This window comes from Alicyclobacillus hesperidum (genome assembly GCF_900107035.1).
In the GTDB taxonomy this organism is placed as follows: Bacteria; Bacillota; Bacilli; order Alicyclobacillales; family Alicyclobacillaceae; genus Alicyclobacillus; species Alicyclobacillus hesperidum.
The window spans coordinates 1-57,671 of record NZ_FNOJ01000016.1 but is presented as its reverse complement, the minus strand read 5'-3'; the positions used below and the strand labels follow the sequence as shown (position 1 = coordinate 57,671).

Sequence of the window (57,671 nt, the reverse complement as noted above, 5' to 3'; positions counted from 1 at the left end):
ATACGTTCTTGTTCGGCCAGAATATGCCGCACTTCTTTCTCCAGGATTTGCTCTGGCAGGTGCTCCTCGTCGACAATACCCAACCGCGACAAACCACAACGTACCATCGTGCGTGCGAGTGAAGACGCCTGCACGAAGTCGTTTTGAGCACCGGTGCTGCGATTGCCATAATGGAGTTCTTCCGCCAAACAGCCAGCCAGCGCCACGTTAATCTGCTGAGCCAACTGTTCTTTGGTATAGAGATACTGGTCGTCTTCCGGGATTTGCCGGACAAAGCCCAAAGCATTGCCACGCGGCGCGATCGTGATGTGAGAAACCGTTCCTGGCCGCATCAACTCACTGACGATGGCGTGACCGAGTTCGTGCACAGCAACCCGCCGCAACTCCTCGTCGGTCGGACGACGCCCCGTCTTCTCACCCATCAACACCTTGTCGACGGCGTCGCGGAACATCTCCTGTGTCACCTGTTGCTCGTTTCGCCGCAAGGCAATAATGGCCGCCTCATTGACCAAGGCCTCAAGTTGTGCTCCTGAAAAACCGTACGTTTCGCGCGCAATATGCTCTAAGTCGACATCCTTGGCGAGTGGTTTATTCCTCGTCAAAATGCGCAAAATATGCAAACGTCCTTCTTTGTCGGGGAGATCCACTTTGATTTGGCGATCAAAGCGGCCGGGGCGCAACAAAGCCGAGTCCAGGATATCGGGTCGGTTCGTCGCAGCCATCACCAATACGAACGGACTTTGGGTCGTACTCATACCGTCCATCTCCGTCAGCAACTGGTTAAGGGTCTGATCGTATTCCTGATGGCTGTGCTGGCCTCGTTTTCCGCCGACGACATCGATCTCGTCGACAAAAATAATGGCACTGTCCTTGTTTTCCCGTTTTGCCAACGCCCGTGCACGCCGGAACAGGTCGCGCACGCGCTGAGCACCGACGCCGACGTACATCTCGACAAACTCGGAACCTGAAGCAGATAAAAAGACAGAATCGGTATACGTCGCTGCTGCCTTTGCCATCAACGTTTTACCTGTTCCCGGAGGGCCCGTTAACAGAATACCCTTAATAGGGCGAATGCCCAGCGATTGGATGCGATCCCGATATCGCAAAAAGTCGAGTGCCTCTCTCAACTCATGCTTCGCCGACTCCTGCCCACCAATCTCGTCGAATGAAATGTTGGGTCGAGCGGTTGTCTCACGAGCGGTGGGTGCTGCGGCATTACGACGATCCATCACGACCCACAAGAGAACGCCTAATCCAATGAGAAAGAGAATGGGCAAAATTTGCACGACGTGCAACATGCCGAGAAACGCGAGAACGGCGATCCCAGCGCCAATCAACCACTCCTTAATCATCACGATGAAGCACCCCCTTGATGTATGGTATATGGGATAACGCGATATAGATAATGGTTTCCTTTGGCCAATTGTACGTAAATATATTGGTTATCCATCGTAATACGTGCCTCAATGCCGTCTTTGGCAGCGAGTTGATTGACCTGAGAAACCATTTGCGTGTAATTTTCTTTCGCAATGCCCTCTTGGATGTAAAATTCGAACGAGCTTTCGAATATCTGTGTCAGTGAGCCCTCACGTCCGTCCGTAAGGCGAACCGTCACATTGCTTCCGAGCCGATTTTCGATCTCGTTTGAAATGTCGTGATAGGTCTCCTGTAAATCGCCATTCTTGAGCTTTTGAAATGGGCCGAGTTGAACTTGCACGATATCGGGGCTTCCGGTTGAAATGTCTACCGTCTGAACGCCGGCGACAGACTGCAGGCTGCGCTTGAGAGGATTCAACAGATTATAGTGTTGGTATGCCTGCCATCCGCCGAATAATATCGCAAGGACGACGACGGCGACGACAAAAATCGGCAACAGTCGAACACGGGACAAGTGCCTCGCCCCTTTCTACATGGTTTGTGGCCGAAATCAGTATACCATGCACGCGAACGTGTGTTCAGGCGTACATTCTTCCCGCACTTCCATATGTCATTGCGATTGCAGTTGATATTTCCATAATACGCGGCCAGTCACGGCATCGAGATACAGAAACGTCAACTTTGAGCCAGTCGTCCCTTTGATCTCATAGACAAGATGTTGGCTCGCAGGCAACGTGTCAGCTGCCTCAGCCGTTACATAGCCAAGCGACGTCGCTTGGAGTTTTAGACCCAACGACTTGGCCGTGGATGCTACTTCGCTTGGTGAAAGGATATTCGCGGCAGGAACTGCATACGACTCGTGCACCGTGGGCAGATAAAACGCATACCATTCCCGATGAAAGGCGTCTGTTCCCTGAAATACGTCCTCCAGTCCTGACGCAGTGAACACGTGGTACGCTTGCAAGTGATCAATGGGCGTATGGTTCAACACGAACTGCGCCGCCGTCTGTTCCGCAGCCCAATTTGTAGACAAGTTGCGCCATAGCCAGGCGACTACCGCAGCGCACATCATGATCAGAATGGCAGGTACGGTAACCGCCCAAACCTTCCAGTTCTTCATTCGAGGTCAGTCCGATACAGCGTAATCTGCATTTTATCTGGCGATCCTTCCGATTTCGACAGTCCAAAAATGACGTCTTTGTCCTTTAAATTTCGATTCAAAAAATCAATCAGCAGGTAGAGATCCTCCGACTTGTCACATACATGGGTCGCGTAAACATGCAGTTTTGACTCCAAACGTTCCACCATCCGTGTTGATCAAATTTCATTCGTCCATTCCGCCAAAAACGACTCGTCCGTAAATCGATAGCGGAGCGGGGTCAGGCTAATACGACCGGATCGCACGACGCCAAGGTCGACCAACCCTTTGCCAATTTCATCGATAATATCTCCACCATAACGATAAACTTGCTCGCCGTCGGCGTCCAGTTCCGGCGTGAAGACATCGTGGTACCGCCGCACGCCAAGCTTCGTCCAAATGACATCCTCTTGGCGCCAAACCTTGCCCTCTCCGGCATATGGGATGTTGACACTGATGAACGTATCCGCAGGAAAGACAACAGGCATGAGCATGCGCACAACTTCGGCACTGGCCTGTGCTGCAGCTGCAAAATCGAACGGCGGCCCGACGTGCGAGAGCGCAATGGCCTTGACACCTTGCAAGGCCGCCTCGCCTGCAATGGCGACCGTACCCGAATACAATACGTCCGTCGCCAAATTGGCCCCGGCATTGATCCCGGAAAGAACCAAATCGAACGGCGTTTCCGGGTGGATGGTCGCGAGCGCCCACTTGCAGCAGTCGACGGGCGTCCCCGACACGGCGTAAGCGGCCTTAGCACCCGCGACCTGCGCCTTTTCGACGCGCAACCTGCGGTGCAGGCTGATCCCGTGGCTCGACGCGCTGCGCTGTCGATCCGGCGCTACTACAAACACTTCGCCAAATTGCGCCGCGACTTGGGTCAAGGCCGCAAGCCCCTGCGCTTCTACGCCATCGTCATTACTGATCAGTATGCGCATGCAATGTCTCCTCTCCTGCCATGAATCATGCAACATACGGCCCGATGCCGTGCCCATACTACAAGTACTTCAGCGGGAGGTGGTGTTATGACAACCGGCAACTACCCGCGCGAGGCCGAGCCAGCGCGGACAAGGCAGGCAATCGCCGAATGGGAACTATCCTTCTGGACGTACGCTCTGGTCGAACACGCCGTCTCCCGCTGTTGTGATGACCTTCGCCTGCGCAATGGCGAACCGAATGAGCCATGGCCGCGGGCCGACACATGATATTCTGTCGGCCAGGCTTTTATGGTTGCAGTCGATCGCGCAGTCGTTTTACTTCGTAAGCCACGCGCTCTGTATCGATGGCGAGCGGCTCGCCGTTTTGCACAACCATTTCACCTGCTACAAAGACGTCGCGCACATCCTCGGCTCCCACCGCATACACGACGTCAGACAGCAAGTTGTGTTGCGGTAGCATGCGCGGAGATTTACCGTCGAGCAGCACCATATCGCATGGCGAGCCGACCCGCAAGGCGCCGGCGCCTTGGGCTTGAAAACAAGCGGCTGCTCCCATTTCCGAAGCCATCCGGAAGGCCGTCGCCGCGTTAACGCACTGTGCATCTTCGTGGATGCCCTTGTGAAGTGTCGCGGCAAGGCGCATTTCTTCAAACATATCCAGGTTATTGTTGCTCGCTGCCCCATCCGTACCAAGTCCCACAATCAAACCTCGCTCGAGCATTCTTGGCAATGGTGCCACGCCAGAACCAAGCTTTAAGTTGCTCTGCGGATTATGTGCGACGTGTACGGCGTTTGCTCGCATAATCTCAATATCGTCGTCAGTCACGTGAACGCAATGCGCGGCGAGCGTAGGTACCCGAAACAATCCTGCACGCTCGGCGAGCGCAATCGGGGTTAAGCCTGTTTTTCCTAAGCAATCGTCGACTTCAACCCGCGTCTCGGACAGGTGGATCTGCAGTCCCACACCTAGTTCCGACGCAAGCTCGGCAATCTCGTGCAAATAGTCTTCCGGACAGGTGTATGGCGCGTGCGGGCCTAGCGTAACCTGAATGCGACCATCACAAGCCCCATGCCAATTCGCGACGAAATCGCGACTACGCCGAATGCCGTTTTCGCGATCCGCTTCATCGAGGCCAACGACACCAACTGACAGTACGCCGCGCATGCCAGATTCGGCCACAGCCTGCGCCGCTCGATCCATCATCATATACATGTCCGTGTAAGTCGTCGTACCCGAGGTCAGCATTTCCCAACTCGCAAGCAACGTTCCCCAGTAGATGCACTCCTCCGTTAAGCGCGCCTCGATCGGGAAAATCCGATCGTGTAACCAGGACATCAGCGGCATGTCGTCGCCAGCCCCGCGCAACAGGGTCATCGCCGCGTGACCGTGCGTATTGACCAGCCCCGGAATCGCCACGCGATCACCTTTGCGTACATAGCGATCTACGCGCTCGCCTGTCTTTGGCACATATGGACCGACCCCGATTTCGCGTATGATGCCATCTTCGACAACAAAGTGTACCGGTTCGGTATACACCGTATCGGCGTCTATGACAGCCTTGCCCACTTCGATCACGGTGACGATTGGTCGTGTCATATTCTATAGCTCCCTTGTGACTCGCTCCTCTTATCTTATCTACAATCGCGTTTGGCGATTTCGGTGAGCGACTCTATGTATGGTGGTTTGGCCACACCCCACTCAGTGATGATGCCTGTGATCAGTTCCCCGGGGGTGACGTCAAAAGCCAAGTGCCGCGCAGAAGCACCATTGGGTGCAATTGGGCGACCGAATATATGCGTCACTTCGTTTGCGTGCCGCTCTTCAATCGGAATGTCCCGACCGGTCGAGGTTGCAAGATCGAGCGTCGTGGTCGGAGCCGCGACGTAGAATGGAATGCCATGGTACTGTGCGAGGACGGCAAGCGTATAGGTGCCAATCTTATTGGCCGTATCGCCGTTGCGTGCAATTCTATCCGCCCCGACCACCACCGCGTCGACCCATCCTTGTGCCATCGCGTATCCTGCTGTGGAATCGGTGATGATATCGAACGGAATTCCTTCTTCTGCGAGTTCGTACGCCGTCAACCGAGCCCCCTGCAGGTATGGGCGCGTTTCATCGACATAGACGTGGTCCAAGATGCCCCGCTCGTGTAACGCTCGGATCACGCCGAGTGCGGTTCCATACTCGACAGTGGCCAACGATCCCGTATTACAGTGTGTGAGAATGCGCCCCCCATGTTGCGCGATCACGTCTGCACCGAACGCACCAATGCGGCGATTGGTCGCTACGTCGGCGTCGGCAATTGCCACCGCCTTGGCATACAACGCATCAGCTATTGCATCATCCGCGGTCTGTTCGAGAACGGCCAGCATCGCGTCGAGCGCCTGAGCCAAATTCACAGCCGTCGGCCGCGCCGAGCGCAACCGTGTCGCCGCGGCATGCAATTTTTCGCGCAACTGCGGATCTCCTTGCAGACGGCATGCTTCTGCGGCCAATCCAAACGCCGCAGCGGCGCCGATGGCTGGCGCACCGCGCACCTTCATGTCGCGAATGGCGGCCGCGACCTCGTCCGCAGATGTGAACGTCTCCCAAACTGATTCGTGGGGCAGTTTGGTTTGATCAAGCAGTTCGACCTGCCCCTGAGCCCAACGAATTGCTCTCATTGGCCGTCCTCCCCGACGAGCGGGAGCTGACCGCCGACGGCGTGCTGACAAGTACACGTTCGGTTTCCTGTGTCATTTGCAATCCAAGTCAGGAACAACTGCCGAATCTGATCGACATTCGCTCGCATCGAGGCTACCACTTCTTCGTGCGTCAACGGCTGTCCTGCAAATCCGGCAGCCCAATTTGTCACCATGCATACTGTGGCATAGCACAACTCGGCTTCCTTTGCGAGCACCGCTTCCGGCATGCTCGTCATGCCCACGAGGTCTCCGCCAAAGCGCGCATACATGCCGATTTCCGCTTTCGTTTCAAAACGCGGTCCTTCGGAGCACACGTAAACGCCACCGTGATGCACGGCGATACCGAGCTGCCCCGCTACATCTCGTAGACCATGGCGCAAACGTGCGCAGTATGGATCCGACACGTCGACGTGAACGACCGGCCCTTCGTCAAAAAACGTCGAAATTCTTCCCTTCGTCATGTCGATCGCATCGTCGACAATGACCAAATCTCCCGGGCGAAAGCGGCGATTCAAAGAACCGACAGCTGCCGTCGCCAAGACCTGCTCGACGCCAAGTTGTTTTAAGGCCATGATGTTGGCTCTGTAGTTCACGCGGTGGGGCGGCGTATTGTGTTTCGTGCCATGGCGGGCCAAAAACGCAATCTGTTTGCCTTGGTATTCTCCGATGGTCGCAAGCGCGTCGCCGTAAGGCGTATGTATCGTCGTTTGTTCGGCGTTTGCCAAATCGCCAGCCTGGTAGACGCCGGTGCCGCCGATGATGGCGTATTGAATAGACATGTAGGGTCACTCCTCACATTTCCTGTCCACGATTATACTTGAGCAAAGTCATCTTGTCGTCATCGTTGACTGTTTAACATCTTAGCGATCGTCGCGGCGCTGGCTGGTGCGACCGATTCGGTCATCAAATCGCCGAACTGTGCAACACGCGCAGGCACATTGCGAATGGTGAAATCCTGAGGTCGACAACCGCCCTCCAACTCGCTCCAATGAATAGGTGTCGATACCGTTGCCAAAGGTGTCGCCCGGACGCTGTATGGAGCAATGAGCGTGCGCGTGGGACCATGCTGAGGGGCGTCGACATACACCTTGTCCCCCCTTTCTTTGATCAGTCTCGCCGTTGTCGCGATATGTGGCCAACGCCCCTCGACGTACCGCGCGATAAATCGGACGATGCGCCGCGAATCCTCATAAGCTATCGGTTCCAAAAGTGGCACAAATACCTGCAAACCAGATGCGCCAGAAGTTTTGACCACGCTTGGCAAATCGAGTTCCGACAAGGTGTCGCGCACGTAGAACGCCGTTTTTCGCACCTTCTCAAAATCCGACGTATCGCTCGGGTCGAGATCGAAGGACAAAACGCGGGGCCGAGGATCGGATAAGCGATGCAATTCGGCGTGGAATTCGATGGTGCCCAGATTGGCATAAAACAGCAATGTAGCGACATCTTCGATCACGATTTCTCGCTTACCACCCTCCACTTCGCGATACGGAATGTACGAGGGTGCCCCCGAAGGCACGTGTCGCTGGTAAAAACGGTGCCCGGCAATGCCGTGGGGACAGCGGACGAGTGTAATCCTGCGATCCCGCAAGTGACTGAGCAGATACGGCGCCATTTGGACAAGATATTCGAGATTAGCCAGCTTTGTGACAGGCGGATCGACGAATAAAAGTTTGTCGGGATGTGTGATACGCACCGGCGCTTCGGCCTCTAAAATCAGCGGTTGCACGTTCTTCTTCCTCCTCGCACGCCATAGCGTGCCCCCCATCTTTCTCTCCAAACAGTCGCGAAAGGGGTCAACGTTTATGGAACTTTTTCGGCCGTTTGAGCCTGTGCAGACCGATACGCTACCAACCGGGAGCAACTGGATTGGTCAAGTCAAATGGGATGGAGTGCGCATCGTCGCCCATGCCCGGGAGGGACAAGTGAACTTGGTGAACCGCCACGGTCGAGACCGCACCAAGGCGTATCCGGAACTCGTCGAGTCCCTGGCGCCACTTGCTCGCCAAGGCTGTATCCTCGACGGCGAGGTGGTCGCCTTCGCCCACGGCAAGCCGTCGTTTTACCGCGTTTTGCAGCGCGATCGGGCGCGCCATCCTGCTAATGTACAGTTACTGTGCAGTCAGTTGCCCGTCGTCTACATGGTCTTTGACATCGTTTGGGCCAGAGGACGTCCCTTGCACGGCTTGCCTTTTGCAGACAGACAGGAGCATTTGACCACCATCCTTAAGGAGAACGAGTTTGTCCGCCTTGTCGCAAGCGAGCCCGACATCGAAAGTCTGTGGCGTGCCGTTTGTGATATCGGCATGGAAGGGATTGTTGTCAAGGACGTAACGAGCACATATGCGTTTGGTGGGAAGGACAGGCGTTGGCAGAAACGCAAACACCGCCGCAATGCGGCGGCCGTCATCGGTGGCGTGGCAGTTAAAGATGGACAATACAGCGCCCTACTGCTCGGCGTTTACGATGGACGTGGACAGTTGCAATATATTGGTCGCACAGGTGCGGGCACTTTGGGCACTCGGCAATGGGTCGAGCTGATGCAACAAGCTCTTGCTTATTCCTCGACAAGCTGTCCATTTGCACATTTGCCGGCGCGCATGCCACGCGAGGTCATCTGGACGATGCCCATCATCTCTGTAAAGGTTTCGTTTCTCGAATGGACCCCAGATGGCACACTGCGCCATCCTTTGCTTGAGGGCGTACTCGAAATCTCTCCGCAGATGTGCACGATGGATGGCGCAGACGCATAGTGATGCCGATTTTCGGGGTCCTGCAAACAATCAACCGACATGCTGTACTGCATGCCGGTCGTTGCAACACTGGCGTTAGGAAGTCTTGCGCTTCTTGCGCTTTGTGTCAGAAGCAGATTTTTGCGCCATCTTGATGCTTTTTTGCAGGGCTTCCATAAGGCTGATGACATCTGCTGACGCGGGTGCCGCTGCAGGTGCCTGCACGACGGTATCCTCTTGGGCGCGCTTTTGCTCGACGAGTTGCTCGATGGCGAGTCTGCGCTCGTCGATGAACTGCGCCGGATCGAACGGCTTGACGAGTTGATCGATGAGCTGGACGGCAACTTTAAGCTCTTCCTCGCCGACCGGCACGGGATCGCCCGCATAGGGCAGTTCCGCCCGCGAGCGGATATCCTGTGGCCAAACGAGCGAGTGTGCAACAAGCGTGTCGTCGACAACGCGAATGCATGCCATAGCTTCAGTTGCGCGCAATACCATCTTGGCAATGGCCACTTTGCTCGTGTCGCGCAGGGCCGCGACGAGCAGTGCGTACGCTTTGCGACCGTTGGCCTCAGGCGCCAAATAGTAGGATGCATCGAAATATAGTGGATCGATTTCTGTTGCACTCGCGAATTGCACGATATCAATGGTTTGTGATCGCGCCTTTTCTAGTGCAGCCAGTTCTTCTTCTTCGACCACGACGAACTGACCTTTGGCATACTCAAAACCCTTGACGATATCGGTAGCCTCGACGTCTACCTGGCAAACTGGGCAGCGCTTTTGGTACGCAATCGGCGATTTACACGCTTTGTGCAACTGCCGAAAGTGAATGCTCTGCGACTCGGTGGCCTTGTACATGCGCACAGGCACATTGACGAGGCCAAAGCTGATGGAGCCGCGCCACATCGTATGCATGCCATCACCTCCGGACAAACCGTACCCACCTGTCCCTAGCTTGATTGACGGGCGGATCGAATATGCTTGTCCGTCGCTGAAGATGATCCCAAAAACGCCTCAATCTGCGTTAGAATGTCCCGTTCCGGTGCGACGATGGGCCTGATCCCGGGCAGTGACTGGACAAAAGCCGAACCATAGCGCTGCGTGACCAAGCGCTTGTCATAGACCACGACGACGCCCTTATCCTGACGCGTCCGGATGAGGCGGCCAAAGCCCTGGCGAAAGCGCACGACGGCTTCCGGCAAGCTCGACGCCCAAAATGGACTGCCTCCTGTTTGCTCGATCTTTTCGTGGCGCGCCTGTGTAACCGGATGGGTCGGCGGTGCAAACGGCAGGCGAACGATGACCAACGTCGTCAACTGGTCGCCCGGCAGGTCGATACCTTCCCAAAATGACTGGGCACCAAACATGACACTCTCCGGTTGATTGCGAAAAGCCTCCAGGATGGATGCCCGACTTCCATCGACATCCTGTGCAAACAGCTGCATGCCGGCCTGACGCAAGGGATGCCGCAATACATGGGCGGTCTCCTTCAACATTTGATGACTTGTAAACAAGGCGAGGAGTCTACCGCGGCTGACGCGCGCCAGTTGCAAAAGCGAGTCGCCCAGCCACAAAGCCGCTTCTTCCGCAGCCATCTTTGCGAGTTCAGGGACGTCGCTTGGCACGCACAAGCGAGCCTGTGTGCCATAATGAAATGGAGACGCCACTGATGCACTAAGCAGGTTGCCAGCGCTAGCTGCCGCAGTCAGTCCGAGTTGCCGCGTCACGTAGTCGAAACTGCCGCGTACCGACAAAGTGGCCGACGTCAAAATGACGCGATCGAGCGGATCAAACAAGGCTTTTTGCAACGTTTCGGCGACATCGATGGGGGCTTTATGAACGCTCCAACGCGGGCGCATTGTGCCCCGCCGCTCGACCCATGTCACCATACCAGCCAACTCTTCCACGGTGCTCGCAAGCAGCCGTACACTGTCCAGCCAAGTGCCAAGAAATCCTGCGGCGTCGACGATGCGCCCTGCCTCGTCGTCGGTCGCCGCACCCTTGGCAAGCTCCTGCAAGGTCTGGCGCAGACGCTCGAGGCCGACAAGAGGAACCTCAGCCTCCTCCAGGGCTCGCACAAATCCTCGGTAGGCGTCTGTCTCCAGCCATTCCGCTGTCAAGCGAAACTCCGATTTGCCCTCAGGCACGAGCGATCCGACCTGCGCAAACGCTGCATCGACCGCCTGCTGCACGACCTCGACCCATTCACTGGCGAGCTGTAATTTTTCGACGATACCCAAAGGCGTCGTGTGCGACTCAGCCAGGCGGTTCGCCAACTCCGGAAGTAGCCCATGTTTACCGCGATCGCGCGTGAGCCGGTGCGCAAAAGCCGCTAGCTGCGCACTGTGCACCTCACTGCCAAGGTGCGATGTCGCCTGTTCCTCGAGATGGTGGGCCTCGTCGACGACCAACGCGCTATATTTCGGCAACACCCGGTGGTCGGCTTTTAGGTCGGACATCAACAGCGAGTGATTCGTCACGACCACATGTGCATCCTGAGCGGCTGTCTTGGCACGAAAATAATAGCAAGGGTGGAAAAAGGGGCACCGTTTGTTGATACACGACTCCGTCTCGCTTTGTACGCGTGACCAAATGTTGCTCGGCACCGAACTTGCGGAAAGGTTTTCGCGAGTGCCGTCCTTGGTTTCGGTGAGCCACACAAGCAACGACATCAGGCTCTCGATTTCGTTTTGCGGACTGACAAATGTCACTAAAGATGACTCTGTCCGCACCTTGCGCAGGCACACGTAGTTGCGCCTGCCCTTTTGCACCGCGAGGCGGAGCGTGCCGCCAAATAAGCGTTGCAGCGTCGGGAAATCGCGCCGCTCAATCTGATCCTGCAAGGCGATTGTATGTGTGCTGACGACGACAGGTTCACCACGGGTCACCGCATACATGGCCGCAGGTACGAGGTACGCCATCGACTTGCCGGTGCCAGTTCCGGCTTCGACCAACGCATGTTTGCCCTCGGCGAGGGCCTGGCTGACCTTCTCCAACATCTCAAGCTGTCCCTTGCGCGGTTCGTAGCCGTCGAGAATTTGACTCAGCAAACCGCCCGGCCCGAGCAATGCCCGCGCGCGGTCCGCTATCTCTTCCACGCGCAATGCTTCAAGGGGGGAGCTTGGTACCCGCAGATTCGCGTTGCCTTCCGCACTCGGTCGCGTAAAGGCGAGACCGTCGCGCTCGACAATGTTGTCGTGCTCAGAGACCGCGTTCGTTTTCACGCTTTGCATGACGGCCTGGAACCATTCTGCAGTAGCAGGCGAGTACAGCGCGGCCATCTGAGTTAACCGCTCGAGCACCGAAATGGGCAATTTCTGCGCCTTCTCGGCCATACGCACGAACAATTTGGCCGTAGCTTCTGCGTCTGCCAAAGCCCTGTGCGCAGATGTTTGAGCAATCGCTAAGCGGCGTGTTAAATATTCCAGGCGGTGACTGTGCAGGCGTGGGGCCAAAACGCGTCCTAGGTTTAGGGTGCAAATCCCATCTCCAGAAGCCAACGAATATCCGGCCTGTTCGCACTTGCGTTGTAAAAAAGCTCGGTCAAACGCCAGGTTATGTGCGACCATAGGCATTTCGCCCATAAACGCCAACAGCGCCGGGATGACATCCGTCAACCCCGGCGCCTGCTCGACCATAGCCATCGAAATTCCCGTCAATTCCTCGATGTCAGGCGGTATCGGCCGCGATGGGCGAACAAACGTCTGGTACCTGTCGACGATCTCGCCATCCACGAGCCGCACAGCGCCAATTTCAACAATGTCGTCGACGACCGGATCGAGTCCAGTCGTTTCGATGTCGACCACTACATAATCCACGTTGGGCCTTCACCCCAAATCCGTGAGTTCAAGTTCCTCACTCCATTGTAGCAAACGGACCTGGGCTTTAACACAACATTTAAAGGCTTGGCACTGATTGCTGTTTTGTGGAAATCTCGCCAATGAAGAGCTCCTTTTCACGTGCCAACATCTGTTGATAGCGGCGAGCGAGCATCCGTGACGCGGCGTGTGATGAAGCCGCAGCCTGTCCGAGAAACCCTTCGGCTTCTTCGAACCGCCCCCGACGCATCGCGAGTCGCCCTGCAAGCAGGGCAACCACCGGCGGCACATCATGGCTCTGAGCGAGTTGTCTTTGCACGATGACTTCTGCCCGCACTTCATTTCCTTGCAAGTACAAACACACGGCGAGCAGTGTCGCAGCGTCGGCGCGGTTTTGTTCAAGTGTCAAACACTGTTTACATAGGGTAGTAGCGCGCCCAATATTGCCTGCGGCAAAGGCGCACAGAGCCAGTATATAATAACCAGTGGAAAAAACAGCCGGATTGTGTAAACATCGCTGTGCCAAGTTGGCGGCATCTTGGCTTCGCCCCGCGGCAATCAGCAACGAGGCGGCCAATTGTACATGGTGCGCAGACTCTGTAGGCGCCATGGCGACGCTCGAACAAAGGTCTCCGGCGCCTTCGCGATCGCCAGCCATCCATGTCGCGAGGGCGAGGCCAAGCAACGCCTCGGTCTCTTTCCGGCGTTGATACGCGCGGAGAAAACAACGCTGAGCCATCGCCCACTGGCGAAGCCGCAGGTGGCAAACGCCGAGGTTGTACCACACATCCACCCTGTCGGCATCGGTGTCTAGAAGATCGAATAACCGATCGATGGCCGTATGCCAATCTCGTTTGGCCGCGGCCAATTGCACGCCAACCTCCAGCACCGCTTGCTGTTCAATGGCATCGGATGCCCGTTGCGAAGCCTCCGCCAGCATCCTCTCCGCTTCCTGCAAGCGACCGTTTGCCAGATGGCTCAGCGCAAGATAGATGCGCGTGCCTGCAGATTCGTCACCCTCTTGTGTAACCGCTTTGCCGAACGCCAGCGCAGCCTGTTCGTACATGTGCAGGTCGTAGTAGGCGAGGCCCTTGCGCAGTTCACACGCGTTTGCGAATTGCCACACGGCGAGATCGTCCGCTATGGCCATGCCATCGAACCAACTACCGCTATCTGTGGTCGGCTCCTGTAGGCTCAAGTCGACATACGTTTGTTCAATCAATTCGTCTAATTCCATCCACGCGTCAAGCGCCTGATTGGCCAACTCGCGCAAAGACCCTAAAGTATCGACCAATTGCTCGCGCTGTTGCCCCGTCGCCGTCGGCAGCAAAGCCCGCAGCTCCCCGACCGCCTGAACAATCGCATCAAACTCCACATATTGCACAGATCTTCCCCCTTGTTCCGCTCTGCCTAGCGTCTGTCAAGGGGCACCAATTATGCATAAACCCTGCTTCGGAATCACCGTAGATTCTCGCTACCCGAGAACAACACCTCGCCACTATGAAGTTGCCGCACATTCCCATCGGCGAGCTCGACGAGCAGGCTTCCCTGGTCATCGACATCGACGGCTTTGCCACGTACGATTTCGTTGCCAATCGCCACCTCGACGTCGCGACCGATGGTTTGGCAGTGTGCGAGCCACTCGCGGCGGACGCTTGCAAACCCTTCACCCGTCGCAAGCCCCCGATACAATCTGTCTAGCTCCGTCAAAATCGCGGCCAGCACGCGCGGCCGCTCAAGGGCAAAGCCGCAAGCACTCAAGATAGTCGTCGCGCGGTGGCGAATCTCCTCGGGCAGCTGTTCTGCCGGAAAGTTGGCGTTGATGCCGATGCCAATCACAGCGTGATCGACCCATTCGCCATCCGCTCGCATCTGCGCAAGAATGCCACAAACCTTTTGCCCGGCCACCAATATGTCGTTGGGCCATTTGATCTCCGCAGAAACGCCGCTTTCGGCCAGTGCGCGCCACACCGCGAGACTGGCGAGCAACGTGAGATCGGGTGCATGATGGAGCGCACACGGTTGGCGAACGAGCACGCTAAACCACATGCCACCCTGCGGCGAAACCCAGGCGCGCTCGCGCCTTCCCTTGCCCCCGGTCTGCACGGCGGCCGTGACAACGGAACCGTGGGGCAGGCCCTGCGCAGCCCACTCCAGTGCAGTGACGTTTGTCGACGCACGTTCAGCCGCCCAGAACAACGGTCGCCCTAATGAAGCTGTGAGCGGTAAGTGGGGCTCGACGAGCGGAGCCATCAGTTCGTCCGGAATGGTGACCGCACGATAGCCCACGCGTGGCGAAGCTGCAAAGGCAAACCCCACCTGCTCAAGGGCTTTGATCTGTTTCCAGATAGCCGTGCGCGAAAGCCCAAGGGCATGACTCAATTCCTCCCCCGAGACGGGGCCCGCGGCTTCAGCAAACAGCGCAATCAGGCGATCTCGTACGGGATTTTCGTCGAAGTTCATGATTCCTCCCCCTTTTCCGCATGCAGCCGCACTCGTTCGCGAGCCGCCAGCGCCATGAGCGCTTCGCGTGTATTGGCGACCTCACGAGCGAGCACTGCATCGCGCAGAATCGTCAACAGACGCCCAATGTCTTTGCCATTGGCACCAAGCGCCTGCAGTTCTCGGCCACTCACGGCGAGATCGGCCAGGGTCCACAGCGGCTGCTGTTCGATGGCACGCCATGCACCGCGGACGACTTCGGGCGTATCGGCAAACAACCAGGCGCATGCGTAGGCAGCCTCTTGAGCAACTTCGCGATTGGTGGCAAACAGATCGGCGGCAGACCAACTGTGCGTGGAATCACACACGAGTCGTTGGATCAGTGTCGTAGCCGCGCGCAACCACAGCGCCTGCCGTCGCCCTAGCGCAAACTGCAACGCCAATTGGTACGCGTGTTGGGGGCCGCCGTCGACCATGGCGTACCAGAGCGCGATCGCGGGCAGACCCGTCGGTGGCGGGGCATCCACCTGCATCGGGCGATATCGTTGGCGAATCGCTGCGACGGCTATTGGCAACAGAGCAAGCGGGCCGCCAATCGTTTGCCAAAGCGGACAACCTGCCAAAAGCTCGATTCGCCGATACCAATGCCCTTCGCTGAGCCGCAATAGCTCCTGGCCAATCCGCTCTTTGGCCACCGGGCGAATGGCATCGCATACCTCCCAGAGAGCAGCTTTCGTCGCAGGGGCGAGCTCGAGATCATAGGTCACCGCAAAACGCAATGCGCGCATCAGACGTAGCCCATCTTCGCGAAAGCGCCGCTGCGGATCTCCGACACAGGCCAAGCGGCCGAGTTGCAAGTCGCTGCGCCCGCCAAACGGATCGACCAACTCGCCATCCATGGTGAGCGCCATTGCGTTCATGGTAAAGTCTCGCCGAGCGAGATCCGATTCCAAGCGGCTTTCGAACACGACATATTGCGGATGCCTGCCGTCCAGGTAGGGTCCATCGGAGCGAAAGGTCGTCACTTCAATCCAACCGTCTTCGGTGCCAACTGCCACCGTGCCATGGCGAATCCCCGTGTCAATCGTGCGGGCAAAGAGACGTTTGATCTCCTCCGGCCGGGCACTCGTCGCGACATCGAGATCATGCGGGGAGCGTCCCAACACGATGTCGCGCACTGCCCCTCCTACCAGATAACTGTCGTGTCCGGCGGCGGCAAGTGCCTTTAGGACCGGTCGTACGGCGGGGGGGACGAGCCATCGCCCCTCTTTCATTGGCTACATACCTCGCGATAGAGTTGTTCGTACTCCGCAACCTTGTCCGCGATGTGAAAATGTTCTACAGCGCGCCTGCGTGAAGCCTCGGCGAACCGCCGATAGAGCGCGCCGTCCGTCAACAGTCGGACAGCGTGGGCGGCCATTTCCTCGACATCCCCAATCGGCGATAGGAATCCAGTTTGCCCGTGCAATACGACCTCCGGGATGCCGCCTGCAAACGTGCCGATCACGGGGATCTGGCATGCCATGGCTTCGAGCGCCACGAGCCCGAAACTTTCCTTCGAGGACGGCAACAGAAGCAAATCTGCCGCCGCGACAAGCGGCGCGACCTCGTCTTGTCTACCGAGAAAGTCCACCTTGTCGCCTAGGCGCAGACGTTCAACTTGGTTGCGCGCTTCGTTGTACTCCGGGCCTTCGCCGACCATCACGAGGCGAGCGGCTACCTGTGTCTGCACACGCGCAAAGACGTCGATCACGTCTTGAATTCGCTTGACAGGCCGGAAGTTCGAAATATGTAAGAGCACACGCTCCCCGGGTCGCGCCAGTGATTTCCGGACCGATTGCCCACACTGGGGCTGAAAGACATCGGGATCGATAAAGTTGTACACACAACGGATAGGCTTATTGGTCTCAAACAGCTCGCGCGTCTGCCCAATCAAACTCTCACTGACGGCGGTCACCGCGTCACTTCGCTCGATGCCGAGCTTAATGACCTGTTTAAGGCTCGTGTCCTGAGCCAGAACCGTCACATCGGTGCCGTGTAACGTCGTGACAACCTTAGCCGGGTGGTGGGCCATTTCCTGTGCAAGGTGCGCACACACGGCAAACGGGAGAGCGTAGTGCGCATGCAGTACATCCAATTGATGCTCGTCAATAACCTTCGCCATCAAAGCGGCCAGGGAGAAATCGTATGGTGGTGTACGCAAAACGGGATATGTGACGGTGTCCATCTGGTGTATGTAGACGTGCTCCACGAATGTGCCGAGCCGGAACGGCACATCGGTGACGATAAAATGAACCTCATGCCCGCGCTTGGCGAGAGCCTTACCCAACTCCGTCGCAACGGCGCCGGATCCACCCACCGTCGGATAACAACTGATTCCGATCCGCACAAGTCTCCCCCCTTTTTGTTCGATCGCGATACATCTCTCGTTCTCGACCTACCAAAGCAGGTGTTCGAGGCCATAAAGAACCTGGTTCAGTTCGACCACCCTGCGGCACGCAAGCAATACGCCAGGCATAAAGCTTTCACGGCTTAACGAGTCGTGGCGAATCGTCAAGGTTTCCCCGACACCCCCGAAAATGACTTCCTGATGGGCAACGAGGCCTGGTAGGCGCACGCTATGAATCGGCACGTCGTAGTCGACACCCATCGCGTCGCGCGTGCGCAGCGACGTACCAGAGGGCATGTCCAGTTTTTGCGCGTGGTGAAGCTCAATGATTTCCGCCCGCTCCATCCAGCGTGCGGCCTCTTTTGCGAAGCGCATCATCAACAGTGCGCCGATGGCGAAGTTCGGGCAAATGAGCCCGCCTAGCGATGCCTTGGCCGCCTCCGCCTGCCAACGTGCGATATCGGCGTCGCTGTAGCCAGTCGCACCGACCACAGGCCGGATATTCGCAGCGATGGCGAGATCGATGTGTCGCACGACGGACTTCGGTGTCGTCAGATCCAGCCACACGTCTGGATGCTCCGTGTCGATGAGCGTTTGCGGATCGACATAGACCTGTCCGAATCTATCAAGGCTCTCCAGTACGCCCTCGTTTGCACGATGTACAAGCAAACCGGCGATGCTAAGCCCCTGTGCATTGGCAATCGCCTGCACCGCAGTGCTACCCATGCGCCCCGTCGCACCAGCGATGGCGACGCGTATTGGATGTTCTGTCACCGTTCGATTCCTCGCTCTCTAGTACGTAGCTTTTCGCGACAAGTCTTTCATCAGCCCCAACGGTGGCCAACAATTGACTCGCTTCTGGATTGAGCGGATCGAGCACGGCAGCCTGTGCGAGTAAGCGCGTAGCCAAGGCTTTTCGTCCCCGCACGATAGCCCGGCGAGCGACGGCGACCAACCGCGACGCATGCACAGATTGCCAGTGTTCGGCATACAATCGATTGCCTGGCGCAATCAGCGCCGCCTGTTTGGCCCAGTGGTCAGCCAAGCGTAAGCGATCATTGCGACGCGCCGTGATCGATCCGCGATAGTACAGTTCCGGATTGTCAGGGTTCGTCAAAATGGCGCGTGCGAACGCTTCGAGGGCAGCGTCGTACAACCCCAGGTAAATGTACGCATACGCCGATTGAACAAACCGCTTCTCGTCCATGGAAATCACCTCCGTCCATCTTACGGAGGCGTACCGGACAAGGTGTGTACCAAAGCCTAAGTCGCAATTAGGGTTGTTGCGGTTCCCCAATTCGCGTCCAGCGATCCTTATCGCGCGTTTCAAACTTCTCCATGACTGCTAAAAAGGCCTTCTCCATGTCAATGTCGAGCCGATTCGCAAGGCAGGTAAGGACGAACAATAAGTCCCCCAATTCAAGGGCGATGTCGCCTTCGGGTTCGTCTTTCTTCTTTGGCTTCTCGCCATAGTGATGGTTGATCTCCCGTGCCAATTCTCCCAGTTCCTCGGCTAAGCGAACAACCAAGGTCATCGGCTGAAAGTAACCTTCGCGAAATTGGCTGATGTACGCGTCAACGCGACCTTGTACTTCCCGCAAGTGCATCGTCCCGTCCCCCTTGACTCTTCATTATAGCGGACAAGCTTGCACAAACATAAAAGCGCCTGCTTGTCATAAGCATGTAAGGACGATTTTGGACCAGCCCGGCATGCCGACTGGTTGCCAAGAAGGAGTGAATCGTTTGGGCAAAGAAAAAAAGGGGCGAGTTTTCACGGTCATCCTGGCGACCATGGCTGTAATCTTCACACTCGCCCTCGTCGTGTACCCAAAAGCGGGCTATGAAGCGGGTATGGAAGGGTTGAAAGTCTGTTGGGAGATCATCATCCCATCGCTACTCCCATTTTTTATTGTTTCCGAATTATTGCTCGGATTGGGAGTTGTACGCGGCTTTGGGGTGTTGCTCGAACCACTGATGCGCCCACTATTTAGCGTTCCTGGTGTTGGTGCGTTTGCTCTGTCGATGGGATTGGCCGCAGGCTACCCTATGGACGCTGTGATCACCGCCCGTTTCCGCGAAACCAATCAATGTACGAGGATTGAAGGAGAGCGGTTGCTTGCCTTCACGAACACAGCCGATCCGCTATTTATGTTTGGCGCAGTCGCCGTCGGCATGTTCAAGTCGCCAGCCTTAGGCGGTCTACTCGCTCTCGCACACTACATTTCATCGTTCCTCGTCGGTGTGGCTTTTAAGTTTTGGGGGCGCAAAGATCCCACGCACCTAAAAGAAATGCAGGAGCGTGAAGAAATCCGTACCCAAGGCAACATTCTCGTTCGTGCATTCCAAGAAATGTTGGCCGCACGGGAACAAGATGGTCGTCCCTTCGGCAAACTTCTTGGTAATGCCGTAAGTGAGTCGGTTCAGACCATTCTCATGATCTCTGGGTTTATCGTGTTTTTCGCAGTGCTCATCGAAATTCTTCACATCAGCGGCATTATGGCCGTGATTGGTTGGCCAGTCGCTCTCATTTACCATCTGTTTCATATCCACGGCGGGCTTGTCGGTCCAACGTTGGCGGGCGCGCTTGAATTGGACATCGGCAGCGCCCAGGCTGCAGCGGTCCACGCGCCACTGTTACAGCGGCTCGCCCTGGTCAGCGGGATCATCGCATGGAGCGGGCTGAGCGTACATGCACAGGTGGCAAGCGTATTGACAAACACAGATATTCGTATGAAACCGTATTTTATCGCGCGCTTTTTGCACGCATTTCTCGCTGCGCTCATTACCGTCGTTCTCTACCTGTCTGGCATGGGCCGCGAAGCCGCACGAGCGATGGCGCCACTCACAGAGCACACAGCAGTGTTGACAGCGGAAGGAACGCATTCGTTTTGGCAAATCGCTTCATCGGGGTTGTCTCTATGGTTAATGGGGTTGGTCGTCTTGCTCGCTTGTTCGTTTGTCTTTGCCATGGCCAAGCGCCTGCGCATCATCCGCTTTTACGCCCGCATCAAGTAAGCTCCTCGTATAAGAAAACAGCACACGGTAACCTAGCCGGCTGCTCATGCCACGAGCCGCCGGTTTTCGTATGGGTCTACAGAACAACGGAACGGACAGTAAAGCTATGGCCTTACCTGTCCCCCAGTCCTTATTCGCCAACGAAGAAGGCGAACCCAGGGAAATCTGCCCCAGGTTCGCCCTTCGTCGTGCGCTTGCTCCGCGCTCAGTGTACAAGAGGTGGAAACCAGCGGTGAGCGAACAGTTGATCGTACAGGATGAAAGCGGCAATCGCGAAGGTATACACAGCGAACACACGCATTTTGCAACGCGCCACCAGCCACGTCGTCCAGCGAACGGAGAAGTACCCTGCAACCGCCGCCGCCAGTGCGCCCAACAGCATCTCTCCCCATGGTAACATCAACGCCTTTGCCGGTGCCTCGACGATGTCGTCGAGCTTAACCAGCGTGCCGCCGAGAATCGCCGGGATCGATAACAAAAACGAAAACCGCGTCGCCGCCATGCGATCCATACCGCGCCATAAGCCGCCGGCGATCGTCAACCCGGAACGGGACAGTGCTGGCAGGATGGCGATGCCTTGCAATGTGCCAATCCACAGGCTATCGGCTAGCGCCATGGACGATTCTGTCTTTGGTCCGGCCTCAATGGAGTCGATCCACCACAAGATGATACCGGTCACGACGAACTCGAGGCCAATCGTCACGCCCGACTCAAACAGGTTATCAAACCATTCCTCGCACAAGGCACCAATCACTGCGGTGGGCAGCAACGCCACCAGGACCATCCACGTTACGCGAGACCTCGGGTGTTTCCACAGCCAAACCACTTCTTTGCGCATCGCATATGCGACTGCCATCAGCGTTCCGATGTGTAGGAGCAAGATGAACAAGGTATCCTGTTCCACTTGCACGTGCATCAGTTTTTCGAATAACACGATATGGCCGGAACTGCTGATGGGCAAAAACTCTGTGATCCCTTGGACAATTCCCATGATCACTGCTTGAAGTGCGGTCATCCCAACATCCTCCTTGCGCGCCGCCGCAGCGCGAATGTACGGTTGTCTTCGGTCCCGCCCGGCCAGGCTTGGACACGCAGTAGATGTATATTGGCGACGCGCTAGGAACATGTCCACGTCGTCATGATTCGGCGAGAGTGTCCATATAAATTCAGAAGGATTTGGGAGGGATGGACAATGCGATCGCGATGGCTGACCCTGCAAGTTGCATGTGTATACATTGGCACGGTCGTTGGCGCGGGCTTTGCTTCAGGTCGGGAAATCTATCAATTCTTCGCACAGTACGGCATGGTCGCCTACGCATCCATTGGACTTGTCACCCTCGTCTTCGCCTGGCTAGGTTATCGGCTAATGGCCCTAGGCGCGAAACTAGGCGCCAAGTCGTTTCGCGATCTGACCACCTACGTGTTCCCGCCGCGGCTCGCGCAGGCGATGGACGGCGTGGTTTTGGTCATGTTGTTTGGTACGACGGTAGCGATGCTGGCGGGTACAGGAGAACTGTTTCGCGAGCGCCTCGGGTTGCCATTCTCGCTTGGTGTGGTCATTGGTATTGCGGTAACGATGTGGACGATGATGTTTGGCATGAACGGGTTGCTCAAGGTCAATACCTTGATTGTCCCATCGTTGACGGCGTTTGTGCTATTCGTTACAGCACACACTGCACTTTTCAGAAACGGCTTCGAACACGCGTTTCACCCGCTTGGTATTACCAATCAATTTGGATTGCCGGTGTGGTTGAACGCCTTGCTGTACGCCTCATTGAACATCGGTTTATCCATTGGTGTGCTCGTGCCGTTAGGTGGGCAAATCCGCTCCCGCAAAGTGCTCTCGCAAGGAGCACTGCTTGGCGCCCTAGGACTAGGCGGGCTCCTCGCCTGTGTCGCGTTCAGCTTATTCGCCTACATGCCCCAGATTGGCGAATATGCCATCCCAATGGGCTATATTGCGGCGCAGTTTCCGAGATGGCTGACCGCCTTGTTTATCGCCGTTCTCTTTGGCGAAATCTATTCGACGCTCGTCGGCAACATCTACAGCATGGCGGCCACCGTTGCGCGATCGCGACGTCACGTGTTGCTTGCAAGCCTAATCGCGCTCGTGGCAGCAGGGCTGTTAAGCCACTTTGGCTTTCGCGCCATCGTGGCGTATGCATACACCGCCTTCGGGTGGGTATCGCTTTGGTTCTTAAGCATGCTCGTGATGGCACGAGCAAGATTGCGGTAATTTGGCCTAAGCCCGTATAATACCATGGAACTCAGGTGACATTGACTCGGTGATGAGCGATGTTTCAAAGGGGTCCAGAGGATGGTTCAAAAATCGGTCCAATGGTTCATGATTGTCCTTGGCGCATTCATTTATTCGCTTGGCCTCAACGGCTTTCTTGTCGCCAACCACCTCGCGGAAGGTGGCTTTGTCGGCGTCTCACTGCTACTCTTGTACAAGTTGCATATTCAGGTTGGCGTGTCATTTTTTATCTTGAACATCCCGTTGCTTATCGTCGCCTGGCGGCTGTTTGGACATGAATTTGTCCTCAAAACGGCGGTTGGCGTCATCGGCGTGTCCGTGTTCACGGAAGCGACGAGGCATCTACAAGTGCCGACGCACGATCCGCTGCTCGCCGCGCTCTATGCCGGCGTGATCACAGGTATTGGCCTTGGCCTCATCTTTCGTACAGGGGGAACAACCGGGGGTTCGGACATCATCGCTCGCATTCTGCGCCACTACCGAGGGCTCGGCATGGGCAAAACGCTGTTCGCCATCGACTTCATCGTCATCCTGCTCGTCATGGTGATCATCGGTAAGGAAGTCGCGATGTACTCACTCGTCGCACTGTTTGTGTCGAGCCGCGTGATCGACTTTGTGATTGAAGGGGCATCGAGTGGACGAGCGGTCATGATTGTTTCGGACAAACACGAAGAAATTGCGGCCGAAATTCACAAGCAATTAGACCGCGGTACGACCTTGCTACAAGCGCGTGGGGGCTACACAGGCACAGCTCGCCAGGTCATCTATTGTGTCGTGTCGCGGGAGGAAGTCATGCGCGTCCAGCGAATCATCTCGGAGGTCGATCCGACCGCATTCGTTACCGTCAACCCTGTACACGAAGTGCTGGGAGAAGGCTTTACATACGACGGAGAACCCTCATCCGTTGCACGCCGCCGCCGTAAACTCTTTTCGTGATTAAGGGAGAGCCAGTGCGCAGGCCCGCGTGGATCGCGCGCGACATCGACAAAAGGTGTCCAGCCGCAGCCGGACACCTGATGGTTACAGACTGCGATTTGCCACAGCGGTTTACAGAGATGAGGCGGCTGTCAATTCACCTTGATCAAACGCGATGAGCCGCTGGCTCGCGATGAGAAACGCCGCCCTATCCCCCGAATCCAATGCATCGTCGACTGCTCGCATCAATTCCTCGCGGCGGTGGGCGCGCAAGGCCTGATCAATGACCCACTCGGCCTGCAAGGATAGCATTTCGCGCATCGCCGGATCCATGTCCGTGCGCACGGGCTCTTCGAGAACAGACGCAAATTCAGGGCAAGATGAACGGTCTTTGAAGAATAGTCCTACATAGATGTCCTCATCTGGATGCTGATACAGATCCATAAACGCCTGTTCCACATCGGTAGTCACCGGCTTATTGCGGCGATAGTAGCGGAAAGGAGCGACATGCACACAGGTTGTCGAGACGACGATGACGCGCGAAAAGTGACGGAAGTTATCGACGAAATGAACGCGTTGCAACACGTTTTCACGCGTCATCATATAGCGCAGCAGCATTTCCGCCTCACGACTTTGCAAATCGTAATTGGCCAGAAACCAGCGCAGAAAATGTTTCTTTTCAGCAACGGTCACGATGGTTCCCATAGCCATTCTCCTCCCTGCTTCACGAAGTCTCCGAAGCGTCCAGCGAGCAGCACCAGCAAACTTAAGAATTGTTTGTTCATTCTATTCGGTGGCTTTGCCTTCTTTTCCTGCACTCGTCGCTTTTTCACGAGGCTCTACAACTGCCGTGACAATCTAAGAACCTAGTCCGGCCGCTTGAACACCTCCGCGTCCCACCCACTCGGCGAGCATGCGATCGACGTTGACAGGTATCGGCGCCATTCCGCGTGTGGCCAAAAGCGCTCGCCACGCCTCGAAGTCTCGCCCAAGCGACAAGCCCCTTTCGACCGTCCGATCGAGGATTCGATACACCCGCAAGGCCCCACTGCTCTTCAGTTCCGCGAATTCGGCAATTTGAGCCTCCATCCGGGCATCCGGCACCATGACCACAATCTCAAAGTTAGGCTGCACAACCAGAGCCGCTTGCTGGTAAGTTAGCTCGTCTGGCAAATCGGCTTCGTCCTGTGTTAGTAATTCTTGACCGAGTTTTGTGATTTGAAACCATCGCTCCCCTGAATCGTCATCATAACCAATCCTGGCCACACCAAGATGGACCAACATCTTGACAACCCGCTGATCCCAGACGTCCGTCGGCTGGTCGTAATAAAAAGCCTGTATCTGTGGCGCACAAATCGCATACAGAGACGTATTCGAAGTCCACACATCCGCCAGTAACCGGATGGTCTCCATGATGTCGTACAGTCGAGGAATCGGCCGCCGATAGGTGCGCACGTAAAACTGCAAAAGCCGCCGCAATTGGGTCTTGCGACCCAGAGTAAGAAAGTCCGACAAGCGAGCGGGATCGACGGTCAACCGCTCATCTTGACGCTCGATCACGATGCCTTCGTCGTAGGCAAAGTCGTACAACAATGCGAGACGATCCGGGTAGTCGTACGTGCGGCGGCCATAGCCAAACCTCCATTGCGGCAATTCAATGGACTCCTCGACTTCAAAGAGTTCCATCAATTGTTGTACATGCCGTTTATACATGGCCCCACTTGCGGTCAACCGCACTTCGCGCTGCTGAACGTACTGTAAGAGGGTGTGTAAATCATGCAGCGCGGCCATCCCTTCATCCACTTGCACGAGCGGATCGTCCGTGCGTACCCGAACCTGCGCGCGCCAACGACGCTGAAAATCATCGCGCAGGGCCATCTGTATGTCTTTGGGGACGATGTAATAGCGCCGACGTGAAGAATCGTTTTGTAAAAACAACCAGCCTTGAGCTAGGGCTTTCTGAAGGCCATTGACGGTGTCATGGCCAGCCGAGGCCAAAAGATGTTCGATCTCTTCTTTGGCAAAAACATTGCGCCGATGCAGAGCGATCCGCCTCAGCGAAACACCCCATTCTTCATGCCATTGATCCAATTGTTCCGCCAAAGATAAAGGATTTCGTAGCGATTCCAAAATGGATTGCACCAGATCGAGCTTCGAGTACATCGTGCACGACAGCTGTAAGTTTTGGGCAATGGCTTGCAGTGTGGAAATGGACGCATGGTTTAGACACTCGCTCAGCCTCATGTGCTTCAACCTCCTTGGTACAACGCGTCGACGGCAACGATTTCATACGTATATCCTTGTTCAACCAAGTAGCTTTGGCGGTGAAAAGCGCGTCTGACTTCGACCGTTTGGTCGCTCACAAGCGAATAAAAAATCGCTTGCTTGCCGTTGGGGCGGAGGATTCGCCCAAGCCGTTGGGCCTCTTCCTGACGGGAACCATACAGACCCGACAATTGCACAGCGATCGTCGCGGATGGCAGGTCGATGGCCGCATTCGCCACTCTGGACACGATGAGGACAGGTAGGCCACCGGCACGAAATTCGTTGTACAGGCGCAGCCGTTCGGAATGAAGAGTGCGACCATCGATGACGGGGACGCGCAAGCGATTCGCAAGCTCGTGTAGCGGTGATGTGTAGTACCCCATCACGAGGGTGCGCTCTGCGCGATGTAATGCACAAATCTCTGTTGCGGCATCCAATTTAGAAGGGTTCTGTGCCGCAATCCGGTGCTTGTCCGCCGCACTTCCTCTTTCATAGTCTTGTCTGTCGCGTCCAATAAGCGGAACCCGAACTTCCACGCAACGTACAGGCGCCAAATGTCCGGAGTCCGTTAAATCGCGCGCCTGCGTCTGAAAGACGACCGGCCCAACGAGTGACAGTACATCCCCAACGCGCCCGTCTTCTCGAACGAGCGTCGCACTCAGCCCGAGTTTTCGTGCGGCCGCAAGTTCGGATGTAAGCCGAAACCATCGGGCAGGTAACGTATGGACTTCGTCGTAAATCACCAACGCAAAACCTCGTTGGCGATAGCGCTCCAAGCGACGCAGCTGACCCTTTCGATCACGCGCGACCAAACGGCCATAGGTCGCAATCGCGACAGGTTTGTCTGGGTTGTCGGCATGCACATCGAGATCGCACTCGGACAGCGTGGTCCACGCAAGCAGGTGTTGTTTCCACTGTTCACATGCGGCCTCATTAGGAGCGAGAATCAACGTCGGCATGCGCAGGCTTGCAAGAATGGCCGTTCCAACCACGGTCTTGCCGGCGCCGCAAGGCAAGACGATCACGCCATGCGCCGGACCGTTCAGAAACGCCTGCACCGCGTTGTACTGATACGCGCGCAACGCCTTTTCTTGGCGCAAGTCGATGGCCAATTCGGCTGCCGGCGTCACCTTTACCGTAGGTTCCGGCGATGCAAGCGATGCAGACTTCATTTCTGCGATAATGGTGTGCTGTACCTGAATCGGTATCGGTGCTTGTGCAATCTGACGCAGGTACTGCAGGACATCGCCGGCAGAGCGTCCACCGCGAGCCAGTTCTCGCAATCGCAGTGGGGAAACCTGATAGACGGTTACCTCGTCAAAAAACTGAATGGGTTGCGCGAAATCATCCAGTGTGAGAGACGAATGGTTGGTTTCTAAGTGACCTGAGCGATCCAGCGAACGAGAGACATACAATCGGCCATCCGCCTGCGGAAAGACAACCATGTCGACCTCCTGGGCATATCTGGGCTGTATACAAGCTTAGGATTTTGCAAACAAGAAGATGTATGCATCCGTGGCGACAAAAAAAAGGAGGAATCCGCTTTCACGGATTCCCAAACAGGAGATTCTGCTAGGAGTGGAGAGAAATCAGAACATAACACCCTTCGGCTATAAGAATACACCCGTCTGTAAACGCTGTCAATACCACGTTTACAGTGTTTTTTCAGGTTAGTCACTAGTCTCGTTTCTCGCCTTGTCGCGAGCAGACTCGACACACTCTCGAGACGCCCGCGCTTGATCCAGCAATTCGCGCAAGGACTCCGCATTCCCCGCCCGCAGTGCTTCTGCAAACTGGCGAACCTGCGCCTGCAGCCGGTCTAGGTAGCCTAACACAAAATCGCGGTTGTCGAGGAGTGTGTCTACCCAAAATGCGCTTGGGGAAGCTGCAAGCCGTGTGATATCCCAAAACGCCGGCCCTGCAATCCTCGCGGCCACATCACAGTCGACTCCCGTTGCCGCTTGCATTGCAGCGAGCGAAGTCACATGGATGCCGTGACTGAGATAGGCGAGATTGCGATCGTGATCGTCCGCACAACGAACGTAGGTTGGGATTGCACCTAGGTCCACCACCATGTGCTCCAATTCTAGCGGTGCCGGATGGGTCTCCAGGAAGAGCCAAGGACGCCCAACGAATAAATCGGCATCAGCAAATCCGGGTCCTCCGTTCGCCTTTCCCGCCATCGGATGCGTCGGTACGCACTGCCTGCCGTTTGCCATGAGCCGCGAAAACACATCGACAATTGGCCGTTTAATGCTGCACACGTCCATCGTCCAATTCGCCAGTTCACTGACCGTTTCCGCGAGATCACAAGCTGCCCGCGAAGGTATCGCGAGCACGGCAAGCTCATAGTCGGGTGACACAGCCGCGATATCCGGCCATACGTGATGAAAGACGCCCAATCTTTGCGCCTCGCTACGGTATTGGTCGTGTCGTTCGACGGCATCAACCAAGATGGTTCCGTAGGCACGGCGAAGGGCGAGGGCCATGGATGTACCTATGAGCCCCGCCCCAATCACCAACACGCGTTTAAAGTGACTGCTCACTCAGCTCCGACTCGCTTCCAGTTGATATTCACGAACCAAGCGATGCGTATCTCGAACCTGTTTGGCTAATCGATCAAACTCTTCCAGCGTGATGGTTTGGTTGCCATCCGACCACGCTTCTTCCGGTTTCTTGTGCACCTCTACGATCACGCCCGCGGCCCCAGCAGCCACACCTGCGCGTGCCATGGCCGTCACATAGCGCGAATGGCCAATACCGTGGCTTGGATCGACAAGTACCGGCAAATGCGAAAGGTGCTGAACCACGGGAATGGCGTTTAAGTCCAAGGTGTTTCGCGTATAGGTTTCAAAGGTGCGAATACCGCGTTCACACAAGATGACGTTCGGATTGCCTTCAGACAGAATATATTCTGCGGACATCAGCCACTCTTCGATCGTATTTGAAAAGCCCCGTTTGAGCAGCACAGGGCGATTCGTCTTGCCAACCGCCTTCAGCAAGGCGTAGTTTTGCATATTGCGCGCGCCAATCTGCAAGACATCGACATAATCGATAACGAGATCGACCAAGCCTGGCTCCATGATCTCGGATACCACGGCTAAGCCTGTCGCCTCGCGCGCAGCGGCCAGGTACTTCAGTCCTTCTTCGCCAAGTCCCTGGAAGGAATACGGGGACGACCGCGGTTTAAACGCGCCACCACGCAACATGTGTGCGCCGCTGGCCTTTATTGCCTGAGCGATCTCAATCAGGCCCTCCTTGGACTCGACGGAACACGGGCCAGCGATAATCGTCGGCTCATCACCGCCTACGACATGACCTAAAATTTCAATGGTCGTGTTATCCGGATGGAATGGCCGGCTGGCCAGCTTAAAAGGATAGCTGACGGAAACGATTTTTTCGACCCCAGGCAAGCCTTCGATGCCTAATTCGCGCACCTTTTCCTTTTGTCCGATGACACCAATAACCGTCATTTCTACGCCCTCGGAAAGATGTGTCCCAAGTCCCTTGCTCTGTAACAGTTGCATGACGCGCTCGATTTCAGATTTCGACGCGCCCTCCTTCATGACGACAATCATGGTTCTCTCTCCTTCGCAATCGCGCGCCTTCAAGCACAACTGCATACATAATTGTTTGAAAAGTCTATCACACGTTTTAAGAGATGGACAATGGTTAAACGGTACGGATTAACCACGGCACGCGTCTTTCAAGCTCATCGTGAAATGGCTGACCATGTCGATGGCGTCGCCACCACCACTTGCCGCGTCGCCAATCCGCCGCACGTAGGCGCTCCCGACGATCACGCCATCCGCATAGCCGGCGATTTCACGCACGTGATCTGGAGTACTAACACCGAAACCGACGCAGGCCGGTAAATTCGTATGGCGTTTGACGGCTTGCACCAACGACTCCACCTGTGTGGAAATGGCACTGCGCTCACCCGTGACGCCCAGCGACGAAACGCAGTAAACAAAGCCGCGAGCCTGTTGCGCGATCGCTTGAACGCGATGTTCTCCTGACGTCGGGGCAACAAGCGGTATCCAGGCAATGCCTTGTTTCTCTGCAGCATTCGCCAAATCAGGGGCTTCCTCGAGCGGTACGTCGGGCACGATCACGCCGTCACCGCCTGCTTGGGCAAGTTCAGCAAAAAACCGCGTTGCACCGTACTGCATCAATGGATTGACATACGTAAACGCGATGAGCGGCTTGTTCGTCTCCTTGCGCAAGTCTTGCACGAGACGGAAACAGTCCGGAAGCTGACACCCGCGATTCAGACTACGCAGGGCCGCAGCCTGGATGACCGGGCCATCGGCCAACGGATCTGAATACGGAAAACCAATTTCGAGCATGTCTGCACCCGATTCCAGAATGGCACGGGCAATGGCGAGAGATGTTGCATAGTCCGGATCGCCAGCGACGATAAACGGAATCAATGCCCGGTTCGAGCCAAGGGAAGCAAATGCATCACGAATTCGCTCCATCAGCGAGCCCTCCTTCCATGTGCGCCACCTGCTCGACATCCTTATCGCCGCGGCCTGACAGACAGATGACGACAATGCTGTCCTTGGGCATGCGCTGTGCCTCACGTACCACATACGCGATGGCATGGGCGCTCTCGAGCGCCGGGATGATGCCTTCCAACTTAGACAAGAGGTAAAACGCCGATAAAGCCTCCTCATCGGTCACCGGCACGTACGTCGCACGCCCGCTCTCTGCAAAATGCGCATGCTCTGGTCCAATTCCCGGATAGTCAAGTCCTGCCGAAATCGAATGTGCAGGCGTCACCTGGCCATATTCATCCTGAAGGAGCATCGTCTTAGCGCCGTGCAAAACACCGGGGCGCCCTTTGTTGATGCTGGCCGCGTGATGTTCCGTATGGATACCATGTCCTGCGGCCTCGGTGCCAACAAGCTGTACCTGTGTATCTTCGACAAATGGAAAAAACATACCCATGGCGTTGCTGCCACCACCGACGCAGGCGACAATCGTATCAGGCAAGCGTCCTTCCTGTTCGAGAATTTGTTCTTTCGTTTCATCTCCGATCACGCGTTGAAAGTCGCGTACAATCTGCGGATATGGGTGAGGTCCCACGACCGAACCAATGACGTAGTGCGTGTCATCGACATGTGAGACCCAGTGCCGAATGGCCTCGTTCGTTGCATCCTTTAAGGTACGGGTGCCGCTCATCGCCGGGACGACCTCTGCACCTAGCATGCGCATGCGAAATACGTTCAGAGCCTGTCGCCGCATATCTTCTTCGCCCATAAAGACCGTACACTCAAGGCCAAATCGCGCCGCAATGGTCGCGGAGGCAACACCGTGTTGTCCAGCGCCCGTCTCCGCAATAATCCGCCGTTTGCCAGTGCGCAATGCAAGCAGTCCTTGTCCTATGGCGTTGTTGATTTTGTGGGCCCCAGTATGGTTTAAATCCTCACGCTTTAAGTAAATCTTCGGTCCGCCGAGATGTTCAGTCAGCCGTTCGGCAAAATACAAGGGTGTAGGGCGCCCTGCATACTGCTTTAAGTAATAGGCCAATTCCGACTGAAACGACGCATCGGCGCGCAAACGCAGATAATCCTGTTCCAATTGCAACAAAGCCGACATCAGGGTCTCTGGCACATACCGTCCCCCAAACTGCCCGTAACGGCCGTTTGAGTCAGGAAATGCGTAGTTATTCTGCATACTCAATGCTCGCCACCGCCTTTATCAATTGCGCAATCCGTTTCGCGTCTTTGCGCCCGTCCGTCTCAACGCCTGAAGACAGATCAATTCCATATGGTTTACAGGTACGGAACAATGTGTGGACGTTCTCGGGTGCAATACCACCTGCCACCCACAATGGAAATCCACCAAGAGCCGTACATATATCGGATAAAATAGTCCAATCGAAGGCGACCCCGTGTCCTCCCGTCACACCGCCCCCGGCGTCTTTTGGCGGTTTGGCGTCTAGCAAAATCGCATCGACGACGGGCATATAGCGTGCACAAGCCTGTAGAATGGACTTTAAATCTGGATTGCGAAGGGGTACCGGGATGGCCTTCCAAACCTTGCATCCCGCGTCTTGCAAACTGCCGCAAAGTTCGACAGATTCACTTCCGTGCAATTGTGCAACGTCGAGGTGTGCAATGCGGACGGCCTCCTGAACCGACTCGAGATCCGCATTTGAAAACACGCCAACGGTCTGTACCTGATCCCGAACCTGCTCCACCATGCCTAAAACCGCTCTTGGTGTAACGAAACGCCGGGAAGAAGGTACCATGACAAAACCCACGTGCGTGATCCAAGAATCCTTTGTGAAGGCGAGATCATCACCAGGGAGCAGACCGCAGATTTTTACAAATGGGCGATCACTCATCGAATGTTCCCCAGGCTCTCATACGGCACCTGCAACTCCGACAAGCACGTCGCAACATCCTCAAGATTGGCATGCCGCATGAGCAACTCACCGACGAGAATGCCACGAGCCCCTGCCGCCGCCATCCGACTCGCGTCCGCAGGGCCAAAAACCCCACTCTCGGCAATGACCACGACATCAGCAGGCAGCTCTCGCAAAATGGCTTCCGAGACGCCCAAATCGACTTCAAACGTGTGCAAGTCGCGATTGTTAATGCCAAGAATGCTCGGATTTGCCGCGAGAGCCGCCTCGACTTCGTCCGCATTGTGAACTTCTAACAACACTTCGAGGCCTTGTGCCTTGGCGTATGCGGAGAGTTCAGATAGCCTTGCCGGCGGCATTGCCGCTGCAATTAACAACACGACGTCTGCTCCGGCTCCTACCGCCTCGTCGATTTGCAACTCATCAATGATAAAATCCTTGCGCAACACGGGTATGGCCACGCACTCCCGAACTGCCCGCAAGTCGTCAATCGTACCTTGAAAGTATTCTCGATCCGTTAAGACCGAAATGGCGGCCGCTCCTGCTCGCTCGTACACCTGTGCACGCGCAACCGGGTCGACCTGTGTTTGAATTGTACCCTTCGATGGGCTTTTGCGCTTAATTTCTGCGATAACGCCTAATTTTCCACGTTCGACAAGCCGTTGTCGCAAAGACCGGTATGGCGTCGTTCGCGTACGCACAAGCTTTCCTATATTCGCAGCGAGACGCAACTGGTCAATTTCCTGCCGTTTGGTCTCCAAAATGTTGTCCAATATGGTCGCCATATTAGTGCACCTCTCCCGCTTGCACAGACTGCGCATGATCTTGCGTGCCTGCCACGAACTGTTCCAGCTTCGCAAGCGCCGCGCCGCTATCGATAAGCTGCGCCGCAAGGTCAACGCCCTCCGCGATACTCGCCGCCTTGCCACCCACGTACAGAGCCGCACCCGCATTGAGTAACACGACGTCGCGCTTAGGCCCTTTCACTCCCTGCAATACCTTGCGAATCATGTCAGCGTTCTCTGCGGGAGTTCCTCCCGTGATAGAAGATACTGGGGCACGCACGAGTCCGACTTCTTCCGGCGAAATGACATACGTTTCGATGCGACCAGCCCTGACCTCGGCCACCTGCGTCGGACCCGATAGCGACAACTCGTCCAAACCGCCGTCGCCGTGCACGACCAAAGCATGCTCTGCACCCAATTCTAAAAGCGCATCAGCCACGGTTGGCACAAGACTCGGTTTAAACACGCCGAGGACCTGGCGGCGAGCGTTTGCAGGATTGGTCAAAGGACCCAGGATATTAAAAATGGTTCGGAACCCAAGCTCCCGACGAACTTGAGCGGCATATTTCATCGCGGGGTGAAAGACTTGCGCAAAGAGGAAACAGAGGTTAGTATCGGCGAGCAGACGCTCACACGCCTCGGTGGACAGCTCGATCTCGGCACCCAAGGCCTGCAATACGTCAGCACTGCCACTTCGGCTCGAAGCGGCTCGATTGCCGTGTTTGGCCACGGGAATCCCTGCAGTTGCGGCAATAAATGCAACTGTGGTTGAAATATTGAAGGTGTCACGGCCATCTCCACCGGTGCCACACGTATCAATGGCACTGGCAGGAGCCGTAATATGCAATGCGTGCCGACGCATGGCCCGCGCAAATCCCGCAATTTCCGAAGGTTGTTCACCGCGAGCCGCCATGACACTGACCAAGGCGGCAGCCTGTGCCTGTGTCACGCGGCCTTGCATCCATTCATTCATAAACGCGTCTGCAGCCGTCACGTCGAGTGTCTGGCCCGCGACGACGGTGCGTAACGCAGTTTGTACCAAATCATTCACTTTCGATGTCTCCTCTCAACTCGAGCATCGGCAAACCACGTTTGCCAACACCCGCTCACCTCAACTCACTCTACTCGACTGCCGAATGGCCAATCGATCTGTTATAGACATGGTAGCGGCCGAACCGCCCCCCGTCAACCGGCAAACGCCTGCCAGAACAGGCGGCCATACCACTCATCGCGTTGCGAGGTCAGGCCGCAATTGTACGGCTTCTCCAAGATATACATGAATCAGTTCGTCCTGCGCTTTGTCCGTGTTTAGGTGCACCAAGACCCGAATGCTGCGGGGCAATGACCCAGGTACTTCGATCTCGCGTGCACACATTAAAGGAACCCACTGCCACCCCGGCAATTGCCGAACGGCCAGGGCCGGAAATCCTGCATTCAGATCGGCAGTCATCGTCAGGATGACACTGGCCACATCGTCGACATCGATGTCGTTTAGACGTACGATTTCTTCCATTAATTCACGCGTGGCTCGCCAGATCTCTTCCCGATCGTTCGCTTTCACCGTAGTCGCCCCGCGCAATCCCCGTACCTTCATGCACTCTCCCCCTCTAACGCGCGTTGATACACGCGACGCACCTCGTCCTCTTCCACCCCACTGACCACTTCGACGCGACCAATCGCCTGCGGGAGTGCGAACGTCCAACCGCGGCGGCCGTGCTTCTTATCCACCTGGATTCGTTTCGCAATCTCAGCAAAATCCCGCTCCTGCGGACGAATGGGCAAACCGTGTGCAAGCAATAGTTGCACGAGTCGATCGCGCGCTTCCATCGTCAGCATGCCGCGCATCACGGCGAGATCGGCTTCCAACACGAGACCGATGGCAATCGCTTCGCCATGTCCTAATTCGTAATCGGAGCACTGTTCAACAGCATGGCCAATCGTGTGTCCGACGTTGAGGATCTGACGCAGCCCTGTTTCGTGTTCATCCGCATTGACGATGTTGACTTTCACCTGCATGGCATCGGCCAAAATAGGTTCGAGGACGGCCGCATCTGGGCACTGGCGCAAAGGCTGCGCCTCCAGGGTCGCAAACAAGTCGGCATCGCCGATGAGCGCGTGTTTGATGACTTCTGCCATGCCGTTTACCCATTGCCGCTGCGGCAACGACAAGAGCGCTCTCGTGTCAAACACGACCGCCTTCGGCGGATAAAACGCCCCAACAAGGTTTTTCCCTTGTGGCAGATTTACACCCACCTTGCCGCCTAGCGCACTGTCGTGCGCCAGCAAGGTTGTGGGGGCCTGGATAAACGGCACCCCGCGCATATACGTCGCTGCGACAAAACCGGCGAGATCGCCGACAACCCCTCCGCCAAGTGCCACGATCACGTCGCTGCGGCGAAACCCTATTGCCAAGAGCTCACCATACACGGAGACGGCCGTATCGAGGGACTTGTGCGCATCACCCGCAGGTATCTCGATAAACGAATAGGTAAACGAACCTTGCTCCAAAGCGGTGACCAATTCCTCGGCAATGGGCTGTTTACGCACCGTGTCATCTGTGACAATGGCGATGTGGCGCCCGCCAAGACCCGCCTCGTCAAGGACGCCTGGCAACCGTGACAAAGCGCCAGCCCCGACAATGACCGGATACGTATGACGCTCACTGACAATCGTAAGTGTCCTCATCGCCGACTCACGCGCGCCTGGTATTGCGCCCAATTGTCTTTCATTTGTTCGAGCGAATCGCCACCGAGCTTCTCGATGAGCGCATCCGCAATCACCCATGCGACGACGTTTTCACCCACCACTGACGCCGCGGGCAGCGCACAATAGTCGGATCGCTCGATGGCTGCCAGTTCCGCTTCTTTTGTCTTCATGTTGACGCTAGGCAACGGCTTATACAAAGTGGAGATAGGTTTCATGGCGACGCGCACGACGACGTCTTGGCCATTGGTGACACCGCCCTCAAGGCCGCCAGCGCCGTTGGACGACCGAAGATAACGCTGCCCATCATACAGAATCGGATCGTGAACTTGCGAACCCATCCTCCGTGCCGCCTCGAAGCCAAGCCCAATTTCGACACCCTTGATGGCCTGAATGCTCATTAAGGCACCGGCCAATCGGCCATCGAGCTTCCGATCCGGCATGGCATAGCTTCCAAGGCCAATGGGGCAACCGCGGACGATGACTTCAAAGATGCCTCCAACCGTGTCTCCGTTTGCCTTTGCTTCGTCAATCTTTTCAATCATCCGCTGCGATGCATTCGAATCCGCGCAGCGCACCTCAGAGCTGTCTGCCGCGGCTATAAGCTGCTCAAGGCTATCCGGCAGCTGTGCCGCTTTCACGTCACACAACTCGACGACGTGCGCGGTGACAAGAATGCCAAACTGCTCGAGCAGTTGTTTTGCTAAAGCACCTGCCGCGACCACGGTCGCGGTATTGCGAGCACTCGCACGCTCCAATACGTTGCGGATGTCCTCGTGATCATACTTAATGGCGCCGGCCAAATCTGCATGACCTGGCCGCGGCCGATAGATTTCTTTCAGATCTTCTGGCTTTTCTCCAAATGGCGCCATGCGATCCGTCCAGTTTTTAAAATCGCGGTTGGCCACAACCATGGTAATGGGCGTGCCAAGCGTCTTGCCGAAGCGAATGCCGCTGGTCACTTCCACGGTGTCCGTCTCGATCTGCTGGCGAAATCCGCGCCCGTATCCCATTTGGCGACGTCGCAATTGTTCGTCAATTTTCTCCTTGGACACAGGTAAATTACTTGGGAATCCATCGACGACAATGGTCAATTCCGGGCCGTGCGACTCTCCGGCCGACAAATAACGTAGCAAAGGCTGCCCCTCCACTTCCAGCGCTCTCCCATACGCGCCTGTCTCTGCGAATTAGAGGTAGTATACCATACATGCCTTGGCACAGGCGGAACTTTCGCATATGCCAAGGCCACTCGTTTACTTCCGATACGCCTGCACACTAGCCACGAGCAAGCGCAAGGTCGCCTCCACATCCGCGAGATCGACCATGGCCTCTGCAGCTCCGGCTGTATGAACGGGATACGAAATGCCAGCGGCCAGTATCCCCGCGCGGGTCAATTGAATGGCACCCGTATCGCTGCGCCCGCTCGGCCAGACTTCGTATTGCAGTGTTATGCCAAGTGCATGAGCCGTGTCCTCAACCAGTTGTTTCACGGCTAATGGAGCCACGGTTCCTGCGTCCATCACCTTAAAGGCAGGTCCTGCACCGAGTTGTAACGCGGTCCGCTTGCCACCGGGAACATCGGACGCCGGGGTAGCGTCGACGACGATTGCCAAATCGGGTTCGAGGGCAAATGCCGCAGCCTGCGCCGCGCGCGCCCCCGGCGCATTTTGCGCCGTAAAGACGACGCTAACATGCAGACCGCGTTGCGCCAAATCGCGAAAAGCCTGTAAGGCGATGGCACAGCCGACCCGATTGTCGAGCGCTCGACCGAGCAACCTACCGTTACCTACCTCAGTGACAGATCCGCCTATTACGCCGCTCAGTCCAATAAAGGCGCGAGATTCGGCCTCTTGGCGATGTTTGGCGCCGATATCGATATACAGTTGATCAAACTGTTCTGGCCGCTTCTCGCCGTCTTCCAGGCAGACCAGGCCAATCGTACCATTCGTAAATGTCACCTGCCGAAATGCCGTTTCAGAAGCCGTTAATCCACCTGTCGGAATGACACGCAAATAGCCGTTGTCATCGATGTCAATGACCATGACGCCTGGTTCGTCCATGTGCGCCGCAATCATCACATGTGGACCATCGCCGTGCTTCGTCGCGATGGCATTGCCAAGCGCATCCATATGGGTTTCATCGGCAAGGTCCTGCACAGCGTCGAGCAGCACCGACGCGATGCGCCCTTCGCTACCTGACGGAGCTATCTCCCCCGCCAAACGAACGATCCATTCCTTCACAAGGTAAAACTCCCTTCCGCGATCTCTTTGAGTACCGCCTGCAACAGCCGTTGCGCGTTTTCCACGTCGTCGAGGGAAACCACCTGCGTAGGCGCGTGGATATAGCGCACAGGCACCGAGATCGATCCACCAACAACACCCTTGCCGATGCGATGAATGGCCCCAAAGTCGTTCGATCCGCCTTTCACCCGCCGCCACTGCACGGGAATTCCATGTCGTTGGGCCGTCTCCCACATAAATTCGGCGAACCGACGATCCGCAATTGTCTGCGCATCTTGCACGGTCAGTGCCGGTCCTTTACCAAGCACGGTCGACTGGCCATGCGACGGCGCCCCGACGACGTCGAAGCATACGGTGCCTTCGAGCGCAATTGCGATGTCGGGCTGTATCTGATACGCGGCCGCCCTCGCTCCGCGCAGCCCTATCTCCTCCTGCACCGTAAATGCTCCATAGAGTGGATACGGGACCTCATGCCGCATCGCTTCCACCAGCAGCGCACAACCGACGCGATCGTCAAACGACTTGCCTTTCGCGGCTCGCTCGCCAAACTCCGCGTAACGCGTCGCAAACACCGCCGCATCGCCCGGTTTGACGACCGACTTCGCATCCGCCGCATCTTTTGCGCCGATATCGATGTAGAGCTTCTCCATCGGGATGGGCTTTTGCCGTTCTTCAGGCGCTTGCAGATGGACCGGCTTTGCACCAATTACCCCCGGAATTCTGTCGGGTCCAATGAATACAGGCTTGGACACGAGCACGCGCGGATCGATCCCGCCGAGCGACCGGAATTTGAGCAATCCGGCATCGGCGCCCCCGTCGCAAATCTGTACAACCATCAAACCAACTTCATCCATATGGGCATCGAGCATGACCTTGGGTCCAGGCTTTGCCGCCCCTTTGACAGCAATCAGATTGCCAAGCACGTCCGTTTTCATCTCATCGACGCGGCCCTCTAGTTCGCCGCGAATGACGTTTCGCACTTCATCCTCAAATCCGGTCGGGCCGAACGCCTCCGACAGCGTTTTTAATAGCATGACAAGTCCTCCACCTGCTCCATGTCCAGTTCGGCGATATAATGTGCCAACAGACGTGCGCACTGTTCGATGTCGGAATATGATCCTGTCTCGACTGATGTGTGCATATAGCGAATAGGAATCCCGACCAAGGCTGCGGCGAGACCCGGTCCGGCGACTTGAAACGCGTTTGCATCCGCACCAACGGGCGTTTGTGAAAGCTCGATTTGGTACGGAATGCGGTGGCGCTCCGCGACATCCACAAGCCGCTGAAACACCTTTCGGTGCAAATTCGGACCAAACGAAATGGCTGGCCCAGCGTCCAGTGCAAACGATTCGTCTGCGGCCTGTCCGGGAAATGCACCAAATGTCACATCAATGGCAATGGCCACATCTGGCTGCACCGCGAATCCAACGGTCTGTGCGCCACGCAGTCCAACTTCTTCTTGTACCGTCGCGACCGCATACACGTCCGCTTGGTGGACAAACTGCCCCAACCGATGCAACGTTTCCAGCAAAATGGCAAGACTCGCGCGGTTATCAAGCGATTTTCCAGCCAAGCGCCGATTGCGCAATAAATACACTTCTCGCGACAACGTGACGCGGTCGCCGATGCGCACGCGCTCTCGCACAGCACTTTCTTGCATCGCTAAATCGAGATACAAGTCTGACAAAGGAGCTGCCTTCCCCCGCTCCTCAGGAGCCGTCAGATGTGGTGGTTTTGAGCCGACGACTGCCAGCAAATCTCCACCGCATGTATGAACAACGACTTCTTGCCCAACCAGAGTTCGCGGGTCAAAGCCTCCCGTCTGCGCCACTCGCAAAAAACCGCCCTCTTCGATGCGAGCGACCACGAGTGCGATCTCGTCCATATGCGCGGCCAGCAACACGCGCGGTCTACGTCCCTCACCGCGCCCCTCTATACAGGCCACAACATTGCCCATGACATCGACCTCGACCTTATGGGCATAGGTGTGCAACTGTGGTACGACCACGTCGCGCACCGCACCTTCAAAGCCAGGGCCGCCGTGCGTGGTCATCAGTTGTTCTAACAATCGCTGATGGTTTTCCATAGGCGTGCAACCACCTCTCTTCAACGAAGCGCAAATACTCACTCCATATCCAGTGTAACACGGTTGTCATTTGTCGGTGAGGCTACGGCAGCCCGTTCGCACCACTGCTCCATCGTGTCCATGCCACCCGAAAGAGACCACAGCCGCTCCATGGCTTCAGGCACGCGTGCCCAAGACTTCTTCCGTGGGCCGTTCTCACCCAATTGCCACGATAGTTGATAGGCATGTAAGGCCTGATGCGGAAATACACGTTCAAAATAGCCCGCCCGCCCTACCAGATCTGGCTTGCGGGCGACACTGTACGGATAATCGCGGTCCCCGACCAGCGGCATGCCCCGCGAGGCCATCTGAAGCCGAATCTGATGCGTACGCCCGGTCTCCAATTCGAATGCAAACAAGACCATGTGTCCCGTGCGCGCAAGGGGAAGGGCGTGCGTTATGGCACGTTCTCCCTTGCCTTCTGGGACGACAATCCGCCGCGAAGGCCTCTCGGGATTTATTGCGAGATCGTCGACGAGATGCAGCCAAACTCCGCACGGGATGTCATTTTGCACATAAGCCAGAGCGACATACTTGCGGTGGACGAGTCCTTGGCGCAAGGCTCTGTCCAACTGATGGTGCGCGTGGGCGTGTTTGGCAAACAAGATAGCACCCGATGTGTATTTGTCTAAGCGATGAACCGCATGGGGTGTTTGCCCTGTCTTCTGTAAGTAGTAGGCAACTCCAGCCAATAGTGAGCCCGTGCGCTCACGAGCCGAAGGATGTGTCAAGATGCCAGCCGGCTTATTGACGACCATAACATCCTCGTCTTCGTAACAGATGTCGAGGGGCATCTGCTCGGGCGCAATCGAAGGTGACTCGTCAGGCAGTTGCCAAGAGATCAGATCTCCTCGTCGGACAATCGCCGATAGCCGCACTGGTTGGCCGTTCAGAAAAAATCCATCTTCGTGGATGATACGCCGCAGCAATCGGCGCGACAAGCCCAAGGTACTCATGAGGACGGTCGATAGTCGACGTCCCTCCAGTTCCGCAGGCACCTGATATTGCTCCACTGCCAACACCCCATAGCAGCCTTGGATTCGTCAACCAAGGCGCCGGATCGCAAAATACAAATAAATGATACCAATTGTCAGCAAGCCGCCCAAGACGGCGATGTACAACATCTTGTCGATGGTCTTCATGGCACTCACCTCGGTTTAGGTTCCGCACCCAGGCACCGACATATACGACCGCCATCTGTTTGTATGTAGGAAGATTGGTCTATAACGAATGTGGACGGATATTTTGTAATACAGGTGACTCGCCACAGAAAGGAGGCTATGGCCTTGGTCGTACCGTTTACATTTCGCGTCGTCGGCAAAGAATCTGCGCGCTTGCCGCAACGCATGTGCGATCACGGCTGTGACTACCTCATTCAAGTGGTTGGTCCAGACGACGACGTACAATTTGAGATGTGTCCCCTTTGGGCCGAGCAATTTGCGGGAGAACTGTTGAACGCAATCGAATTGAGCCATTTGTCAAATTAGCCTGTCATACCTGTCCATCTCGCGGCATACATCTCTCTTTACCAGACGTTCGCAAGCCGAACGGCCTATTACAATGGAGAGGGAGATGTGTGTGATTCGTCGCCGGGGATATCCCAGCTTTATCGTCAGCCTCGCATTCGTACTCGTGTGCACACTGTTGGCTCTATGTGCCAATCCCACGCCTGTTATCAGTCAACCGTTGTCCACCCGCGAACCGAGTGGACGAGCCTCGCATACAAGAGCCGAGGTCCAACCACTCGCCTATGAACCAAACCAACGTCGCTCAGTTCCGTCGCCGCAGAGTCCACTACAGCCGACCAGTGGTGCAGCTTTCGTACGGGAAGTTCGTTTCATCCCGCATGCTAGTCCGACCGCGCATGTGCGTGAGACGGTTGCCATTCAATCGGCACCACCGCACTCCAACATGAGACAAGCGAGTTTGTGGCGTGTGGAACCTGGCGATTGTCTATGGAACATTGCACTCGCAAAACACACAACGGTCTCCGCCATCGTGCAAGAGAACCATCTGACGTCTACCATCTTGCATATTGGACAAGTCCTGCGCGTCATCGATGGCCTTGTCACCCCCCGTATACAACGTCCGAAATCGTCCAAGGCGAATTCCTCGCCGACAAAGTCTTGGCATCCCATGACCTATGTCGTTCAACCGGGAGATTCGCTTTGGAAGATCTCGCGCGAATTCGGAGTTTCTATACGCGCCATCATCAACGACAACGCCTTGTTAGGCGATGATATTCAACCGGGACAACGCCTTGTCATTGGACCCATGAATGCCAGTTACCACCCCACCGCGGCTAGCCGCGCATTAATCGCCAGTGCCCCGAAGTGGCTGATTCCCATCTATCAAGCAGCAGGTCGCAAATATGACATACCGTGGACTGTTCTCGCAGCGATTCACAAGGAGGAGACAGACTTCGATACCACCGGCGACGACGTCTCGTCCGCCGGTGCCCTCGGACCCATGCAGTTTATGCCATCTACGTTCGCCATTTTCGGCGTGCCTGCACCTGGCCACAAAACGCCTAGCATCTACAACGTTGAGGATGCCATCTACTCGGCAGCCAACATGCTTCATCAGGAAGGCTTTAGTCAAGATCCTTATTACGCCGTCTACGCATACAATCATTCGACGGTCTACGTCCACGACATCCTGCACATGTCGGCTACCTGATAGCCGACGAGCGACTTGTTACTCGCCTTGGCTCAGATGACGAAGCACCTGGGCTAAGGCTTTTTCCATGGCAGTCCCTATCTCACTCGCATCGCGAATGACGACAGTTGCCCGCCCATATAAATGTCGAATTGCCTGCATAAACTCAGTTTCCAGAGGATCGGCAATACACAAATGCAGCACTTGTATGCCGCGCGATCGCGCCCATCGTATGGCACGCTTGGTGTCCGCGATCGCATCTCGGTAATCCTCGGCCGCCGGCTGGCCATCGCTGACGACCAATAGCCACTTCTGTCGCTCTTCTCGTGCGTTAAGCCGTTGCGCGGCCAACCGAATCGCGAACCCATCGCGATTGTCCAACTGCGGTTCAAGGTCGACCAAAGCAAGTGCGGCATCGGACGATTGCGACCTTGCAAACGGAATGACATCCCACAGAAACGTCGCCGTTTCCCCCTCACCGGACGCAACAACGTGGACACTGTCTTCCCAGAAAGCACATACGCTATACGGGACTCGCAAAGTCCGCAGCGTGTCTGCCACCAGGTACAGGGCTGGCTTACAAGCGTCTAGGTACGGTTCCATCGATCCAGAACAGTCGACGAGAACCTGAACGGCCGCGTCATGGCGCAGTCCGGTCCGACGCCTGTGCTCAAATAGGCGCGGCCACCGTTCGGTCGCAACTCGTTCGAGGCGTCTGCCGAGTCGGCCATACTGAAATCCTCCGGCCAATGCATTTTGTTCGCGCCAAAACGAATGGTAAAACGCGCGCAACAATCGGCGCTTCGCACCCTTGGTACCTTCTTTCCAGAGCTGCACGGCGCTGACCGCCTCTCGCGAAGGTGGGCGCCAGCCCCTTTCCATGACACGCGGCGATTTGGTCGTAACGTCGGAATGGGGCGTCGGCTCGTACACCGCGTCGCGCACCGCGACCTCCGATCCATCCTCGCTCTTTTCGCCGACGATCCGCCCGCGGCTCGACGGGCCTTCGTACTGCTGCAACGAACCTAGACGACCGCTCCATCCGCCACCCGTTCGCGTGGCGCCCTCTACATCATCCATCTGCAATCCAGCCGCTCGATTGCTGTCCTGACGCTGCGTCCAGGCTGGCATGGTCTGATCTTCATGGCTGTCCTCGCCACGTAGCGCAGATTCGGCACTTCCATCGGCGCGATCGCGCTCGCTACCGTCCGCCTGCCCAACTGCCCCTACCTGCAACGAGCCCGCCAAGCTGTAATCGAACCATTGCGCATCCAAATCGACCGTGGGCTGGTTGGTGGCGGCCAGCCTCTCTTGCACCAAGCGCAGCGCCAACAAGGCTGCCGCTTCGCTTGTCGGGCAACCCGCGGCAAGTGCGTACCCATTGCCAGTCGGGTCCGTTAAGCCGTTGTAGAGCTCCGCAAAACAGGCGTTGCCCAAACGACCATCACGCTCCCACGCCGGGATCTGTCGGGTAAACAGGTTCCTGTAAAACGCGATGCGACTTGCAAAGTGATGTGCTGTTCCAGGACGCTGGCGCGTCAGTCGGGCCTCGATGCGAACGTCCTCGACGGCGCACATGAACTGCCAGACCAGCATGGGCACGACGGTCGCATCGGCCTTGGCCTTCGCCTCAATCATGGCGGTCCTATCGGTGAACCACTTGCTTCCGGCAGCCCGCAGATACACGTCAGCCGTTGTACAGGCCATTCGCTCTTCCCCCGTCAGGCCTTGATAAACCGTGGTGATTTGCAAGATGCCGTCTTCTTCGCGCCATACCGAAACAGGGCCAAACTCGCAGTGCACGTGTTCATCGCGACTCAGGACGACGGCTAGGTCCGTCAGGCGAACGCGTTCGCGCACGTCGTCGAGTTCACTGGTAAAGCGAAAAACGCTTCGCATTCGTCGTCATCCCCGATCCACGCCGAAATAGCCTGCCGCAAGCTGCATCACCAGATCTTGCTCCCGCTCATCGTCGAGTTTCGCCGCAATAGCGCGCCTAACAGCTCGCAGTGGCGGAATGTGGGCAGCGAGATCGCAAGCATCGAGAAGAGCCCGAATTGAGGCAGCTTCCTCGCTCACTTCGCCAGTGCGCACGGCGGCGACCAGATCGCTTGAGAGGTCGGTGAAAAGGCGAATCTGATCCGTGTCGCGCAACTCCGATTGGCGCTCGATCAGCGCCGCCAAGCTCGCCCCTTGGATGTAAGGCACATCGACTACCACAAAGCGATTCTTGAGTGCCTCGTTCATCGGCGCAGTGCCGACATACCCCTCGTTGATGGCCGCGATCACGCGAAATTGATGATGCGCTGTAATGGTTTCGGCAGTGAATGGATTGCTGAGTTGTCTGCGGTAGTCCAGAACACTGTTTAGGATAGGCAAGGCCTCAGGCCGTGCCATATTGATCTCATCAATGTAGAGTAAGTGGCCCCGACGCATAGCACGTACGACAGGGCCCTCGACATAGCGAATCACGCTTTGCTCATCTTCGACGGCAAGTGTCTTAAAACCTAAAAGTGCTTCAGCATCAAGGTCGACCGAACAGTTGATGGACTCCATCGGCAACCTCAGGCGCGCGGCTAGGGATTCCGCGAGTCGGGTCTTGCCACTGCCCGTGGGTCCGCGCAGAAGCAGATTTTTGCCAAGCGCAACTGTGGTCAGCGCGTCCTCAAGAAGCGCAGGGTCTGCGCTGTAATAGGTATCCTCAGCGTTCCCGGCGCGATAAGCCTGCACGAGTCCATGCTCCAACGCGATGTCCATATCGTCAAACGTCCAGGCACGCTCCATGGACAATCCCTCCTACTTCATGGATCAACCTGTACCACTCTCCGCCATCGGCCCGCCTGTGTCAAGAGCGCCCTTCTCCTACCCACTGAGGCCACATCGTGCATACGGGCGTCTGTCTGAGCCACTCGGGACGAAACGGGCGTAGGATACTCCAGAAATTCGAAGAGGGGGTGTCATCATGTACGGCGTATTTGGCGGATACACGCAATGGGCTGTCGTGTTCCTCATCATCTTCGTACTGTTCTTCCTGCTCGTTCCGGGCTACGGTGCTGCCGCAGCCTACTGAGTTCCAGGGCCGCCGCCCATTGGGGCGGGCGGCCCACTTTCATAAAGGGTACAGAAAGGAGGTACAAGCTATGTGCACGCGTGCACAGTGCGAGCGTGCCGTCGGCCAGTGGGTACGCTTTCAGACGCCCTGGGGAACACATCGCGGCGTGATCGAACAAGTGACCGGGAACGGCGTGCTGGTCCGGGTTCCTCGTTCCTACGCTCCGGTTGGCTTGGCATCAGGATCGGACGAAGACCGCCTGGACGTCACCTTGGCGCAATGGGGTTACGGCTATCCTTATGCGCGCCCATACGGACGCTGGGGCTATCCGGGTTACGGTTACTGGTATGGCGGCTGGTGGTGGTGGTGGCTCGCCTTCGCAAGATACCTTGAGTGACCACAGTTCACAATCTGTAGGCAGAGCGATACATCTTATTTGGAATGTCAGATCTAGCCAATCGAATACATCATGGGGAGCGGCTTTATGCGGTATCCGTTGAACAATCCAATAGGAACTTTCATCAATCTATTCCGATGTTTATTCAGGCGTACTATTTCCAACTCGATTTTTGTCTATGGCCTGAATATCATTAAGTTTGTCCACGTGTAGACCTAAACTTTTCAAGCGTTTTTCGGCTAACTTGAGCCCATGTTGAGTTGGCTTATATACCTGCAATCCATCGCGTTCACCATCGATAAAAAGCCACCCCTTTCTAACAAGTTCCTGTAAATTTTTTTCTATAATAGACTGCCTTTTTTTATGCTTGTCTCGTTTTAACATCTTTGTTGCCTCCGAATGTAAGGATATTGTGCATAAAAAATGTGCCTAACGATGTTATGACTATACCTAAAAATTGTGCGAGCATGGGCGTCCATCCCATATAAATGAGCATAGAAAAAATGGACATAGTGCTAAATATGCCCGCTAACGATATAGCAATATAAATAGCTGCTTGAGAACCACTATTCACATTGCTCTGCCAAGTCCAGCGTGTGTTTATAACTAAATTAAAAAACATCGACACAGATGAGGCTATTAGGGATGCAACCATGGGATTCATGGCTGGCAATAAAACGCTAAGCATAACCTGGTTTATCAATGTCCCCAGAAGGCCTGTACATGCAAACTTCAAGTATTTAAGTATTACACTCAGACGTATAATGTGTAGAATAAACTTTACCTGTTCGGCAAACGCCAATTTTGATTGGCCGAACTGCCGTCTGGCAAACCGAATGGGTATTTCCTCGACTCGATAAAAGTCCCCCTTTACAAGTATTTCGATCATGATCTTCCACCCAATCGGGTTTAGTTTCGATTTGTCAATGCGGTCTGCACGGAAAGCAAAAAAGCCGCTTGTACAGTCTGTAAGACTGCGGAGACGCGGTATCAGTACACGCGCAAATAAATGAGCGGATCGCGACATGATCTTTCGTCTTCCGCGCAATCCTTGATCGGATGCATCTTTGATGTAACGAGAGGCGATCACCATGTCCGCACCATTTTTTATTCGATTCAACATTTCGGATAAGGCGGTTGGTGGATGTTGCAGGTCTCCGTCCATTACCGCCACAACTTCCGCACTGCATAACTTGAATCCATCTACGACCGCACCCGCTAATCCATTGCGCATATTGACTTCGCGGTGAAGCAGCTTTATGCGCGGATCTCGTTCGGCTTCGCGCTGGATGATAAACGGCGTACCATCATCAGAGTCGTCAACGAAGACGATATGGTATCCTATACTCCCGAGAGCATCGTGAATATGTTGAACCAAGGGGGCAATATTACTACTTTCGTTCCTCGTTGGAATAATGATATCTATTTCCGACATATATATCTCTCCCATCAGCCAATAAACATATGCAGCGTCAGCGCTACATTGGTGCACAAGGCTGTGCCCGTTGCATAGACTGTATATATCCACTTGGGCTTGATAAAGTTGATTTCGCGCAGTCGTAAAGCCAGCGCCGCGAATACCGGGATCATCGTAAGTGTGAAGCGATCAAACGAAAAGAAGTAGTCTGTTATATGTTTTGTATATCCAGTGATTGCCTGCGCCCCAATACCCGGATCACACAGCGGAAGCACAATCTGAGCCATCAGCAACCAAAACCATGACCGAGGCAACCTCCTCCATACAGTTGGAAGAGAAGCGAGTGCCAGAAATACAGATCCGTATTGGAGGGCATAATAGACATGTCCATAGCCACCGCTGGATCGCCAAACATGAGGTAATACCCATACACCCTTTATGAGCGTTATCCAAGGCCACTCGAATTGCCTTCCCCAAAGCTTCTCCATGGTTGACCATAGAACCGGAGAGTCAAATTTGAACCAAAGATATATGCAGTATCCGACAAACGATACAATAATGGACAAGAAAGGAAGGTAACTCTTCAATCTCACGCGGCCATGTGTTCTATAGTCCGACCATATTGAATATCCTATTGGGATTACTAATAAAACCCCGGAGTTCCGAGTAATTGTAGCTATACCCGCGAAGATGCCAGCCTCCCAATATCTCCGGTCATGCAAAAAAAGCATTGTGCCGATCATACCTAGTATAAACAGGGGCTCTGTATAGTCGGATGAGAGAAACACGGACATAGGATACACAGCCCAAAGGATACCTGCTATCTTTCCGGTTTCACTACCTAACAACTTCCTGAAAAGTTCCAAAATGAGTCCGATATCGATTATTTGCAAACAATTAGCCAACACAATCCCGCTTGTTACTACTGAAGTTCCGGTCAGTATATGGACGCCGGTAACGAGTAATGGCCAACCCGGCCAAAATGGAGCTTCCTCCCGTATGTATCCAAATGAGCTAATCGCGCTATACCATGTCGCATCATCATGGTAGGAAGAATATACAACGGCAAAATAAAGTAGTTTTGAAAGTGGAATAGCTGCGCTCTTTAAAGCAAGGATCGAACCGGCAAGCATGATGGCTTTAGAAATAGCATACAGAGATACAGCTTCAATAAATCGTTTAGTCATTCACTCTACCTCATATTCGACGATTGGCCATCCATCTCTAAGGAGTTTACGAGCACGTCTGGGTACATCAGTCCGATCCACCACATAATATGCTCTCCGGCCAATCTTGATCCGACGCTCTGCAAGTTCCAATCGGCGCTTTTGAGTAAAGAAATTACGACTTATGGCCACTTTTCCCGAAGCTCTAAGAGTATCCACTACGGAAGCCGTAACTAAGTTCTCGTAAAACTTACGCAATTTCCGCATCATAACCAAAGGAGGGATAGAAGGATATAAATACCACAATCCCCGTGGATCGTTCTCCATCACCTTTTCAGTTTCCGTTATTGTGACATGCACTTATAATCCCCCCTATTCTTGATATGGTGTTATGTTGGATATTGGATGGCTATATATGGACGTTTCAATACTAGATATTTCTTCACCATCCACAGTTTCTGTTGGTTTATATTCCACATCAGAAACTAAATTCCTTTCATACCCTAAATTGCGCTCAAATTCATTTGTCCTTTTACTGCTCAAAATACGATCAAAAAATATAGTATGAAGAAAATTACTTTCCCTTAATAGATCAATAAGCCGTGGAATAAAGAAAATGCATATCCCAAGCAGGATAAATCCCGCTAAAGACTCTATGATGATAAATATAGTACTTACAAAGTCCTTGGGCGTGGCTCCAAAACTAAATGAAGAATATTGCGATACAACTTGCGACGAAGTATATCCCGGTGCCGAAGCTGACACCGTATATGTGGCATTGGGATTATAATTAGCAATTGTATAAGACGTTCCAGTAACCGTAGCAACTGGTACCCCATTTTGATAAATCGTATAGGACACTCCACTCGGTGCGTTTTGAGGTGGTGTCCATGTAATCGTGCCGGTTCCACTCCCACTCCCCGTGATATTCACATTAGTAGGGGCAGATAGGACTGGGGCAGAAGGTATAGCTTTAATAATATTGGATGGACTAGATTCACTCGCCGCAAATGCCGTTACATAGTAAGTATACGTATTACCATTATTCAGTCCAACATCAGTATAGCTTGTCCCCTTGACGCCACTAGCTACCTCGACACCATTTCTATATATGTTGTATGAAGTGGCGCCGGGGCTTGAATTCCACGACAGTTGTACCTCTCCTGATACAGTCCCTGTACTGGCAGACAGATTCATAGGAGGCGCAGGGGGAGAACTAACATTGATCGACGATTGAGAGGTCGCTCCGGTCGATGTGTTGGTTGCAATTATAGTTATAGTATTGTTTCCAACCTTCAATCCATTCACGGTATAACTCAAAGCAGTAACATTCGTGGCAATGGTTGTTCCATTTAAAACAATGGAATATGAGGTTGCATTAGGCACAGTATTCCACGCGATAGATAAGGAATTATTTGACATATTAGAGTACGAGATAGATGGTGGTATAAGATTACCAGACATTAGGAATACCCCTGTAGCAATTACAGTTCCCGATGAATTTTCAATGGTAAACGGCTCATTATTAGCCACGAATCCGCCCCATCCAGTTTGCTGATTATACCATGGGGTAAAGGAGGACGACCCGGATGATATAACATACGAGTATTTACCCCAGTCTTCTCCGTTATATCCAAAATCCTCATAATATAGCGTATCCCCAACATAACTGTCCCACCCGCTATAGGTGACCAGTGAACAATATGTTTTACTCACTGAGGTCAAATTAATGTAAGGATTCGTCTGTCTACTAATCGACGCACTGAGTGTGGGAATGGACGACGCATAAGATGTGACTGGAGAAAACATGAAAACCATTATAAATAAAACGAATAAAGGAATATTTTTTAATGATTTAATCATTGAACATTCACCCCAAATATGAGCGATCGATCTCTCCACCTTCAATCGAACGCTTTTCTTCAAAATGATCACTCGGTTGGATCCATCCACTAATGACTTTCCTTTTTTGTCTCTCAACTTCCGATATTTCATATTGCATTTCTGCAATACGTTTTAGTAATGCATTTTGAGCGACTTCCGTTTTGGGAGTTGGGAACGGATATAGGATGCTGTCGGTATTGTATAAATGAAGTGCAAAGCATTGTCTAATTTTCCACCATGGAATCCACAGAGATTTCAACGGTCTGCCCCAATCACCATAACGTTTGTCTTGATATTCATAGATATCAACTCTAATTCCACGTCCTTGACTTTTCGTAACGTGCATAAACACTTCGATAAAATCGAGAATTCGAGAGTCCAGATTTGTGCCAACTGGGTTCACGAATACATGTACACAGCGCATTTTCCTTGCGTAATTGAATATTTGTGTCATAAAGGTGTTTCTTTGCCAATTCCTACGATCAAATTGCGTTTGCGCCTCATCCCAAATAATTGCGGATCCATGGCTTTCGGCTACATCAATCCATTGTTCAGGAGAATGAAACACGCGAGCGTTTAGAAGTTCATAATTTGCATATAAAGTCAATTCACCATCCGATTTTAAATGCCAATATTGAGCCAGAAGTGATGCAAGAAGGGTTTTACCTGCACCTAAACCACCTTGAATCATAATGAAGTTCGGCATTATTTCATTTACGCCCCCTTTTTTTCGATTCGTTATTCGATTGCGCATGTACTATTGTCTGAGGCGTAGGGATAAGCGCCTCGATTACTCTGATATAGACCCCGGGATCAGAATGACTCACAGCAGATTCAATGATCCATCGAATTAGACCGGAATATGGATGTTGCCCTTTATTCTGTTCCCGATATTCCATATGTAAATCGCGCATTCCTAGGTAGTTTAAATAGGCTATAGCTCGAAGCTGGGCTACACTCAATGGCTGGGCATGAGCCTCAAAAAACTGAAGTATTTGCTTTATGCTGTCAACTTGTGGCGTAGCACTAAATAAGTCATCACCAAGTATCTTTTGCAACCGATCCTCCTGCATGTCAAATCACAACCTATCTTTTCAAAATAGCAAAGATGATAGCGAACACTGCTAAAATCCACGGAAACCATAATAAGAAATTTGAAGGCCGACTTGTTACTGTTCCAGGCTTTTGATAGTTGACAGCTTGATTGATCACCGTTGCCATTTCGACTTCAGCTAGGTGCTTTGATTCATTGATGTACCATTCTGGCACATGCGCCACATATACCCGGCCTTCTGGACTTATGAATTGTTTGACATCCTTCATGGGAACTGATACTTCGCCGCTCCCTGCTAAAATTCGATCATGTCCAACATCACGTACCGGAAGTATGTCACATGTCATTCCGTCGTGCTCCAATATCACCAATCTTTCTCGTATAGGAGATTGCTCTTTTTTAGCCACTCTTATCACTCCGCTCTTTGTTGTAAAAATCTGCGATAAAACCACATGCCAGGAAGCCAAACGAGTAACACGCCTAGAGATAACCCAAAGCCCACTTCAAAAAAGTAACTAAATGGCGTATATGAAGATACCGTGTGACTTGTTTGTAAACTCGTAGCAGGAGAAGCCACCACTGAATGTGCTATGTCTTTAGCATTCATGCATGCTCACCACCATTCAATACCATTTTTCAAACTAAGATAGAATCGGTAAATCGAGCGTGCCAAAAAGAGGATTACAATAAATGAAAGTCCTGATAGTAAAGCATCTATGTCACCTTGCCAGGCCGGATCCAAAACACCTATCCAAGATATATAGTCTGATATGTTGATACCCGCTCCCGTGACGTTAGCCATATGACTGAGAAAGTGCAGAACATCATTGAGTAATTGGAGAACAGGATTAAACAAATTGTTTATAAAAGTAATCATTCACCAACCCCCCAATTCCCAACAATTTTCACTGCTGAAAAAGCGATAAAAATCCAAATTCCAAACCTGATAACATATGCTAAGTTGTCAAGTTGCAGGAGTCCCAGTACCGACTGCATATGTTGAAATGGAGATGATACATCAGACGGCAACGTCGGCGATGAGTTGTTATATGTGAGTCCTGCCAGGGTTCGGACAATGCCCCAGGCGAGTGAAAGCAGTACATGTACCACCTGAAACATTATTTTTAATATATCAATTAATACTTTTGCTACTTCTTCAATAAAATAGAATAAAGCTTTTATTATGCTAAAAATTGGAGAAAAAATAGCATTTAATAACTTTGATATACCATTCAATAACCCTTGGAATAATTTCGAAATTAAATTACCGAGCCATTTCAGCCCTCCCATGATCGCATTGCCTAAACTCGTTAGAGCATTGCCAATAAAGCGAGCCAAGGAGTTGAATAGAGCGGATAGCCACCCCCAAAACTTAGATGCAAACTGTGCTAACATATGTTAGTCACCTCGATCAAATATGCCCGTAATTAAATCGATGAGTTTTCCGGCGACACTCACGATAGCAACAATTAGTATCACAGGAGCGCATGCATCTACATAGTTTGAAGTGAAATTCCATATATCCGATGCCGTCATCATAGATACCCCCTCTATGGATTATAATTGTACATCGGATCCGCATTTCCAGATATACCATTTTTATAATAATTAGGAGCACTTGTACTAGAGTTTGTAACTGGCTCCGGAGTATTGGAATCTGTACCCGAGGAGCCACTTGGCATAGGAATGATTCCGCTCCCTGCCGGCGACGGCAATATCCCTAAAGATGCAGTATTTGCCGAATAGGATGGTGCAGTACCTATGTCAGGCGGATTGTTCTTCGGGAGGGGAGTATTACCCTGTGGCGTAGTTGGAACCATTGAAGTATTTGGAGCGTCCCCAGGCGTTGGTATCCCCGTCGAATGTGTAAGTCCCGCGAGCGGATCTTTAATAGAAAAAGGTTTGCTATCCGAAGTAGGTACTGCAATTGAACTTGTATCTCCGCTATCAGAGAAATCAAAAGATACTGCTCCTGTTTCCGGAGGCGAATCAGGTATACCAGTAATTACAGGAGTAGATAACTCCGGATAGCTATTTGGTATAGATATTTGCAATTGAGAAGAAATTGAAATCGCATCAGAACCAGAAGGCGGATCTGGAATAGCGGGTATTTCGCTTATAATGTCATCCGCAATACCTTGTTCAATCACAGGCCAATTAGGTGGAGTTTGCACACTATAAACATTCACGACGCCCGCACTGGATACACTTGTAACCGGTGTAGTAACCGGTGTATTAGCAAATGGTGGAACGTTAAAGATGGATTCTCCAGAGGGCGTATACTGGGTTACATCACCGAACATCTTGTATAAGTAAAAATATCCATTTGAAGTAGAAGAAGTAACAGTTGCTTGAATGCTTATAGCATTGACGGCTTGACTAAGTGAAATGCGTTGCCCAATTTCCGAAGGAGTGACTGTCTGGGTACCCACTTCAGTGGGCGTACCTATCACGTTGCCACTGCTATCTGTTTGAATATTCCAAAGCCCCAGGGTTACGGTTACTCCGGCACCCCACTCGCCTTCAACTACAACAGAATGGATCATTTTCGTATCATCAAGCGCGTCTTGCATAAACTCGTTATTTTCATATCCATAATTGCTCATCAATCCGTCATCATATGTACCTGACCCGTTAAATTCGTTCCCCATATAAACACCCGTATACCACACTGTGCCGCTTTGATAACCTCCTGCGAACACGGTATTAGAAAGAAATCCCATGCTTATTGAGAGGGAGGCTACCATTTTCAAAATAAAGTATTTCCCTCTCATTACGGAAAACATCTCCCTTTTGACACTGAAGTGGGAGTCGGACATCAGAGGCAATTTAAACGTCCCTGATGCCCGCTCATCCATTCCGTGGGATCTAATTTATCGCGAACTGCTTCGCCCCAAAATTGCAGACTTAATAAGCGTGATAAGGCGAGGCGCGAATGCGATTGCGATACCGAGCAGCACAAAACCTGCGAGAGTGCTGAATAGAGCCATTGAATTTGACAGGACATCATTCGAAGTGAATCCCCAGTTTACAGCGCTTGCAGAAATTACTGACACAATAACTCCTCCTAATCTTCCATATCTTGATCTATGTCGTCATCCTCACGCGCATCAGGCCAAATAGCATTTTTAACAATACGTATGACCAAGTACACGGCGTAGGATGCCACGACCATCATTAAGAATGGTGCCGCTTGCAACAAACCCCAATGCAGATATCCCCAAAACTCAGACATGTCAGAGTTAGATATCAAGTTAGGCATTTATCGTCGGATCCCCCTTACTACAAACATTATGACCAATCCGACGATCAAAGCGGCTCCTACAATTAAAGCGAATGGACTAATGGAACTAAGGAAGTTGGCAACTATCTTCCAAAAGTATTTCATATCGAAATCCTCGGATAAATCAGGGATGTAAAACCCACTCAAAGTTGAATTCATTTAGTTCCTCATACCTTTAATCGCCCCGACAATGACGGCTAAGAGAATACCAACGACCATCGCGGCGACAACAATGAGAACGAATGGGCTTTCACTTGACAAGAAATTCTGAAAGACTTGCCAGAAAAAATTCCAATCCCACACATTTCCAAAATACATGTTTAATCCCTCCCGAATGTCATGCCGATTATCCCCATTACCAAAGCAACTATGGAACTAATCCCAAAGACAAATTCCAATACTTCGGGGCAGGAGAAAAACCAGCCGAATACCCCGGACATCACGGAAGGAGTCATAAACTATCGCCACCACTTAGGAAAAATGGATGCAATCAGAAGAAAAACAGCAGGTACTGCACAAATAGTCCAAATTTCGACCACTTGAATGCCAGTATGCAACACAGGCCACAATTGGTATCCCCCTAAAACACCACGTCATATATCCATCTCAAAATAATCACAATTAGGATCAAAGCTAGGAGAGAACAAATAATTACGTCGCCAAGACTGATGGAATACTGAACGTAAAATGATCCACTTGGCAGATCAACTGTCGCTCCCAACGTCTCCCCCGAGCCCATCACCAATCCTCCGCCTCATCCCGTTGAGCCTCCATGAATCTCTTTTGCCCACAGGTGAAAATATGCATTTTCTTTACTCATTTATTAAACCTTGTAACAATCGTAATTTATCGGATTTATTCTATCAATCCCCCATAAGGTACATTGGGTGAGACGAAAATAATTAATATTCCCCTTTCAGGGGAGTAACCAAATCGTTTGTTTTTTTAATTTTCGGATACTTTATAAATATGACCCAATCTATAATCTTGCACAATATAAAGCCCGATACTATGAACACTAAAACACCCAGTAGGACTGAAGCCGGAGGAATATCCTCCGGCTGATGTGTGTATATATATCGCTCCATATATTGCATACCAAATCTTCCAATCTCCAAATCCGTCACTTTCATTCACCCCTTTTACGTTTCATAAAACTTAAAAACTTCCACGGAAAGAACACCAAACCACTGAGAGCGATAGTAGATGCTCCCGACATCATCACTGTAACCAAGTCTTTATTTACATGCATTTGTAAGTGTCACTCCTCCACCGAATGATAATGTCGCCCCTCGATCCTTTCACCTTTGCTGAATAAGCACGATTACCAAGCCAATCTGTAGAAATGCTATACAACCCCATTTCCGGATATTTCGACTTCAAATAAGTCAGAAACCCCTTGACCCCGACCATGAACACGTGCCTTCTAGTTATTTCCCAGTCCCAAAACAACTCCATGGTATCTCTCCCCAAACGCATTCTGTTGATTCCGCAATTGATAGATTTTTAACTTTATAAATCGATCCGTATAATCATCCGGATAATGCAGTCCGTCGTCTAAGGCCTCTAACACCGCTTCTAATGCGTCCGCAATGCACAGGTCGAAATCTTTAACGCCACCCGGTTTAAAATCCCTTACAGAGGATTCAAGACGCATTTTAAGACGCCTCATAACTTGTTCATAGCGTTCCAGTCTCTGATAGACTTCTTCTGTCTCTTTCAAAATGGCAGAAAATGATTTGTACATGTTCGTTACCTTCTTATCTCACATTGGATTTAAATATCCAACTCCAGTTGGATGATTTTAACTTCCTTCATCAACCTGCCGCACACCGGACACATAACTCCAAAGATTTCGCCCATCGCATGAAGGACTCGCCATTCGTCGTCTCTGCGACACCAAAAATGGTGCAATGGCAGATCAGCTTCCTTACGGCGGACAACTGTCCTTGGTGATATATTCCCTTCCCCCACTTCGAATAGGGTGCTTTGCAATTCGCCCATCACCTTTCCCCTCCCCCATCTTCACATGCAATAAGTACAATGACCCTGCCCCAACCCGATTCCACGGCCGTCACTTGGCTTCCTCGGGAAAAAGCGCATAGAAATTGGCGTATCGAGGATCGGGATCAACAGGCTTGTCCCGTGTTCGATTCGTTCCACGTGGCGTTTTTTCATTCGCACGGGATGCGATTGCCGCCTGGCGCGAAGCGTCGTCTGCCTCAGCTTGCGCGACAGTCTGTATCCCCCTCTCATGCTGCTTTTTCAAGATTGCCGTGGCATAGTTCAAGTCCTTGTTTTTGAGCGCGGCTACTCTTATCGCTCGTTTCACCAACTCGACATCCATACCAATACCAGGTTCCGAGTATGCGGCCATAAGTTCCACCTGCATGGGATTTGGAGATTTTCCCAACAACCGGTTCAACTCCAGAGATATCTCCTCGCGCGCACGCGCGCTTTCACCACCACTCAGTGTTTTGGTTTGGTTATGTTGTGTCTGGTTAGGTAGCCCCGCAACCTGCGCATTACGTTCGCGTAACGTAACAGATTCGTGCGCATT

General features: G+C 53.8%; 60 protein-coding genes (1 of these 60 running past the window's edge). 8 read left to right on the top strand and 52 right to left on the bottom strand.

What is annotated here, in order from left to right:
• The 5 genes from BLU70_RS11385 to surE form a co-directional block, all read right to left on the bottom strand.
• A protein-coding gene (locus BLU70_RS11385; RefSeq protein WP_232302307.1) for an ATP-dependent metallopeptidase FtsH/Yme1/Tma family protein crosses the window boundary here: on the bottom strand, positions 1-1,352 show its 5' portion. 184 nt of this gene lie to the left of the window's left edge; only the first 1,352 of its 1,536 coding nucleotides appear in the window; its start codon is at positions 1,350-1,352; the stop codon falls past the left edge of the window.
• On the bottom strand, positions 1,352-1,891 hold the full coding sequence (locus BLU70_RS11380) for a hypothetical protein (RefSeq protein WP_040290074.1): 540 nt from the start codon (positions 1,889-1,891) through the stop codon (positions 1,352-1,354). Before BLU70_RS11380 ends, BLU70_RS11385 begins: the two co-directional genes overlap by 1 nt.
• A 96-nt stretch (positions 1,892-1,987) precedes the next feature.
• Positions 1,988-2,497, bottom strand: coding sequence for a PepSY domain-containing protein (locus BLU70_RS11375; RefSeq protein WP_074693522.1), 510 nt, complete (start codon positions 2,495-2,497; stop codon positions 1,988-1,990).
• Positions 2,494-2,682 carry a YpmA family protein gene (locus BLU70_RS11370; RefSeq protein WP_390854006.1) on the bottom strand — a complete coding sequence of 63 codons (189 nt, stop codon included), beginning with the start codon at positions 2,680-2,682 and terminating at the stop codon, positions 2,494-2,496. The genes BLU70_RS11375 and BLU70_RS11370 overlap by 4 nt, the downstream gene beginning before the upstream one ends.
• Before the next feature lie 12 nt (positions 2,683-2,694).
• Complete coding sequence (gene surE, locus BLU70_RS11365) at positions 2,695-3,453, bottom strand: 5'/3'-nucleotidase SurE (RefSeq protein WP_074693521.1); 759 nt, start codon at positions 3,451-3,453, stop codon at positions 2,695-2,697.
• A gap of 87 nt (positions 3,454-3,540) precedes the next feature.
• On the opposite strand from surE, the gene BLU70_RS11360 reads away from it, so the two are divergent.
• Positions 3,541-3,720 carry a hypothetical protein gene (locus tag BLU70_RS11360; RefSeq protein ID WP_040290066.1) on the top strand — a complete coding sequence of 60 codons (180 nt, stop codon included), beginning with the start codon at positions 3,541-3,543 and terminating at the stop codon, positions 3,718-3,720.
• 19 nt (positions 3,721-3,739) lie between these two features.
• On the opposite strand, the gene BLU70_RS11355 is transcribed toward BLU70_RS11360, so the two are convergent.
• From BLU70_RS11355 to ligD, 4 genes are read right to left on the bottom strand one after another with little or no spacing between them, the layout of a single operon-like run.
• Positions 3,740-5,050: an amidohydrolase gene (locus BLU70_RS11355; RefSeq protein ID WP_074693520.1), complete on the bottom strand. Its 1,311-nt coding sequence runs from the start codon at positions 5,048-5,050 to the stop codon at positions 3,740-3,742.
• A 35-nt stretch (positions 5,051-5,085) separates the two neighbouring features.
• Complete coding sequence (gene mtnA / locus BLU70_RS11350; RefSeq protein ID WP_074693519.1) at positions 5,086-6,117, bottom strand: S-methyl-5-thioribose-1-phosphate isomerase; 1,032 nt, start codon at positions 6,115-6,117, stop codon at positions 5,086-5,088.
• Positions 6,114-6,917 carry an S-methyl-5'-thioadenosine phosphorylase gene (gene mtnP / locus BLU70_RS11345; RefSeq protein WP_176780897.1) on the bottom strand — a complete coding sequence of 268 codons (804 nt, stop codon included), beginning with the start codon at positions 6,915-6,917 and terminating at the stop codon, positions 6,114-6,116. The genes mtnA and mtnP overlap by 4 nt, the downstream gene beginning before the upstream one ends.
• 59 nt (positions 6,918-6,976) lie before the next feature.
• Positions 6,977-7,867: a non-homologous end-joining DNA ligase gene (gene ligD, locus BLU70_RS11340; protein ID WP_074693518.1), complete on the bottom strand. Its 891-nt coding sequence runs from the start codon at positions 7,865-7,867 to the stop codon at positions 6,977-6,979.
• A gap of 76 nt (positions 7,868-7,943) precedes the next feature.
• On the opposite strand from ligD, the gene BLU70_RS11335 reads away from it, so the two are divergent.
• Positions 7,944-8,891 (top strand): ATP-dependent DNA ligase, encoded by a 948-nt coding sequence (locus BLU70_RS11335; RefSeq protein ID WP_074693517.1) that lies wholly within the window; start codon positions 7,944-7,946, stop codon positions 8,889-8,891.
• Positions 8,892-8,966: 75 nt separating this feature from the next.
• On the opposite strand, the gene ku is transcribed toward BLU70_RS11335, so the two are convergent.
• The 9 genes from ku to BLU70_RS11290 all read right to left on the bottom strand — a co-directional run bounded on the left by ku (position 8,967) and on the right by BLU70_RS11290 (position 19,126).
• On the bottom strand, positions 8,967-9,785 hold the full coding sequence (ku, locus tag BLU70_RS11330; protein WP_074693526.1) for a non-homologous end joining protein Ku: 819 nt from the start codon (positions 9,783-9,785) through the stop codon (positions 8,967-8,969).
• 35 nt (positions 9,786-9,820) lie between these two features.
• A complete protein-coding gene (gene dinG / locus BLU70_RS11325; protein ID WP_074693516.1) occupies positions 9,821-12,688 on the bottom strand; it encodes an ATP-dependent DNA helicase DinG in 2,868 nt (955 codons plus the stop codon).
• Positions 12,689-12,767: 79 nt separating this feature from the next.
• Positions 12,768-14,072: a tetratricopeptide repeat protein gene (locus BLU70_RS11320; RefSeq protein ID WP_074693515.1), complete on the bottom strand. Its 1,305-nt coding sequence runs from the start codon at positions 14,070-14,072 to the stop codon at positions 12,768-12,770.
• A 74-nt stretch (positions 14,073-14,146) separates the two neighbouring features.
• The gene (locus BLU70_RS11315; protein ID WP_074693514.1) at positions 14,147-15,151 is read right to left on the bottom strand and encodes a biotin--[acetyl-CoA-carboxylase] ligase; all 1,005 of its coding nucleotides are present in this window, start codon (positions 15,149-15,151) and stop codon (positions 14,147-14,149) included.
• Entirely contained in the window at positions 15,148-16,404 is a 1,257-nt protein-coding gene (locus tag BLU70_RS11310) for a CCA tRNA nucleotidyltransferase (protein WP_074693513.1), read from the bottom strand. Before BLU70_RS11310 ends, BLU70_RS11315 begins: the two co-directional genes overlap by 4 nt.
• Positions 16,401-17,519, bottom strand: a complete 1,119-nt coding sequence (bshA, locus tag BLU70_RS11305) for an N-acetyl-alpha-D-glucosaminyl L-malate synthase BshA (RefSeq protein WP_006447549.1) — start codon at positions 17,517-17,519, stop codon at positions 16,401-16,403. Before bshA ends, BLU70_RS11310 begins: the two co-directional genes overlap by 4 nt.
• 48 nt (positions 17,520-17,567) lie before the next feature.
• Positions 17,568-18,245, bottom strand: a complete 678-nt coding sequence (locus tag BLU70_RS11300) for a 4-hydroxy-tetrahydrodipicolinate reductase (protein WP_006447548.1) — start codon at positions 18,243-18,245, stop codon at positions 17,568-17,570.
• Positions 18,238-18,726, bottom strand: a complete 489-nt coding sequence (locus BLU70_RS11295; RefSeq protein ID WP_074693512.1) for a hypothetical protein — start codon at positions 18,724-18,726, stop codon at positions 18,238-18,240. The genes BLU70_RS11300 and BLU70_RS11295 overlap by 8 nt, the downstream gene beginning before the upstream one ends.
• A gap of 67 nt (positions 18,727-18,793) precedes the next feature.
• On the bottom strand, positions 18,794-19,126 hold the full coding sequence (locus BLU70_RS11290; RefSeq protein WP_074693511.1) for a nucleotide pyrophosphohydrolase: 333 nt from the start codon (positions 19,124-19,126) through the stop codon (positions 18,794-18,796).
• 127 nt (positions 19,127-19,253) lie between these two features.
• Here BLU70_RS11290 and ylbJ point away from each other — a divergent pair, with 127 nt between their 5' ends.
• Positions 19,254-20,534, top strand: coding sequence for a sporulation integral membrane protein YlbJ (gene ylbJ, locus BLU70_RS11285; protein WP_284225118.1), 1,281 nt, complete (start codon positions 19,254-19,256; stop codon positions 20,532-20,534).
• A 205-nt stretch (positions 20,535-20,739) separates the two neighbouring features.
• On the opposite strand, the gene BLU70_RS11280 is transcribed toward ylbJ, so the two are convergent.
• Positions 20,740-21,549 (bottom strand): undecaprenyl-diphosphate phosphatase, encoded by an 810-nt coding sequence (locus tag BLU70_RS11280; protein WP_040290054.1) that lies wholly within the window; start codon positions 21,547-21,549, stop codon positions 20,740-20,742.
• A 177-nt stretch (positions 21,550-21,726) separates the two neighbouring features.
• Here BLU70_RS11280 and BLU70_RS11275 point away from each other — a divergent pair, with 177 nt between their 5' ends.
• Together BLU70_RS11275 and BLU70_RS11270 are read left to right on the top strand one after the other, a co-directional pair.
• Complete coding sequence (locus tag BLU70_RS11275) at positions 21,727-22,770, top strand: YkvI family membrane protein (protein WP_006447543.1); 1,044 nt, start codon at positions 21,727-21,729, stop codon at positions 22,768-22,770.
• Positions 22,771-22,851: 81 nt separating this feature from the next.
• Positions 22,852-23,727, top strand: a complete 876-nt coding sequence (locus BLU70_RS11270) for a YitT family protein (protein ID WP_006447542.1) — start codon at positions 22,852-22,854, stop codon at positions 23,725-23,727.
• 111 nt (positions 23,728-23,838) lie between these two features.
• Here BLU70_RS11270 and BLU70_RS11265 read toward each other — a convergent pair whose 3' ends face one another.
• The 17 genes from BLU70_RS11265 to BLU70_RS11185 all read right to left on the bottom strand — a co-directional run bounded on the left by BLU70_RS11265 (position 23,839) and on the right by BLU70_RS11185 (position 41,213).
• A complete protein-coding gene (locus BLU70_RS11265; protein ID WP_040290052.1) occupies positions 23,839-24,411 on the bottom strand; it encodes a YpiB family protein in 573 nt (190 codons plus the stop codon).
• Between the two features lie 153 nt (positions 24,412-24,564).
• Positions 24,565-25,950, bottom strand: a complete 1,386-nt coding sequence (locus BLU70_RS11260) for a helicase-associated domain-containing protein (RefSeq protein ID WP_074693510.1) — start codon at positions 25,948-25,950, stop codon at positions 24,565-24,567.
• A gap of 5 nt (positions 25,951-25,955) precedes the next feature.
• Entirely contained in the window at positions 25,956-27,416 is a 1,461-nt protein-coding gene (locus tag BLU70_RS11255; RefSeq protein WP_006447538.1) for a DEAD/DEAH box helicase family protein, read from the bottom strand.
• Between the two features lie 225 nt (positions 27,417-27,641).
• Positions 27,642-28,517, bottom strand: coding sequence for a prephenate dehydrogenase (locus tag BLU70_RS11250; RefSeq protein WP_244885190.1), 876 nt, complete (start codon positions 28,515-28,517; stop codon positions 27,642-27,644).
• Positions 28,518-29,549, bottom strand: coding sequence for a 3-deoxy-7-phosphoheptulonate synthase (gene aroF / locus BLU70_RS11245; RefSeq protein ID WP_074693509.1), 1,032 nt, complete (start codon positions 29,547-29,549; stop codon positions 28,518-28,520).
• A gap of 108 nt (positions 29,550-29,657) precedes the next feature.
• Positions 29,658-30,452 carry a tryptophan synthase subunit alpha gene (gene trpA / locus BLU70_RS11240; RefSeq protein ID WP_040290050.1) on the bottom strand — a complete coding sequence of 265 codons (795 nt, stop codon included), beginning with the start codon at positions 30,450-30,452 and terminating at the stop codon, positions 29,658-29,660.
• Positions 30,436-31,653, bottom strand: a complete 1,218-nt coding sequence (trpB, locus tag BLU70_RS11235; RefSeq protein WP_006447534.1) for a tryptophan synthase subunit beta — start codon at positions 31,651-31,653, stop codon at positions 30,436-30,438. The genes trpA and trpB overlap by 17 nt, the downstream gene beginning before the upstream one ends.
• Entirely contained in the window at positions 31,643-32,326 is a 684-nt protein-coding gene (locus BLU70_RS11230) for a phosphoribosylanthranilate isomerase (protein WP_074693508.1), read from the bottom strand. Before BLU70_RS11230 ends, trpB begins: the two co-directional genes overlap by 11 nt.
• On the bottom strand, positions 32,323-33,132 hold the full coding sequence (trpC, locus tag BLU70_RS11225; RefSeq protein WP_006447532.1) for an indole-3-glycerol phosphate synthase TrpC: 810 nt from the start codon (positions 33,130-33,132) through the stop codon (positions 32,323-32,325). Before trpC ends, BLU70_RS11230 begins: the two co-directional genes overlap by 4 nt.
• A gap of 1 nt (position 33,133) precedes the next feature.
• Positions 33,134-34,183 (bottom strand): anthranilate phosphoribosyltransferase, encoded by a 1,050-nt coding sequence (trpD, locus tag BLU70_RS11220; RefSeq protein WP_006447531.1) that lies wholly within the window; start codon positions 34,181-34,183, stop codon positions 33,134-33,136.
• 174 nt (positions 34,184-34,357) lie between these two features.
• Positions 34,358-34,726, bottom strand: a complete 369-nt coding sequence (gene aroH / locus BLU70_RS11215; RefSeq protein ID WP_040290044.1) for a chorismate mutase — start codon at positions 34,724-34,726, stop codon at positions 34,358-34,360.
• Complete coding sequence (aroB, locus tag BLU70_RS11210; protein WP_006447529.1) at positions 34,723-35,817, bottom strand: 3-dehydroquinate synthase; 1,095 nt, start codon at positions 35,815-35,817, stop codon at positions 34,723-34,725. Before aroB ends, aroH begins: the two co-directional genes overlap by 4 nt.
• Positions 35,814-36,971: a chorismate synthase gene (aroC, locus tag BLU70_RS11205; RefSeq protein WP_040290041.1), complete on the bottom strand. Its 1,158-nt coding sequence runs from the start codon at positions 36,969-36,971 to the stop codon at positions 35,814-35,816. Before aroC ends, aroB begins: the two co-directional genes overlap by 4 nt.
• A gap of 117 nt (positions 36,972-37,088) precedes the next feature.
• Positions 37,089-38,075, bottom strand: a complete 987-nt coding sequence (locus BLU70_RS11200) for a zinc-binding metallopeptidase family protein (protein WP_074693507.1) — start codon at positions 38,073-38,075, stop codon at positions 37,089-37,091.
• A complete protein-coding gene (locus tag BLU70_RS11195; protein ID WP_006447526.1) occupies positions 38,072-39,109 on the bottom strand; it encodes a M42 family metallopeptidase in 1,038 nt (345 codons plus the stop codon). Before BLU70_RS11195 ends, BLU70_RS11200 begins: the two co-directional genes overlap by 4 nt.
• Positions 39,100-40,161 (bottom strand): M42 family metallopeptidase, encoded by a 1,062-nt coding sequence (locus BLU70_RS11190; protein ID WP_074693506.1) that lies wholly within the window; start codon positions 40,159-40,161, stop codon positions 39,100-39,102. The genes BLU70_RS11195 and BLU70_RS11190 overlap by 10 nt, the downstream gene beginning before the upstream one ends.
• A gap of 38 nt (positions 40,162-40,199) precedes the next feature.
• Complete coding sequence (locus tag BLU70_RS11185) at positions 40,200-41,213, bottom strand: RluA family pseudouridine synthase (protein WP_074693505.1); 1,014 nt, start codon at positions 41,211-41,213, stop codon at positions 40,200-40,202.
• A gap of 267 nt (positions 41,214-41,480) precedes the next feature.
• Here BLU70_RS11185 and BLU70_RS11180 point away from each other — a divergent pair, with 267 nt between their 5' ends.
• Positions 41,481-41,687, top strand: a complete 207-nt coding sequence (locus BLU70_RS11180) for a hypothetical protein (RefSeq protein WP_006447523.1) — start codon at positions 41,481-41,483, stop codon at positions 41,685-41,687.
• Between the two features lie 85 nt (positions 41,688-41,772).
• The gene (locus BLU70_RS11175) at positions 41,773-42,879 is read left to right on the top strand and encodes a lytic transglycosylase domain-containing protein (protein WP_244885189.1); all 1,107 of its coding nucleotides are present in this window, start codon (positions 41,773-41,775) and stop codon (positions 42,877-42,879) included.
• 18 nt (positions 42,880-42,897) lie between these two features.
• On the opposite strand, the gene BLU70_RS11170 is transcribed toward BLU70_RS11175, so the two are convergent.
• Positions 42,898-44,757: a cobaltochelatase CobT-related protein gene (locus BLU70_RS11170; protein ID WP_074693503.1), complete on the bottom strand. Its 1,860-nt coding sequence runs from the start codon at positions 44,755-44,757 to the stop codon at positions 42,898-42,900.
• Positions 44,758-44,763: 6 nt separating this feature from the next.
• Positions 44,764-45,642, bottom strand: a complete 879-nt coding sequence (locus BLU70_RS11165; RefSeq protein WP_006447520.1) for an ATP-binding protein — start codon at positions 45,640-45,642, stop codon at positions 44,764-44,766.
• Between the two features lie 356 nt (positions 45,643-45,998).
• On the opposite strand from BLU70_RS11165, the gene BLU70_RS11160 reads away from it, so the two are divergent.
• Positions 45,999-46,307: a hypothetical protein gene (locus BLU70_RS11160; protein WP_058095106.1), complete on the top strand. Its 309-nt coding sequence runs from the start codon at positions 45,999-46,001 to the stop codon at positions 46,305-46,307.
• A gap of 141 nt (positions 46,308-46,448) precedes the next feature.
• On the opposite strand, the gene BLU70_RS14415 is transcribed toward BLU70_RS11160, so the two are convergent.
• From BLU70_RS14415 to BLU70_RS11080, 14 genes are all read right to left on the bottom strand, one after another.
• A complete protein-coding gene (locus tag BLU70_RS14415) occupies positions 46,449-46,691 on the bottom strand; it encodes a hypothetical protein (protein WP_143027530.1) in 243 nt (80 codons plus the stop codon).
• Positions 46,669-47,742: a glycosyltransferase gene (locus BLU70_RS11155; RefSeq protein ID WP_074693502.1), complete on the bottom strand. Its 1,074-nt coding sequence runs from the start codon at positions 47,740-47,742 to the stop codon at positions 46,669-46,671. Before BLU70_RS11155 ends, BLU70_RS14415 begins: the two co-directional genes overlap by 23 nt.
• Before the next feature lie 14 nt (positions 47,743-47,756).
• Complete coding sequence (locus BLU70_RS11150) at positions 47,757-48,911, bottom strand: mannosyltransferase family protein (protein WP_074693501.1); 1,155 nt, start codon at positions 48,909-48,911, stop codon at positions 47,757-47,759.
• A gap of 351 nt (positions 48,912-49,262) precedes the next feature.
• Positions 49,263-50,423 (bottom strand): fibronectin type III domain-containing protein, encoded by a 1,161-nt coding sequence (locus tag BLU70_RS14410; protein WP_143027529.1) that lies wholly within the window; start codon positions 50,421-50,423, stop codon positions 49,263-49,265.
• 337 nt (positions 50,424-50,760) lie between these two features.
• Entirely contained in the window at positions 50,761-51,480 is a 720-nt protein-coding gene (locus BLU70_RS11140; protein WP_074693499.1) for an ATP-binding protein, read from the bottom strand.
• 4 nt (positions 51,481-51,484) lie between these two features.
• Complete coding sequence (locus BLU70_RS11135; protein ID WP_143027528.1) at positions 51,485-51,847, bottom strand: hypothetical protein; 363 nt, start codon at positions 51,845-51,847, stop codon at positions 51,485-51,487.
• A 13-nt stretch (positions 51,848-51,860) separates the two neighbouring features.
• The gene (locus BLU70_RS11130; RefSeq protein ID WP_143027527.1) at positions 51,861-52,235 is read right to left on the bottom strand and encodes a hypothetical protein; all 375 of its coding nucleotides are present in this window, start codon (positions 52,233-52,235) and stop codon (positions 51,861-51,863) included.
• Positions 52,236-52,441: 206 nt separating this feature from the next.
• Positions 52,442-52,705 carry a hypothetical protein gene (locus BLU70_RS11125; protein ID WP_074693496.1) on the bottom strand — a complete coding sequence of 88 codons (264 nt, stop codon included), beginning with the start codon at positions 52,703-52,705 and terminating at the stop codon, positions 52,442-52,444.
• The gene (locus BLU70_RS11120; RefSeq protein WP_074693495.1) at positions 52,702-53,223 is read right to left on the bottom strand and encodes a hypothetical protein; all 522 of its coding nucleotides are present in this window, start codon (positions 53,221-53,223) and stop codon (positions 52,702-52,704) included. Before BLU70_RS11120 ends, BLU70_RS11125 begins: the two co-directional genes overlap by 4 nt.
• Before the next feature lie 155 nt (positions 53,224-53,378).
• Positions 53,379-54,602: a hypothetical protein gene (locus tag BLU70_RS14405; RefSeq protein WP_143027526.1), complete on the bottom strand. Its 1,224-nt coding sequence runs from the start codon at positions 54,600-54,602 to the stop codon at positions 53,379-53,381.
• Between the two features lie 668 nt (positions 54,603-55,270).
• Positions 55,271-55,429, bottom strand: coding sequence for a PTS ascorbate transporter subunit IIC (locus BLU70_RS11100; protein ID WP_074693491.1), 159 nt, complete (start codon positions 55,427-55,429; stop codon positions 55,271-55,273).
• Between the two features lie 1,108 nt (positions 55,430-56,537).
• Positions 56,538-56,858: a hypothetical protein gene (locus BLU70_RS11090; protein ID WP_074693489.1), complete on the bottom strand. Its 321-nt coding sequence runs from the start codon at positions 56,856-56,858 to the stop codon at positions 56,538-56,540.
• Between the two features lie 29 nt (positions 56,859-56,887).
• The gene (locus BLU70_RS11085) at positions 56,888-57,115 is read right to left on the bottom strand and encodes a hypothetical protein (protein ID WP_074693488.1); all 228 of its coding nucleotides are present in this window, start codon (positions 57,113-57,115) and stop codon (positions 56,888-56,890) included.
• 70 nt (positions 57,116-57,185) lie between these two features.
• The coding region (locus BLU70_RS11080; RefSeq protein WP_143027525.1) for a DnaD domain-containing protein at positions 57,186-57,671 on the bottom strand (486 nt) is incomplete at its 5' end.

Coding starts and splice junctions, on each gene's coding strand:
- BLU70_RS11375 (WP_074693522.1), bottom strand. CDS start 2,497: ATGAAGAACTGGAAGGTTTGGGCGGTTACCGTACCTGCCATTCTGATC.
- surE (WP_074693521.1), bottom strand. CDS start 3,453: ATGCGCATACTGATCAGTAATGACGATGGCGTAGAAGCGCAGGGGCTT.
- BLU70_RS11360 (WP_040290066.1), top strand. CDS start 3,541: ATGACAACCGGCAACTACCCGCGCGAGGCCGAGCCAGCGCGGACAAGG.
- BLU70_RS11355 (WP_074693520.1), bottom strand. CDS start 5,050: ATGACACGACCAATCGTCACCGTGATCGAAGTGGGCAAGGCTGTCATA.
- mtnA (WP_074693519.1), bottom strand. CDS start 6,117: ATGAGAGCAATTCGTTGGGCTCAGGGGCAGGTCGAACTGCTTGATCAA.
- mtnP (WP_176780897.1), bottom strand. CDS start 6,917: ATGTCTATTCAATACGCCATCATCGGCGGCACCGGCGTCTACCAGGCT.
- BLU70_RS11335 (WP_074693517.1), top strand. CDS start 7,944: ATGGAACTTTTTCGGCCGTTTGAGCCTGTGCAGACCGATACGCTACCA.
- ku (WP_074693526.1), bottom strand. CDS start 9,785: ATGCATACGATGTGGCGCGGCTCCATCAGCTTTGGCCTCGTCAATGTG.
- BLU70_RS11315 (WP_074693514.1), bottom strand. CDS start 15,151: ATGAACTTCGACGAAAATCCCGTACGAGATCGCCTGATTGCGCTGTTT.
- BLU70_RS11310 (WP_074693513.1), bottom strand. CDS start 16,404: ATGAAAGAGGGGCGATGGCTCGTCCCCCCCGCCGTACGACCGGTCCTA.
- BLU70_RS11300 (WP_006447548.1), bottom strand. CDS start 18,245: ATGGGTAGCACTGCGGTGCAGGCGATTGCCAATGCACAGGGGCTTAGC.
- BLU70_RS11295 (WP_074693512.1), bottom strand. CDS start 18,726: ATGGACGAGAAGCGGTTTGTTCAATCGGCGTATGCGTACATTTACCTG.
- BLU70_RS11290 (WP_074693511.1), bottom strand. CDS start 19,126: ATGCACTTGCGGGAAGTACAAGGTCGCGTTGACGCGTACATCAGCCAA.
- BLU70_RS11280 (WP_040290054.1), bottom strand. CDS start 21,549: ATGACCGCACTTCAAGCAGTGATCATGGGAATTGTCCAAGGGATCACA.
- BLU70_RS11275 (WP_006447543.1), top strand. CDS start 21,727: ATGCGATCGCGATGGCTGACCCTGCAAGTTGCATGTGTATACATTGGC.
- BLU70_RS11270 (WP_006447542.1), top strand. CDS start 22,852: ATGGTTCAAAAATCGGTCCAATGGTTCATGATTGTCCTTGGCGCATTC.
- BLU70_RS11265 (WP_040290052.1), bottom strand. CDS start 24,411: ATGGGAACCATCGTGACCGTTGCTGAAAAGAAACATTTTCTGCGCTGG.
- BLU70_RS11260 (WP_074693510.1), bottom strand. CDS start 25,950: ATGAGGCTGAGCGAGTGTCTAAACCATGCGTCCATTTCCACACTGCAA.
- BLU70_RS11255 (WP_006447538.1), bottom strand. CDS start 27,416: ATGGTTGTCTTTCCGCAGGCGGATGGCCGATTGTATGTCTCTCGTTCG.
- aroF (WP_074693509.1), bottom strand. CDS start 29,549: ATGATTGTCGTCATGAAGGAGGGCGCGTCGAAATCTGAAATCGAGCGC.
- trpA (WP_040290050.1), bottom strand. CDS start 30,452: ATGGAGCGAATTCGTGATGCATTTGCTTCCCTTGGCTCGAACCGGGCA.
- trpB (WP_006447534.1), bottom strand. CDS start 31,653: ATGCAGAATAACTACGCATTTCCTGACTCAAACGGCCGTTACGGGCAG.
- BLU70_RS11230 (WP_074693508.1), bottom strand. CDS start 32,326: ATGAGTGATCGCCCATTTGTAAAAATCTGCGGTCTGCTCCCTGGTGAT.
- trpC (WP_006447532.1), bottom strand. CDS start 33,132: ATGGCGACCATATTGGACAACATTTTGGAGACCAAACGGCAGGAAATT.
- aroH (WP_040290044.1), bottom strand. CDS start 34,726: ATGAAGGTACGGGGATTGCGCGGGGCGACTACGGTGAAAGCGAACGAT.
- aroB (WP_006447529.1), bottom strand. CDS start 35,817: ATGAGGACACTTACGATTGTCAGTGAGCGTCATACGTATCCGGTCATT.
- BLU70_RS11195 (WP_006447526.1), bottom strand. CDS start 39,109: ATGCTATTAAAAACGCTGTCGGAGGCGTTCGGCCCGACCGGATTTGAG.
- BLU70_RS11190 (WP_074693506.1), bottom strand. CDS start 40,161: ATGGAAAACCATCAGCGATTGTTAGAACAACTGATGACCACGCACGGC.
- BLU70_RS11180 (WP_006447523.1), top strand. CDS start 41,481: ATGGCCTTGGTCGTACCGTTTACATTTCGCGTCGTCGGCAAAGAATCT.
- BLU70_RS11175 (WP_244885189.1), top strand. CDS start 41,773: ATGTGTGTGATTCGTCGCCGGGGATATCCCAGCTTTATCGTCAGCCTC.
- BLU70_RS11170 (WP_074693503.1), bottom strand. CDS start 44,757: ATGCGAAGCGTTTTTCGCTTTACCAGTGAACTCGACGACGTGCGCGAA.
- BLU70_RS11165 (WP_006447520.1), bottom strand. CDS start 45,642: ATGGAGCGTGCCTGGACGTTTGACGATATGGACATCGCGTTGGAGCAT.
- BLU70_RS11160 (WP_058095106.1), top strand. CDS start 45,999: ATGTGCACGCGTGCACAGTGCGAGCGTGCCGTCGGCCAGTGGGTACGC.
- BLU70_RS14415 (WP_143027530.1), bottom strand. CDS start 46,691: ATGTTAAAACGAGACAAGCATAAAAAAAGGCAGTCTATTATAGAAAAA.
- BLU70_RS11155 (WP_074693502.1), bottom strand. CDS start 47,742: ATGTCGGAAATAGATATCATTATTCCAACGAGGAACGAAAGTAGTAAT.
- BLU70_RS11150 (WP_074693501.1), bottom strand. CDS start 48,911: ATGACTAAACGATTTATTGAAGCTGTATCTCTGTATGCTATTTCTAAA.
- BLU70_RS11140 (WP_074693499.1), bottom strand. CDS start 51,480: ATGCCGAACTTCATTATGATTCAAGGTGGTTTAGGTGCAGGTAAAACC.
- BLU70_RS11135 (WP_143027528.1), bottom strand. CDS start 51,847: ATGCAGGAGGATCGGTTGCAAAAGATACTTGGTGATGACTTATTTAGT.
- BLU70_RS11125 (WP_074693496.1), bottom strand. CDS start 52,705: ATGATTACTTTTATAAACAATTTGTTTAATCCTGTTCTCCAATTACTC.
- BLU70_RS11120 (WP_074693495.1), bottom strand. CDS start 53,223: ATGTTAGCACAGTTTGCATCTAAGTTTTGGGGGTGGCTATCCGCTCTA.
- BLU70_RS14405 (WP_143027526.1), bottom strand. CDS start 54,602: ATGAGAGGGAAATACTTTATTTTGAAAATGGTAGCCTCCCTCTCAATA.
- BLU70_RS11100 (WP_074693491.1), bottom strand. CDS start 55,429: ATGTATTTTGGAAATGTGTGGGATTGGAATTTTTTCTGGCAAGTCTTT.
- BLU70_RS11090 (WP_074693489.1), bottom strand. CDS start 56,858: ATGTACAAATCATTTTCTGCCATTTTGAAAGAGACAGAAGAAGTCTAT.
- BLU70_RS11085 (WP_074693488.1), bottom strand. CDS start 57,115: ATGGGCGAATTGCAAAGCACCCTATTCGAAGTGGGGGAAGGGAATATA.